Origin of the sequence: Rhodococcus sp. NPDC056516 (assembly GCF_042794655.1) — a bacterium.
In the GTDB taxonomy this organism is placed as follows: domain Bacteria; phylum Actinomycetota; class Actinomycetes; order Mycobacteriales; family Mycobacteriaceae; genus Rhodococcus_F.
The window spans coordinates 1-56618 of the sequence record NZ_JBHTTG010000010.1; the positions used below are offsets into that span (position 1 = coordinate 1).

The window sequence follows — 56618 nt, forward strand, 5'->3', positions numbered from 1 at the left end:
ACGATCACGTACACGGTGACCGGTGCCAATACGGGTAACACGACTCTTGATCCGGTGGTGTTGACCGATGATCTGTCGAAGGTTCTCGACAACGCCGCTCTGGTGGACGGTTCGCTCAAGGCAGTAGTCGATGGTGTCGACGCGACTGCTCCGACGCTCGAAGGCACCACGCTCTCGTGGACCGGTGCACTTCAGGCCGGTAAATCCGTTGTCCTGACCTACCAGGTGAAGGTCAATGCCGGTGTTGCCGGTGGCACGCTGATCAACAACAAGGTCACCGGTACTGCGAAGCCGCCGACGGGTCCGGAGATCACTCCTCCACCGGTCACGACCGAACACCCGGTTGATGGCACTCCCGCAATCGAGGTACTGAAGTCCTCTGACCCGTCCACCACGAACCGTGTGGTTGCCGGCCAGGAGATCACGTACACGCTTACGTTCAAGAATGTGGGCACCGCGGATGGTGAGGTCAGCTTCTACGACGATCTGACCGATGTTCTCGACGATGCAGTAATGACGAAGAATCCGGCTACCACTTCCACGCTGGTTGTTTCGGGTGTCGTCGACAACATCTTTACGGTCACCGGAAAGCTGGCGAAGAGTGAGAGCGCGACGGTGACGTACACCGTCAAGGTCAATCCCCAGATCGGCACGTTGTCGGGTCCCGGATTCACTCCGGGTGTCCTGAACAACTACCTGGTGGTTGGTGGCGAGAACCCGCCGGTGGACTGTGTTCCGGGCGACGCTCTCTGCACCGAGCACCCGGTGGACCCGCCGGAGACCACCACGACGGTGCCGCCGACGACCACCACCACGACGCCGCCGGTCACGACGGAGCCTTGTGTTCCTCCGACGACGACCACGCGGATGGTTCCGACCACAACGGCTGCGACGACGACGGCTAGCGCGATCACTACTGGTGATGCTGATGTGACCGGTACGGAGGAATCCGCCCTCACGGAGGAGACCACCACGGAGGAGACCACCACAGAGGAAACCACGACAGAAGAAGTTGTCGCGGAAGAGATTGTGGATCCGTGTGGCGTGACGACAACTACGCCGCCGACGACAACGACGCCGGTCACGACAGTTCCGCCGACCACGACGGTTCCGACCACGACGGTGCCGGTTACACCGACGATCATCATTCCCCCGATCGTCGTTGTGCCTCCGGTCGTCGTACCGCCGACGGTTCCGGGTCAGCCGGTTCCGAGCACGGTTCCGGGACAGCCGAAGCCCCCGACGGCAAACCCGGGTCAGCCCGGTCAGCCGAAGTCGCCGACGTCTACTCCTCAGGGCGGAACGATCAACTCGGGTGGTGGCGCTGGTGAGAGTGGCGTGAATACCACGTTGCTCGCAGCAGGTGGATTGGTTCTGCTGCTGGCGCTGGGAACGGGTGTTGTTCTCCTGACGCGTAAGCGTCGCGAGGATGGTGACAACTGATTCCCTTGAGAATCTGAGGTAAACGACGTGGGGCAGATCGCAAAGTATGCGATCTGCCCCACGTCGTTTTCGTGCGTATTACGAGCCGAGCCGAGATCCGTCCTTCTTCCAGGCTGCAACTACCGACGGGCGAGGCTGGGAGGAACCACCGTCGGGCCAATGGGATGCGGGGCTTTCGATGCTGGCGTCGTCGGTCTCGCCGGGGTGCTGGACGCAGACGATGACGCGCTTCTCGTCCACAATCGGTCCGCAGGTTTCGGCGCCGACGGGGACGGTGAGGAACTGCTTTGTCTCACCACGATTTTCGCCTTCGAGAACAACACTGAACAGTCCGTCGTTGGACTTGAGTGCGTTGCCGTCGGTGGAGATCCACAGGTTTCCGTGCGGGTCGAAGGCAAGGTTGTCCGGGCACGAGATCGGGCTGACCTTGCTCTTGTCGAATCCACCGAAGTAGGTATCGGCTGTGGCTGGATCTCCGCAGACGAGTAGGAGGTTCCAGCCGAAGGTGGTGCCGGCGTGGTCGTCGGTGATTTCGAGGACCTGGCCGTTCTTGTTGTTGTTGCGCGGGTTCGCCTCGTCGGCCGCTGCGCCGCCGTCGACTCCGCGCTTGGTGTTGTTGGTCAGCGCGACGTAAACCTTGCCGCTCTTCGGGTTTGCCTCGAAGTCCTCGGGGCGGTCCATCTTCGTTGCCCCGACCTTGTCGCCGGCCTGGCGGGTGAAGACGGCTACCTCTTCGGCGCTCATGCCGTCGACCAGCGATTCGCCCTTGCCGTCTTCGCTGGTGCGCAGGATGGCCACCCACTCACCGCTTCCGTCGAACTTGCCGTCCGCGGGGAGTTTGCCGCTGCCGTCGATCTCGCCGGCAGAGTTTCCACTGAGCTTGGCGACGTACAGCGTTCCGGCGTCGAGCAGAGTCATGTTGTGACGCATGGCTGCTTGACTCTTGCCGTCCTGCATCTTTCGGCTTGAGACGAACTTGTACATGTAGTCGAAGCGCTCGTCGTCGCCGCTGTAAGCGACGACGGTGCCGTCCGACGTGATGTAAATGGTGGCGGCTTCGTGCTTGAAACGTCCGAGCGCTGTGTGCTTGATCGGAGTGGACGACGGATCCCAGGGATCAATCTCGACGACGTATCCGAATCGGTTGACCTCGTTGGGTTCTGCGACCAGATCGAACCGCTTGTCGAAGCGTTCCCACTTGCGCTCGGAAGCGGCGCCGGCAAGACCGTAGCGCTTCAGCCGCGCAGCGACTGTGGGATCGGTGACTCCCTCGGCGTTCGCGAAGTACTGGTTGAAGTTCTCTTCGCCGGAAAGCACTGTGCCCCAAGGTGTGACGCCGCCCGCGCAGTTGTTGAGGGTGCCGAGCACTTTGGTTCCGGTGGGATCGGCGCTCGTCTTGAGGAAGTCGCTACCAGCAGCGGGGCCGGTCACGATAAATTCCGTGGTTCCGGTGATGCGGCGGTTGTTCGATCCGATCTCCGGCACCAGCTTGCCGTTGTCGGATTCTCCCTTGACCTGGACGACCGACAGTCCGTGGCTGGCCAAGCCGATCTTGAACTGCTCCTCGGTCGGGTTCTCCGCATCGTAGCCGCGGAACATCGCGGGCTCGGTGGAGTATTCGTGGTTGACCACTAGTAGGTAGGTGTTGGGCTGCCCGTCGACCGGGAGCAATCCGGCGAAGTCGTTGTTGAATCCGAACTGCAGTTCCTGCGCTGCCGCAGTCTGCTTGTCGAAGTCGAAAGCCGGGGCACCGGCGAGAACGGCGTCACCCCAGCGAATCACGACGGCCTGATCGTATCCGTCAGGGACGGTGACCTTGTCTTCTTTGTTGGGAGCGACAGCGCTGAAGTTCGTTCCCGCCGGTGTCGATCCGCTGCTGCTGCCACTCGCCGAACCGGTTCCCGGTTCGGCGCTTGCAGATTCGTCCGAACAGGCGACGAGGGCACTGCCGGCCCCCACCGCGAGGACCGCCATGCCGCTGCCCCGGAGCATGCCGCGACGAGTCAGTGCCGTGCGTGCGATGTCGCGGAAGTACTCGCCGCCCGAGGTGTTGGGGACCTCGTGAGAGCACGCGTTTCCGCACTTGTACTGGCAGGTGATCGACGCGCGTGCAGACACGCCGTCGTGTTTGACGAACAAGGCCAAAGGCTTGATAGCCACCGTGAACTCCCGAGATTCGATGTACGGACTTCGGGAACCGTAGAAGCTCTAAGCAAGGGTAAAGGAACGTAAAAATGAACGGCAAAACAACGAGGTGACCCTTACCCGCGGTTTACGACGCGTCCCCGCGGGGACGTCGCATGACATTTGTCATCGCCGATCCATGACGGTGTCACCGCAGGTGATGACGCTGTGCACTGTTTTCGGCTCCGACTTCCCGCGAAGCTTGAATGCATGAGAGAACCACATGAGGGAAGCCTCCTGACGGACCTGATGGACATCGGACCCGCACCCACGATGGGTCGCGAACTTGTTGTGATCGTCGTGAATATCGCGATCATCGGAGTGCTGTTCGCGATCATCGGCTCCAATCCCGTGTTCTGGATTCTTGTTGCCGCTCTCGCTGTCTATGCGGGTATCCGATTCGTGATCGGGCTGCGCGGCTGGAACCGAGAGGAGGCGCAGCGATGAAGGGCGATCCCGTGATCGACGTTGTCGGAATGTCGCGGCGCTACGGCTCGGGCAAGGATGCGTTCGATGCTGTCCGCAATCTTGATCTGAGTGTCCAGGAAGGCGAGTTGTTCGGCCTCCTCGGAACTAACGGTGCCGGCAAGACATCCACTCTCGAAGTGATTCAGGGTCTTTCGCGGGCCAGTGCGGGTACCGTGCGCGTTTTGGGGATGGATCCGGTGCGCAACCGCAAGCAGATTCGCCCGTCACTGGGCATCATGCTTCAGAAGGGCGGTCTTCCCCAAGATCTCACTGCCCGCGAGAGTTTGGCGATGTGGGCAGGAACCTGCTCGAATCCACTTCCCGTCGACGAGGTCCTCGAGCGCGTGGACATGCGTGACCGTGGCGATACCCGCGTGAAGTTCCTCTCGGGAGGTGAAGCGCGCCGACTGGACCTGGCGTGCGCGATCATCGGCCGTCCCCTCGTCCTATTTCTCGACGAACCGACTACCGGACTGGACCCCGAAAGTCGTCGTAACACTTGGCAATTGATCGCTGACTTGAAAGCGTCGGGCGTCACCATCATGTTGACGACACACTACCTGGACGAGGCCGAGTCCCTGTGCGACCAGTTGGCGATCATGCACCGAGGATCGGTGGTGCGCAGCGGAACCGTGGCGGACGTCGTCGCGGATCATCCCGCCCAGATCAAACTGCACCGCCCAGGTCTTCCGCTCCCAGCGCTGGCCGGCGCCGAGGTACGCGTCGAAAACGATCTGGTGGTGATCACCACTCGCACAGTGCAGGAGACTCTGACGGAACTGCTGCTGTGGGCACAGCACAACAACATCCTGCTGACCGGGCTGGATGCCCGCGCGGCATCCCTGGAGACCGTATTCCTCTCCATTGCAGACCAATTCGATCATCACGCAACTCTCGAAGGAGCGTCGGCATGAACCGCATAGCAACCCTGTCTCGTTCGGAGTTCACGCTCCTGGGACGAAATCGACTGTTGCTCTTCAACGCAATCGTCCTCCCGTTGATCTTTCCCGTGGGGATGCTGTACCTCTCACGCGATGGCGGGTTGTCCGACAAGTCGGTGTCGGCAGGCCTCGAGGTGTTTGCACTCTTCCTGCTCGTGTTCGTGGTCTTCTACAACCTGCTGTCGGTGTACGCGACGCGTCGTGACGAGTTGGTTCTCAAGCGACTGCGGACCGGGGAATGCAGCGACGCCGAGATCCTCGCGGGCCCGGCAGTGCCGTCGTGGGTGCTCACCGGACTGTTGACGGTGGTCATCGGCATCGCCGTGATGGTTCTCGGCGGCAGTGCTCCGGTTAATCCCGTGCTGGTGCTGGCCGCGGTGATAGGCGGCGCCGCGCTCTTCACCGCGCTGGCGTTGATCACTTCGGCCGTCACTCGGAACGCAGAAGCGGCGCAGATCACCTGCATGCCGATTCTGATTCTGGCGACGGCAGGAATGTCTTCAATCAGGAATGTCCTGCCGGACAACGTTGCTCGCATTCTCGATTTCACTCCGCTGGCCGCGGTAGTCGACCTTCTCAATCTCGGATGGCTGGGGCGGACCACTGGCGAACTGGCTGATCTGGGCGATGCGCCCGGTGTTGCGGCCGGATTTGTCGACACCTTCGGTTCGGCTGCGCAACCGCTGTTGGTCATGCTGGCCTGGATCGTCGGTTCGGTTCTGATCGCGAACGTCCACTTCCGCTGGGAACCGCGTTCGTAGAACTCTGAGAAGGTAGTGAGCATGATCGCGCAGAACTTCGGACGCTGGAATCCGAGACGGACGTGGCGAACCGCGTCGAACGTCGACAAGGTTCGCCTCTACACGCGGCAATCGTTCATCATGGTCGCAGTGGTTTTCGGTGGCTTCGGTGCGGTCACCGAGGTCGTTGCGGATCGGTATCTGTCGGGTGTCTTCCTCGGAATCAGTGCCGTTGCGTGCGTCATCGCCGTGTCTCGGATGCCTGATCTGGGCGGGATCGTGGTCAAGCCCGTCCAGATTCCTCTTGCCGTGATGACGTTGTCGGCGTTCTGCTCGGCGGGAATTGCCTTGGGAAACAATGGCGAGAACGGCCCGTACTTCTGGCTGGCGGCAATCCTTGTGGTTCCCCTTGCCGGGTTGACGTCGTTGCGCTGGCTGATCGTGGGCTCGGTGGTCGCCGGGGTTGTCTTGGGACTGCTTGCGGGTCCGGAAAGCGGCGTGTCCGTCGGAATCGTTGCCGGCTTCATGGGGCTGACCGTCTACATGTCGGTCTGGCTGCTGCGGATGGTTACCGAATTGGACGAGGCACGCGGAGCCGCCGCTGCTCTGTCCGTCGCCGAGGAGCGGTTGCGATTTTCGCGTGATCTGCATGACGTCGTCGGGCGGGCACTGTCTGCAATTGCGGTGAAAAGTGAACTTGCAGCCACGCTTTCACGACGCGGCGACGATCGTGCCGCCGCGCAGATGAACGAAGTACGCGAACTTGCGCAAGATTCACTCGACGAAGCGCGCGAGTTGGTTCGGGGATACCGGTCCATCGCCTTGGCGTCCGAGTTGGCCGGTGCGCAGTCTTTGCTCGAGGCCGCCGGAATCTCCACCGCGATACGTGGATCGGCGGATCAACTGCCGGTGGAACTGGCCGAAGCCGCTGCCTGGGTCGTCCGTGAAGGAGTGACCAACATTCTCCGGCACTCCAGTGCCGAGAATTGCAGCATCGAGGTATTCGCGGACGGAGTCGTGATTGCCAACGACGGCGCACGTATCGCAGAGCCGAACAACGGAACCGGCCTGAACGGATTGCGCGAGCGCGTCGGCGCCGTCGGAGGAACTGTCGAAACCGTCCAAGACGAAGATCGCTTCACGCTCAACGCCCACTTTCCGTCCCGAACGAAGGAGTCTCGGTGACCGAGCCGATCAAGGTACTGCTGGCCGACGACGAGAACCTGATCCGCTCGGCTCTGGCCATGATGTTGTCGCTCGAAGACGACATCGTTGTCGTGGCGGAAGCCGAATCCGGCGAGGACGCCGTGATCGCTGCTGCGAAGCATCAACCTGACGTAGCCGTGCTGGACCTTCAAATGGCAGGTATCGACGGCATCGAGACGGCGCAACAGATTGCGCAGACGGTCTCGGGGTGCGTCTCGATCATCGTGACGAGCCACGGGCGTCCCGGGTATCTGAAGAAGGCACTGTCAGCAGGCGTCCGAGGATTTCTGCCGAAGACGACGCCTGCGGCGACGCTCGCCGAGGTGGTCCGCAGCGTCCATGCGGGCGGGCGGTACGTCGATCCGTCGTTGGCAGCCGAGGCAATCGGCGCAGGCGACTCACCGCTTACTCCGCGTGAAGCGGACGTACTCGAGTACGCGGCGGACGGAGCATCCATCGAGCAGATCGCTTCCCGGGCACACCTCTCGGCAGGAACCACGCGGAACTATCTGTCGTCAGCTGTCACCAAACTCGGTGCTGCCAATCGGCACGAAGCTGCAGTGATCGCCCGCCGGCAGGGGTGGATTTAGGGCCCCGAAGCCCCGCGATGTCGAGAATAGCCCCGCGATGTCGAGAATCCCCGACTTGATTCGTCCCTGTAGTGACGTGCGACCAGAATGGGTGGCACCGACACAGAGGAGATTCACGATGGCCAAGTACTTGCTGCTCAAGCACTACCGCGGCGCTCCGGCTGCAGTCAACGACGTGCCGATGGACCAGTGGACACCGGAAGAGATCACGGCTCACGTGAAGTACATGCAGGATTTCGCGGATCGGCTCGAGAAGGCAGGCGAGTTCGTCGACGGTCAGGCTCTCGCTCCAGAGGGCACCTTTGTCCGGTACGACGGTGAGGGTCGCCCCCCGGTCACCGACGGTCCGTTCGCGGAGACCAAGGACCTCATTGCCGGCTGGATGGTGATCGACGTCGACAACTACGACCGTGCCGTCCAATTGGCCGGCGAACTCTCGGCCGCGCCCGGCGCAGGCGGGAAGCCGATTCACGAATGGCTCGAACTGCGCCCGTTCCTGACCGAGCCGCCGACCATCACGGACTGAAACCTGTCATGGACGACGCCCTGCTTCGGAGTCTGACTCCGAGCGTGCTCGGCATCCTCGTCCGCCGCGGAGCAGATTTCGCGTCGGCCGAGGACGCCGTGCAGGACGCTCTGCTCGAGGCGGTCAGGGTCTGGCCGGACAACCCGCCGCGGGACCCGAAGGGCTGGCTGGTCACGGTGGCCTGGCGGCGGTTCCTCGACGGGATCCGGTCGGATGCGGCTCGTCGCAAGCGGGAGTTTCTGGCGGACGAGCAGCCAGGCGAGCGGCCGGTCAGCGGGTCGGTGCCGGGCGTGGACGACACACTCCAGCTCTACTTTCTGTGCGCGCACCCGTCGTTGACGCCGTCGTCCGCCGTCGCACTCACGCTGCGCGCTGTCGGCGGGCTGACCACCCGCCAGATTGCGCAGGCCTACCTGGTGCCCGAGGCGACTATGGCTCAGCGCATCAGCCGAGCCAAGCGCACGGTCTCCGGCGTCCGGTTCGAGCAACCCGGCGATGTCGCCACCGTCCTGCGTGTCCTCTATCTGGTCTTCAACGAGGGGTACTCCGGCGACGTCGACCTGGCCGCGGAGGCGATACGGCTCACCCGGCAGTTGGCGGACGCGATCGATCACCCCGAAGTCGCAGGGTTGCTCGCACTGATGCTGCTCCATCACGCTCGTCGAGCCGCGCGAACTGCCGCGGACGGCAGTCTGGTTCCGCTAGCCGAGCAGGATCGCAGCCGGTGGGACACCGATTCGATTGCCGAAGGAGTCGCAATCCTCCAGTCAGCTCTCGCCCGCGACCGGCTCGGTGAGTTCCAGGCCCAGGCCGCCATTGCTGCGCTCCACGCCGACGCTCTCACAGCAGACGAGACGGACTGGGTGCAGATAGTGGAGTGGTACGACGAACTCGCAGCCCTGACCGACAGCCCGATCGTCCGGCTCAACCGAGCGGTGGCCGTCGGCGAGGCGGACGGACCACGCGCCGGATTGGCAGCTCTTGCAGCGCTGGACGATTCACTTCCACGCCATGCCGCAGTCGAGGCCTATCTGCGTGAACGCGACGGAGACCTGGAGACGGCGGCGAGGTTGTATGCCGATGCAGCGCACAAGGCATCCAACCTCGCCGAACGTGACCATCTGATGCTTCAGGCGTCGAGGATCAACGCCCGTCGATCTCCTGCAAGCGCCCCTGAGTCAGAGAACCTGTGAGAGAAACGCCTGCAGTCGATCTGTTTCGGGATCGTCGAAAAGCTGTTCCGGAGTACCGGTTTCGACAACGGCGCCACGATCCATGAAGAGCACCTTGTCGGAAACGGAACGCGCGAAGCCCATTTCGTGCGTCACGACGACCATGGTCATGCCGGACTTCGCGAGATCGGCCATCAATGCCAGAACACCCTTGACCAGTTCGGGGTCAAGAGCTGACGTCGCCTCGTCGAAGAACATGACCTCGGGCTTCATCGCCAGGGCGCGGGCAATGGCGACGCGCTGCTGCTGACCGCCCGAAAGGTTGCCGGGCCGCGAGTCGGCCTTCTCCTTGAGTCCCACCAGATCCAGCTGCTCGAGTGCGAGCGCCCGAGCCTGTTCCTTGGACAACCCCTTGAGCTTGTTCGGCCCCAGTGCGATGTTCTCGGCGACGGTTTTGTGCGGGAACAGGTTGAAGTGCTGGAACACCATGCCGATTCGCTGGCGAAGCTCGTCGGGGTTGTCCTTCAGGACGGACTTACCGTCGAGCAGCACGTCACCCTGCTCGGGCTCGTGCAGACGGTTCAGCACGCGCAGGAGCGTCGACTTGCCCGAACCGGAGGGCCCGATGACGGTGACGGTGTTTCCGGCGTCGACGTGCAGGTTGACGCCGCGAAGCACCTTGTTGGTACCGAAGGACAGATGCAGGTCCTTGCCGGTGAGCGATACGGACTTCAGTTCAGAGCTGGTGGTCATGTCCTCAGCCCCTTTCCACGACGATGGCCTGCTCGAGCGGATCCAACGTGCCTGAGGTGTCGGCGCGTCCAGTCCGGAGTCGGTTGTCGATGTAGTTGACGAGGTGCGTCAGCGGGATGGTCAGAGCCAGGTAGAACAAGCCTGCCGCGACGAGCGGGGACAGGCTGCCGGTCTGGGCGTTGAGATCGCGTCCGACGGCGAAGAGTTCCCGCTGGGTGACGAGCAGACCGAGGAAGTAGATCAGCGACGAGTCCTTGATCAGCGAGATGAACTGGTTCATCAACGCCGGCAGAACGCGTCGTACACCCTGCGGGATGACGACCAGCGACATGGACTTTCGGTAGCTGAAGCCGAGGGCACGGGAGGCTTCAAGCTGCCCGGACTCGACACTCTGGATACCGGATCTGAAGATCTCACCGATGTACGCCGACGCGAGCAGCGACAGCGCCGCGACACCGAGCCAGTACGGATTGCTGCCGGTGATTCCCTTGACGATCGGCCCGACGCCGAGCCCGATGATCAAGATGATGACGACGGCGGGCAGGCCACGGAAGATGTCGGTGTAGACGCGGGCGGGCCAGCGCAGCCAACGGGTTCGCGAGATACCGGCGACAGCGAGCAGCATGCCGAGTATCGTGCCGATGATGCCCGACGCGAGCGCGAGGATCAGGGTGTTGGGCAGACCGGTCTTGAGGAGATCGGGGAATGCCTTCTTGTACAGATCCCAGTCGAAGAACGTGTCCTTGAGCTGTTCGAGCGTCGACTTCGGTTGGTACGACGCGGTATCCCCACCGTCGCCGTTGGCTGCGTTTTCTGCTGCGATGGCTGCGAAGTCGGGCAGTTCCGGAGTGGCCGCGGCCTTGGATCCGGGCTTCCAGCCTTCGGGGAGTTGGCGCGGCACCCAGTCGGCGTACAGCTGGGACCAGGTTCCGTCGTCGATGACTGCGTCGAGGCCGGAGTTGAGGGCGTCGATCAGCGGCTGGTTCTCCTTGTTCACCGCCCAGCCGACGAAGTTGTTGACCGAGAAGGTGTTCTGGATGATCGAGGTCGGATCACCGGGAGCGATCGCGCCTTCGGCCTGCTGAGACGGAGCCACCCAGGCGTCGATCTGGCCGGACTTGAGGTTCGCGTACGCCGTGGCGTAGTCGGGGAACTTCACGGGATCGAGCTTGAGGGTGTTCACGACGTAGTCGTCCTGAACGGTTCCCTGGACGACGCCGATGCGCTTGGACCCGTCCAGGTCTCCGAAGCCGGTGATCGCGCTGCCGTTGGGCACCACGAGGGAGAAGTATCCGAAGTCGTAACCGTTGGTGAAGCCGACGGTGTTGCGACGGTCGTCGGTGGTGGTGATGGACGACGAGCCGACGTCGAAGCGTCGACCGGCAACTTGGGCGAGTAGACCAGCGAACTCGGTGCCGACGAACTCGACCTTCAGGCCCAGCTTGTCCGCGACAGCCTTGAGGAGTTCGTTGTCGTATCCGGTGTACTGGTTCTCGGAGTTGACGCAGATGCTCGGGGGCGCGTCACCGAGCGTGCCGACCGTGATGACCCCGGGTTTGATCAGATTCAGCTTCGAGGTGTCGATCTGATTGACCGGTGTGACGGTGGCCGTGGTGTAGCGGTCTTCGGCGCCCGCACCCGCTGCCGCATCCAGGTTGGTGGGCGCCGCGGTTGCGGCTCCCACTCCTGGAGGTGCACATAGGTCTGTGGGGGCTGCCGACGAATCCGAGCCACTCGAGCACGATGACAGAGTCAACGCCAGGAGGGCAGTGAGGAGCAGTGCCACCACCAGGCGGATCTTCGCTGCGACGGAAGAAAACATGCGAGCAGCCTAAACCTAAGGGTAGCCATTTCTCCGTGTAGAACTGTTGACAGTTTTCGGACAAGCGGCCGTTGCGCTGCGGGCATGCTTTCAAATCAGCGTGATTTTAAGTATCGCCAGGTTGGGGAAACTCATTCCGAAGTGATCAGCGTCAGCGTATCGGTGCGAGTTCGACGCTCGCCGGAGGTACCAGGCGACGCAGCGTCCCGTCGAAGCCGGTGACGTAGAGCGCCCAACCGTCGCCGTCCTGGCCGATACGCACTGAACTCGGCCCGTTCCACCCATTCGACAGACCCGAAGCGACGACGCAGGAAGTGCCGGTTTCAGGGTGTACACGATAGATCGAGCCTTCGACGTGAGCAGCGGCGTAGAGCATTCCATCCTGCGACATGGTCAGATCGTCGAGACCGGGTACCGGGCTCGGGACGGTTGCGACAACGGCCCACGCATCAGGGGTATCCACAGGGACTCGAATGATCTGACCTGTGAACAGATCATCGGTGTACACGGCTCGATGATCCGGACTGAGCGCGAGCCCCTCTGAACGTGGCACTGCGGCCCAATTGGGTGCGACGGTTCCGGAGTCGTGTTGATAGCGCGACACGCCCTTCGACGGACCGCCCTCCGTTCCGACCCACGTCGTCAGCAGATCGCCGTCGGGAAGTCGGAGCAAGCCGTTGCCCGCGAAGTCGACGGGTGCGGACAGCCGATCCGTCGTGGTGTCCAGTTGCCACAGCTTGCCGTCCTGTCTGGTGAGGAAGGACAGCCTCGAACCGTCGAGCTGCAAACCGCCAGGAGCAGCCATGCCGTCGAGGACGGTTCGTACCTGTCCTTCGGCGTCGACGTGGTAGATCTTCGACTCGCCGGAGAGGTAGAACCCGCCGTTGTCATCGGGCTCGAGGTTTTCGAGCTGCTCCAACCCTTGCGCTACGGTTTCGACCTGCCACTCGCCGCACATCGGCGCGGTTGTCCAGGTTGCCTCCGCCGGCGTCGCCGCAGCCACGGTCCCGGCTGCGATCGCCGCGACGATCAACAACGCCCGAGCTCGGTTGCGTGATACCCCCATTGCGCACAACTTACGGCAAACCGGACCAATATCAAACGGTCTGGTCGGTATAGCCGACGCCCAGCGGATCGCTCCAGGAGGTCCACACGTCTGGTCCGAGTTCGATCTCGGCTGTGGTGAGTAGGCAGGAATCGAGGTCTTTGTGCAACCGAGTCGGGTCGATGGATTGGCCGATGAAGACGAGTTCTTGTCGGCAGTCTCCGACGGGTTCTTCCCACTTGTCGAGGATTCCGTCGCGACGGTAATCGTCGGCCGGCCACTCGTCGCGGGGTAGAAACTTCCACCAACGGCCGACGTATCCGTGGCGAATGAGATGACCGGCCTGAGAAATACTCCCGATCTCGGTGAACCGGCCGGCATTCCAGTAGTAGCCCTTGGCGCGAAGTAACTTTCCGTTGGTCCACTCGCTGCTCAGGAAATCATGCAGCCGTTGGGGGTGGAAGGGTGCGCGCTCGCGGTACACCACCGAACTGATTCCGTACTCTTCGGTTTCGGGGATGTGTTCACCCTGGAGTTCTTGTAGCCATCCGGGGGCCTGCGCCGCTTTCTCGAGCGAGAACAAACCGGTATCGAGAATCGTGTCGAGTGGGATGCGTCCGAGCGTCATCGGCACTATCGAGGCAGTTGCATTCAAAGATCGTAGGACCGCGGTCAGCTCGATCAGATGCTCCCGCGAGACCAGATCGGCCTTGCTCACCAGGATCACATCGGCGAATTCGATCTGATCGACAAGCAGATCCGCGATGTCTCGTTCGTCTTCCGGGGCATCGGCTTCGACGCGGCCCCCAGCCGTGTAGTCGCGCAGAAAACTGTGGCCGTCGACGACGGTGACCATGGTGTCGAGTCGGGCGACGTCGGCGAGGGCGTGGCCGTCGGTATCGATGAATGTGAACGTCTCTGCGACGGGCAGCGGTTCGGAGATGCCCGAAGATTCGATGAGTAGGTAGTCGAATCGGCCATCGGCGGCCAAGGCACTGATCTCGGAGAGAAGATCCTCTCGCAGAGTGCAGCAGATGCAGCCGTTGGTCATCTCGACCAGTTTCTCCTCGGAGCGACTGAGCGAAATCTCACGCTCGACTTCTGCACTGTCGATGTTGATTTCGCTCATGTCGTTGACGATCACCGCAACCCGACGACCCTCCCGATTGCGCAGGATCTCGTTGAGTAGCGTCGTCTTCCCGGCGCCCAGGAAACCTGACAGCACCGTGACCGGAAGTCGTGTGTCGACCATGATTTCCAGTGTCCTTCCGAATGAGTGAATCGATGTGGGGAGACGGCGGTCATGCGAAGCGCTGTGATCGCATGACCGCCGCCCGGAATTGCTGGAAGATCAGGCCGCCGGCTCGAGGTAACCCTCGAAGAGGTCGACCACGACGCTCCCGCCATCTGTGTCGCTGCCGAACAGTTCCTCCGCAGCGAACGTCACGTGGTACGTGGGTTCTTCACCGGCGTCGTTGCGGCCGTGACCGATTGCGTCGGGAAAAGGCCACTTCTCCGTCGTCCGGTGAGCGATGGTCCCCACGCGTCCTCGGCAGTACGCAGGCATTCGAATATGCCCGGGAACGTATTCGTCTCGCACGCGTACTCGCTGACCGACCTCAAAGGTTGTTGTGTCGGTGCGAGCCGGTCGGCCTTCGGATTCGCTGGGGCGTGAGAGTGGGAAGGGGCCTCCCGCAAGGTTTTCGAGCTCGTCCTGCGTCAGGATTCCCTTTTCGACCATCAGTGCTGCGACGCCGATGACGTATCTCTCGTAGTACGGGGTCATCATGTAGTGGCGGGGTTCCATCCGCTCGACGACGTATCGAACTTCGTCGACGCTGAATGCTCCGAGTTCGGCGACACCGGCGAACATCAGGCTGTACGGCAGGTGTTCCCACTCGGCGTGGAAGGTGGGGCCGATGTCGGCGTTGACGGTATGCGGGACTTTGCCGAAGCCTTGAACTCCGGCAAGATCGTGTACTCCATCCATGGTGTGCTTCTTTCTTGTCGGGGTGATCAGACGGTGGGGACCTGCGGGACTGCGACGCCGATCAGGCAGTCCTTGGTGACGATCTCTTGAAGCTGTTCCTGGCTCCAGCCTTCGGTGCCTGCGGGACGTTGCGGAAGAACCATGTAGCGAGTTTCGGCGGTGGTGTCGTAGACGCGGATCTCGACGTCCGACGCGATCTCGGTTCCCATCTCGGAGAGAACCTTCCGTGGCTCGCGCACCACTCGCGCACGGTATTCGAAACTCTTGTACCAGGTAGGGGGCAGGCCGAGAATGGGCCACGCGGTGCATGAACACAGCGAGCACACGATCACGTTCTTGAGGGTCGGGGTGTCTTCGACTGCCACGATGTATTCGCCCTGGGGGCCCAGATATCCGTACTGGGCAACCGCGGCGGTACCGTCGGTGAGAAGCAACCGCCGGAACTCGGGGTCGGTCCACGCCCGCGCGACCAATTCCGCTCCGCGCCTTGGACTGAAGTCCTCCTCGAAGGTCTTCTTCCATCCTTCGACGTAACCGTCGGGTACCAATCCCTTACCGTCGAGTGCGCGGAACAGTGCCCACGCCCGGTCGGAGACCGGCGCCTGGGCCGGTGCGGCGTTCTCCGTTGTGTGGTCGATCGTTACTGACATCTGGTTCACCTTTTCTATGCGGGCTGATCATGTGTGAATCGGTGGAATTTGTTGTGCAAGTGCGGATACAGAACTAGGCGAGGCTGAGTTGTGGTGCAGAATCGGAGGTGCGGTCGGCAGGTGTCGGAAACACGCCGCGGAGCTTTTCGAATGCGCGCCCGACCCGGAGGACCGTCGCATCGTCGAAGGTTTTGCCGGTGATCATCATTCCGACCGGAAGTCCGTTCACCAGGCCGGCCGGAACGGACAGGGACGGATGTCCGGTCACGTCGAATGGTGCAGTGTTGGCGATCATCCCGAGGGCCTTCGTGATGAAGGTGGCGCGGTCCACGTCCTTCGCCGGCAATTCGGATGCGACGTAGGGCAGTGTGGGCATCACCAGGACGTCGAACTGTCTCAAGGCAGTGTCGTAGGCGGCGCGGGCGAGCGGTACCAGGTTGCGAGCTTTGCCGTAGCTCGCGCCGCCGAGGGTGGTGATGCCGTGGTGGCCGGTCAGCGCCACTAGTTTGACGGTTTCGGACAGAGCGTCGGCGTGCTGAATGCGTCGAGAAGCAAAGTGTGCCATCAGTTCCGGATCGTACAAACCTTCGGCGTTCATGCCGTATCCGTTGCCGTCCAACATCTGGTAGGCACCACCATCCGTGGCGATCACGTTCCAGATATGGAAAGCATGCAGGTGCCACGGGATGCTTACTTCCTCTACCGTGCAGCCGATTTCGCTCAAACTGTGTGCCGCTGCGCGGACTGCGTCGTCGACCTCGGGTTGTGAGACCGCGTGCCCGAAACCTTCTCGAACGATTCCGATTCGCAGGCCGTCCACGTCGGAGTCGAGGGTGGACAAATAGTCACCTGCTTCGACACTGTCCGGCTGACGTGGGTCGTTGCCGTCGCGGCCGGCGATGACCGAAAGCATCAGTGCGGCATCGTGGACCGTGCGTGTGATGGGGCCGAGGTGGTCGATTGTTCGCTCGATGGGAAATGCCCCGGTATACGGGACGAGCCCGAACGTCGGCTTGTGTCCGACGACGCCGCAGAATGCCGCCGGGATCCGGATCGATCCGCCCTGATCCCCACCGATGGCAAAATCGACGTCACCGTTTGCGACGAGAGCCGCACTGCCACCGGATGATCCCCCTGCTTCGCGCTGCGAGTCCCATGGGTTGTGAACCGGCCCGCTTGCCGGCGTGAAGCTCGAGCCGGAGAAACACAGGTCCTCACACACGGCTTTGCCTGCGACGGTCGCCCCGGCCGCCAGTAGCCGACTGACGACAGTTGCATCGCGAGACGGGGTGAACCCTTCTACTGTCCGAGACCCGTTCATCATCGGAACTCCGGCCACGGTCACGTTGTCCTTGATCGCCACGCTTCGGCCGGTCAGGACGCCGTCCGACGTCGGCGGGATGCTTGTGGTCACATACCAAGCGCTCAAAGGATTTTCGCTCGCAGTTGGCACCTTGTGCTCGCGTGACGTGGTCGGCGGGGTTGCCTCGTCGGCGTACAACTGGTCGACGACGTCGTAGGAGCCCAGTGCTCCGTCGATCAGTGCCGGCCACTCGAGCCGGGCTGATTGGTCGAGAGTGATGCCGTAATGCTTTGCGGCGGTGTCTATTGCATTGTCGTCAGGTCGGATTGTCGCCATGAGAAGTGTGCTCCTGATGTGATCGGCTTCACTTGTCTTTCAGACTAGGGCCGGATCCATAATTGCGTCAATAGGTATCGACATATTGACTCGTTAAGTTCGGGTTACGCGCGCTCAGAGAGAGCGGGGGTGCAGGCGCCCACGGCGTGATTCAGCGAGCAAAATCGGTCGATGCAGTGGAACACCGGTGTTCGTAGAGCTTTTCGACGTCGTGACAAGCTGCCGAAGTACTGTTTCCGGATCGCCTGCCGACGTTCCTTCGGCTGCGCGTGCGTAAGCGATGATCGCTTCGTACGTTGTCTCCGACAGGGAACTGAGCGGAGGCAGGAGTTCGTTCGAGCTCGCGCTGTATCGCTTTTCGAGGTCGTGATCGCCGGCTGCGGATTGAAAGTAGCCGAATGCCGCCCAGACTCCGTCGGCATCGGAATTGCCGATGAGCTGCTGAGTGGCCTCGTCGAGGACCAATGCAAACGTCCGCGTGGTGGCCCGCAGTCCGTGCTGGGCGCATTGTCGTTCGAAGAAGACCTCGTCATGGCCGACCAGGGTGGAAAGAATCAGTTCGGCCCCGGAGTCGGCTATCGACTCGATGATGCGTGAGAAGTCGGTTGTCCCCAACGGTACGTAGATTTCGCCGGCCACCGAACCTGTGGATTCGGCGATCACACGCCGGGCCGCCCAATGTGCTCCGAACGACCACGAATACTGCTGGCCGACCAGGAACCAAGTGCGAGAACCGGTCTCGGACATCATTGCGGGTATACCCGCTCGCGTCTGGTCGAGTGGTCGCTCACCCAATCGAAGGACTCCCGGACGCGATCGACCTCCCTCGTTGAGAACTGTGTGCACCAACAGCACACCGGTGTTCTGCAAGGCAGATGCAGCGGCATTGAAGGTCGACGATGTCACGCACGCGAAAACGGCGCGACATCCGCTTTTCACCAGTCGCAGTGCGGTCGCCGCTCCGGCCGCCGAGTCGGAAGCGTCATCGCCTATTATCAAGTCGACGAGAACGCCGCCGACGCCGCCGTCGGCATTGATTTCTTCCACGGCCAGGGCTGCGAGTTGTTCTGTTGCCTGGGCGAATACAGCTGCCGGGCCGGATTTGCTGACCAGCAGCCCGATCCGATGTCGGTCGGAACGCGGAGGTTCGGGTGGAGCGAATCCGCGCTTGTTGGCAAGCCAGGAAATGCCGTCCTGATCGAGGCTGGACTCGAGAACGATCCTGGTCCCGGTGCCGTCGGGAAAGAACCGGATCGTCAGGCGGCCGCGCCACGGTTGGTGGTGCACGATTACGACCGATCGGCCCCGCTTCACGCCGGCGACGTATCCCAACAGCGTGATCGGCATTCCGGCTAGATCTGCGCGTGCGCCGTCGCCGACGGGAAGGGAGATGGCGGCAGCGGCCCCGACCGTAAGTTGCTCACATTCGAGTTCGAGCAGTTGCCCCGTTTCGAGGCGCTCGAAGGCTGACCCTGGTGGGTCGGTCGTCACGATCTGTGCCGTTACGGAGAGACCTGGCACGTTCTACTTCCTGCCTGAAATAGGTGCTGGGGCTCAACAGGGCCTCACGCCCGGCGACGCACCGAAGCCGCGTCGGAATCCTCAGTCGCAGTGGTCGGCAACTCGGAGGCGTTCGAACCTGCTTCCAGCGCTCGCCCGAGGACGTCGCGCAGGAACTGGAGTGCATCGTTGGCGGGCCCCGACGGATCTATCGAGAACAGGCGATGACGTCCTTGACGCCGTTCGACGATCACTCCGGACAACCGCAGCGCCTTGAGATGTGTGGATACCGTGGTGCGACCGACCGTCGAAATTTGATCGCTGATGAAGCCCGCGTTGCACTCGCCGTGGGTAGCCAGCGTGTCGAGAATCTGTCGACGCACTTGGTCGGCCAGCACAGCAAACGCCAACTCTTCGTTTCGTTGAGTAGTCACTGTCTGCTGTCCGCGCTTCCTCGATGGTCTCTACTGAGATATGTCGACACTCGTCAACATATCTCGAGTTGCCTCCGAGGGAAAGAACGTGGCCGAAGATTTCCGGCGACTTCGGTCAGTGCGCGGCGGTGGTCACCGCGTCGCGCAGCATTCCGGTCCCGGGATGGCAATTGATGTACTCGTACAGCTGATCGGCGGCATCGAATACCGAGACCTCATGGTAGAGACGCAATTTCGACAGGCCCTCGGCCACCCGGAAGAACGTCGTGAAGATCCGTAGATGGGTCGGGTGGGATTCCGACCACCGTTCGAGTTGGTCGAGCGAGGCCCAGTGGCCGATGTTGTAGCTCAAGTCGAGGAAGTTTCCGTCGATGTCGATGTTGCGTACGAATCGGTTGCTGTAGCACCCGACGGCCGGGCCGTTGTCGCGGAGGAAGTCCATGCCCGATTGAAGAGTGGGCAGGATTTCGTCCAGGTAGAGGCTGCGCTCGTCCGCTTCCGCGTCGGCCCAGTCCTGCCCGGACCTGATCAGTGCGATGTTGTCGTGTCCCCGCACTACTACGCGTCCACCTACGGCGGGGTCACCGGCGACGACCCGCAGTTTGCCCGAGGCCTGCATCCAGTCGGTCTGGGAGATCGGAAACCGCTCGCGCATCGAACCCCAGTAGCCGTGCTCGTTGATCTCGCCACTGATGCCGTCCATGACGGCTCCGACCCCGGGGAGGTCGTCTTGGAACGCGTAGAGCGTTTCGAACTGTTCGGCTCTCGGTGCGACGATCTCGCGGAAGAACCCCAATCCGTCCGACAGGCGGTCTTCGGACTCCCACCAGGAGGCCACTGGAGGTGATGTGCTCCAACGATGTTGGGAAGAAACATCTTTCCAATAACCGACCACGATCAGGTTCTCGTAGCCCTGGTTGTCGATGTGATGGGTGAGATCGTGGTGTGCCGGTCCGTCCGGCAAGTCGAAGCCGGCGACGATATCCCGCATCGCCTGCAGCGCTGCCGGGCGCTGATCCTCGCCGCGGAACTGCACGCCGAGATAGCCCATCACGACCTGTTGCAATGTGTCGTCTGCGCGCCCGACCCACATGGGAAACGGTGGCGTATAGGTATCCGGAACCCGCCTGGTCAGAGTGCGCGGGCATTGAAGGTGTTCGCCGATTGCAGATTCCATGAGTGCTCCCTGTGATGTAGGTGGTCGAATCGGGTGCCTGGCACTTGGCAACGCCGTGCCGAAAATCTACGCCCGCTCAGCCGAGCAAACTTGGCCGTCAGCGCCCGATGCTTGGCCTACCGTGCCAAGAATTGTGGATACGCTTCGGCGACAGAGAATTTTGAACACCATGTTCAATGGGTAAGTGTCCGAAGATGTTACAGATCAGCGGGTAGTACTTGTGGGGGCCGCTGCTTGCGACCGGTATCGCCGCGGGCTGATCCCGAATTCCGCCTTGAAGGCTCGACTGAAGGCGGCAAGGTCGGTGAATCCCCAGCGGTGAGAAATCTGGGTCAGCGACCGCTCTACTCCGTTTCGTTGCACGATCTCACGACGGCAACCGTCGAGTCGACGGCTGCGAATCGACCGTGACACCGTCGTGCCGTGTTCGGCGAAGGCTCGGTGCAACTGGCGAATGGAGACTTTGACCGATCCCGCGATGTCCACCGGAGACAGGGCCGGGTCTGCGATGTGGGCGTCTATGACCGACAGGGCGGATTCGTAGAGGCTGGTTCGCCGCGAGGTGATCGGTCGCGCAGTTGTGTGAAGAACGGACTTGACCAGGTTGCCGATCTCGTTGACGACTTCCTCTTCGTCTCCGCTTGCGTCGGACGTCATGCGGACGGAGGCAAGATCGTGAAGAAAGCGACCAAGCAGGCCACTCAGGCCCGCATGTCCGTCGAAGGCAATGGCGGTCAGGCTCGTGACCTCCGCGTCGCTGAGCGACAGGTACGACCGTGGCCAGGTGAACACCTCGAGTCCCCAGATGCCGTCGTGTGCGTGTCCCTCGATCTGCCAATCGAAGGGGCGCGTGGTGTCGTACAGGACGTAGTCGCCACGTCGCAGGACGCATTCGCGGTCGTCTTGGCGCACTACCGCGCTACCTCGGCGGATCATCCCGATCTGCAGATAGTCCGCGCCGTCGCTTTTGATGAGGCTGTTGCTACGGACTATTCGTTGTTCCATCGATTGAACTGCGGATACCCGAACGTGTGCGAGTTGGGCCGAGTGGACGGCCCCGCTGAATCGATCGCCGTCTTCGATATCGGATACGTCGAGCGCGACAAAATGCTCGCGCAACAAATCTGCCCAGTCGCCCGTGAGAGTCGTGCGTGTGGGCAGGGAGAAGCCGGATCGCGCGAGCATTGCAGGGCGCCTCCTCGCAGAAAAGCCGAAGTTCTCGGGTGCTCGATGTTCAGAGAGTAATCCCGCACATCAGACATGTCGATAGAAGTCGACATGTCATCGCGTCGGGAAGAAATTGTTTGCCATACAAACAACGCCGAGTTATTGTTTGTCGTACAAACAAGTAGGAGTTCGCGATGGCCACCGAGGCAGTTCCCGCAGCGCGCGCGACGCGTGAGTCGGGCAAGCAGACGCGCATGGCGCTGTTCAACGCCGCAACCGAGCTGTTCCTCGAGCACGGCGACAGCGTCTCCATCGCGCAGATCTGCACGGCCGCCGGCGCCCATCCCAACCAGGTGACCTACTACTACGGCTCCAAAGAAAAGCTCTTCGTCGAGGTGGCGTGCGCGGCCGTTCTGCGCGCAGGCAAGCGTGCCGAGGTCGATGCCGCCGACGCCGACACGGTCGGCGATTACACCGAGAAGCTGGTCGGATCCCTCCTGGGCTCGGGCGCTCCCAGCGTCGAACTCTTCGTGGAAGCGATGATGATGACGGGTCGTCGTGGTGAACTTCGCGACCTGATCTCCGAAACGCTTCGCACTCTGCACTCCTCGGGCGAAACCGCCCTCCTCCGTACCTTGATCCGCACCGGCTGGCAGCTGCGCGCGGGCATCGACGTCGAGTCCAAGGCCTTCTGGTCTGCGATCTTCGGCCTCGTCATCCAGAAGACTGCCACCGGCGAAAGCTTCGGCTACTCCCTCGAGGAGGCGGTTGCCGTCATCTTCGCCACCCTCCAGATACCCGACGCCGTACTCAACAGCTCGATGGAATGAACTCTCTTCGAGCGTGATTCTCCGACAAGGACTTCGATGAATATCGTTCGCGTATTCGACAGCAACGTCACCAAGACCCCGGACAAACCCTTCCTGATCGCAGGCGGTCACGATCACACGTACTCCGAGGTTCAGGATGGAAGTCGCCGTGCCGCGGGCTATTTGCAGACGCTGGGCGTGCAGCCGGGTGACCGCGTCGCGCTGATGTGTTACAACACTCCGGGATTCGTGTACGCGATGCTCGGTGCCTGGCGCTTGGGCGCCGTCGTGGTCCCCATCAATCACAAGATGCAGACGCCCGAAGTTGCCTACGTGCTGGAGCACGCGAAGGTGTCGGTGTGCGTCTTCGACGGCGAGTTGTCGCCGGTTGTCGGTCGATTGGAGACGACAGCCAAACTGATCAGCACAGACTCTGTCGCAGACGGTTTCGACTTCTTCGACGACGCCATCACCCGCCAGGAGGGTGTTGACGGTATCGACATCGACGAGAACGATCCGGCTGAAATCCTCTACACCTCGGGGACTACCGGCTCGCCCAAGGGCTGCGTCCACAGCCACCGCAACGTCGTCGGTGTTGCCGTCACCGCGGCCCTCGCCGTGTCGACGACTCGGGACGAGCGACTGCTCATGGCCGTCCCGATCTGGCACGCTTCCCCGCTCAACAACTGGTTCATGTCCACGCTCTACATGGGCGGAACCGTCGTGCTGCTGCGCGAGTACCACCCCGTCAAATTCCTGGAAACTGTTCAGGAACAACGTATTACCCTTTGCTTCGGACCGCCGGTCATCTACACCACTGCACTCAACCTCGTGCCGAACTTTGCCGACTACAACCTCGGAAGCGTTCGTGCATGGTTGTACGGCGGCGGGCCGATCGGTGCGGATGTCGCGCGGCGGCTGGTGGAGTCGTACGGCACCACCGAATTCCGGCAGGTCTACGGCATGACCGAGACCGGGCCCGTGGGCACTGTGCTGTACCCCGAAGAGCAGTTGAGCAAGGCGGGGTCGATCGGGCGCGTCGCGCTGGCCGGCGTCGACCTGCGCCTGGTTGCCGATGACGGTACCGACGCGGAGCCCGATCAGATCGGTGAGATCTGGCTGCGCGCCGACACCGTCATGCAGGGGTACCTCGACGACCCCACTGCCACGAAGGCTGCATTTGCCGACGGAGGTTGGTATCGCACCGGCGATCTGGCGCGCAAGGATGTGGACGGCTACCTCTTCATCGTCGACCGTGCGAAGGACATGATCATCACGGGCGGTGAGAACGTCTATTCCAAGGAGGTCGAGGACGTGATCTCCGGCCACCCGGACGTCGTCGACGTCGCCGTTGTCGGAAAACCCAACGAAGAATGGGGCGAGACCGTCGTCGCGCACGTCGTCTGGCGTGAACCGGATGTCATCTGCGCCGACGACATCAAGGACTACCTCTCGGACAAGTTGGCGCGCTACAAGATTCCGCGTGAAGTGGTGTTCGCGACGATTCTTCCGCGTACACCGACCGGCAAGATCCAGAAGCACCTCATCCGCGCAGCGAGCTGAAAGGCCTGTCATGACTGATATTTCCGAGAAGACCGTCTCCGAGAACACCGTCACCCACCCGGCTCCGCATCGCACCCATGCAGTGCTCAACCAGTCGGTGCCGCGCACGGACGTCAACGAGTTCCTGCTCGATACGGTCCTGGCCGAAGGCGTCGCGCGCCACGACGCCGATTGGGCCACCAGCGAACTCACCGATATCGGTGAACTGGTCGGCAGTGCCGGGTTCCAGCACGACGCCGAGCTGGCCAACACGGTGATCCCCGAATTGAAGACCTTCGATCGCTGGGGAAACCGCATCGACGAGGTCGAATACCATCCGTCGTATCACCGGATCATCTCTGCTGCCGTTGCGCACGGTGCCCATACGTCTGCGTGGGCTGACCCGAAGCCGGGTGCCAACGTGGCACGGGCCGCGGCATTCATGCTTTTCTCCCAGGTCGAACCGGGCCACGCGTGCCCCATTTCCATGACGCACGCCGTGATCCCCTCGCTCGAGCTGCAACCGGACGTGGCCGCCATCTGGACGCCGCGAGCCCTATCGCGGAGCTACACCCCCGAATTGGACGCTCCCGGAAAGGCATCCGCGATCTTCGGAATGTCGATGACGGAGAAGCAGGGCGGCTCCGACGTGCGAGCCAACACGACCATCGCCAAGCCGGCCGGACGTGGCGGCCCGGGTGCGGACTACCTGCTCACCGGACACAAGTGGTTCTGCTCCGCGCCGATGTCCGACGCCTTCCTGGTCCTCGCTCAGGCCGAAGGTGCTGCCGGCGAGGGACTTTCCTGCTTCCTTCTCCCCCGCATTCTGCCGGACGGAACACGCAACGTCTTCCGTATCCAGCGTCTGAAGAACAAGCTGGGCAACAAGTCCAACGCGTCGTCCGAGATCGAACTCGACGGCACCGTCGGCACCATGATCGGTGAACCGGGACGCGGTGTGCGGACCATCATCGAAATGGTGTCCCAGACGCGACTCGACTGCATCCTTGGCAGCACGGCAGGTATGCGTCAGTCGGTGGCCGAAGCGGTGTGGCATGCACGGCACCGCAGCGCTTTTGGTGCCGTCCTGGCAGATCAGCCGGCCATGACGTCGGTGCTTGCCGACCTGGCTCTCGAATCCGAGGCCGCGACCATCACCGCTCTGCGATTGGCCCGTGCGCAGGACGAGGACGCGAATGAGCAGGAGAAGGCTTTCCGCCGACTCGCCACAGCCGTTGCGAAGTACTGGATCTGCAAGCGCGGTCCGCACCACTCATACGAAGCCCTCGAATGCCTGGGCGGCAACGGCTACACGGAGGACTTCCCGCTCGCCCGTCGTTACCGTGAGCAGCCCGTCATGGCCGTGTGGGAGGGGTCGGGCAACGTCATCGCACTCGACGTCCTGCGCGCCATGACCCGTGAACGCGATTCCGTTGCCGCCTTCGACCACGAGGTCAACCTCGCTCGCGGCAACAACCCGGTCCTCGATCAGCACCTCGATCGGGTACGACGCCAACTCGGTGAGCTCGCCACGATGGCACCCGCCGACGCTCAACTCCGCGCTCGGGCCGTCGTCGAGGCTATGGCGTTGGCACTGCAGGCTTCGCTCATGGTGCGCCACTCCCCGGCCGCCTCGTCCGATGCGTTCATTGCCGCTCGCCTCGGCGCCGACCGTGGTCACGAGTACGGAACTCTGCCTGTGGGAACAGATTTCGCCGGAATTCTCGCGAGAGCCTAAGGCTGCTCCCTCAGTACCCTCGTGACGGTGTGTACTGCCGGCGTCGGATTGTTCGGTCGCCATGCCATCGCGATTTTCAGCGTGGGCGTGGCCCCGGCGATCGGCAGGTACACGACCCCGTCCATGGACAGATGCGCCGTCGACTCCACGACGACGGCGATCCCGACCCCCGCTCCGACCATGGCTAACAGGCTGTACGGATCGGGGGCTTCGTGCGCGACGGTGGGCGTGAAACCTGCTGTGGCGCAAACGGACAACGTCGCATCACGCACCACCGAGCCGTGCTCGGCGGGATACATCACGAATCGCTCGGTTGCGAGGTCTTCCGGTGACACCGAGTCATGCGTACCGAGGTGATGCCGGGCCGGAACCGCGACCATCAAGGTTTCCTCCCGCACCGTGTGTGTCTCGAATCCGCGCGGAATAGGCAGGCCGACGATGCCCATGTCGAGGGTTCCGCGTCGGAGAGCGTCGAGTACTTCACCCGAATACATCTGCGGCCGTAGTTCCAGTTCGATTCCCGGATGGGAGTCGGCCAGCGATCGTGTGAGGGCCGACAGCACCGTGTAGCCGCCCGTTCCGCCGAAACCCACTGTGACACGGCCTGTCTCGCCGGTCGACGCGGCCGATGCGATATCTCGTACGACGGCGATCTGCGCTTCGATGATCCGAGCGGGCGTGACCAAGGCTTCGCCGGCTGCGGTCAATTGCACTGATCTGGTGGTCCGGACAAACAGGTCGGTACCGAGTTCGCGCTCGAGCGCGCGAATGGTCTGGCTGAGCGGGGACTGCCCGATGTGGAGTCGCTCGGCAGCGCGGCCGAAATGAAGTTCGTCGGCGACTGCGAGAAACGCGCGCAGTTGACGAAGTTCCACGTCTCTACTCCCGTCATTTCATTATGTGGTTTGCCCACATAAATGAGTCGAACTAAGTCTTGGACTCTACATGGATTTCGGACGATAGTGATTCACGCCTCACATTGCATCCCTTGGTGATGCCCGACGCGAGAATCAGGGAGAACCGTGGATCAACACCCAGGTCAAGACACTAATCCGCCTGAGTACAACACCAAACAGGCGCGCAAGGCCGGAATCACAGCGTTTGTCGGAACGACCATCGAATGGTTCGACTTCTACATCTACGGAACCGCATCCGCCTTGGTACTCGGCCCGCTGTTCTTCCCGGATGCGTCGCCGGCGGTGGGGACACTCGCAGCCTTCGCAACTTTTGCCGTGGGATTCGTTGCTCGCCCGGTCGGCGGAGTGATCTTCGGTCATTTCGGAGACAAGTTCGGCCGCAAGAACGCCGTGATCATCACCCTCGCGCTGATGGGGTTGGGAACTGTCGGGGTCGGCCTCCTCCCTACGTACGCCCAGATCGGGATCTGGGCACCGATATTGCTTGTTGCACTTCGCGTTCTCCAGGGCATTGCCATGGGCGGCGAATGGGGTGGTGCCGTACTGATCGCCACCGAGTTCGCTCCCCCGAAGAAGAAGGTGCTCTACGGTGCGTTTGCGCAGCAGGGTTCACCGGTCGGCAACCTGCTCGCGACGCTGGCCTTCCTCGGCCTGACGTTGATGTCGATTCCGTGTTCGAGTCGTGGGGTTGGCGTCTGCCGTTCCTCGGATCTGCAGCTTTGGTCATCGTCGCCCTCTACATCAGACTGCATATCTCGGAGACGCCCGAGATGAAGAAGGCCGTTGCGGCACAAGAACGTACACGGATGCCGCTGGTAGAGGTCCTTCGTTCGCATCCCGTCGAACTTGCTCTCGGTGTCGGCGCTGTGGTTGCCGGTGTTGCCATCACGTACGTCAAGACAACCTTTGCGCTCTCATGGGCGACAACGGATCTCGGATTCGAGCGCAGCGACTTCCTCCTCGTGATCACCGTGGCACTGATAGCCCAGACGCTCGTACAGCCTTTCGGCGCCGTGCTGGCCACGCGGATCGATCCGTCGAAAGCGGTCCGTTGGATGCTGCTCCCGGAACTCGTGCTCCTGCCACTGATGTTCGTGCTTGTTCAGACGGGCTCCGTGCCCTTGGCGATTCTGGGTATGGTCCTCGCGACGGCGCCTCACGCAATGTATTACGCCGCGCTGGCCGGCATTCTGGCGCAGGTATTCCCCACCAACGTTCGGTATACGGGCATCTCCCTGTCGTACCAACTGTCGACGGCCGTATTCGCCGGAACGGCCCCGATGGTCAGCCAGTATCTGCTGACGCGAACCAACTCGATCTGGCCGGTCGTAGCTCTAGGGCTCGTGTATGTCGTTCTCTCCCTTGTCTGTATGACTGCTTTGTTGCGCAGGAGTGCGCTGCACGGGCAAGGGCTGGAGTCGACGAGCTCCTCGAACATGACTGATGCTTCCACCCTGAAAGGCGTTGACCACTGATGAACTTTGCACACACCGACCCCGCTCTGACAGCGGTAGTGGACAGATGGACCGCCGGGGCGGACCGAGAGACGTTGAACGGCTTGCTCGACCGACTGGGCCGAGATGCCGCCGGCCGTTTGTCCGAGCTTGCCGACATCGCAGACAAGAACCCGCCGGTGCTTCAGCAGTTCGACAAGGCCGGTGATCGCGTCGACCGGATTTCTTATCACCCGGCCTACCTGGAACTGTGCCGGGCGGCATACAACGAGTACGGCCTTTCCGCGATGTCGCATCGAAAAGGCGTGCACGGATGGGACTCCGTGCCCGCTCCACTCGCGAAGTACCTGGCGTCGTACATCTTCGTGCAGGCAGAGTTCGGGCTTGCTTGCCCGGTGTCGATGACCGATGCGGCTGCGCGGACCCTGCGTATGTTCGGTGATCCGGCCGTGTTCTCGCCCTGGATCGACGCGTTGACGTCGACGGACCCCGGGCAGGCGAAGACGGGTGCGATGTTCATGACCGAGATACAGGCCGGCACCGATATCGCCTGCACCGAAACGCGTGCCGAGCGCGACGGTGACGGATGGGTCCTCACCGGTAAGAAGTGGTTCGCCTCCAACCCTGACGCCGACGTGATCGTCACCCTCGCACGATTCCCAGGCGGACAGGATGGTTCGACGCGTGGAGTCGGAATGTTCATGGTTCCCAAGACTTTGGAATCCGGCGAACGCAACAACCTCACGATCGATCGACTCAAGGACAAGCTTGGCACGCGCTCCATGCCCAGCGGCGAGGTGTCACTCAACCGCGCGCACGCACTCCAGGTCGGCGAACTCGATCGAGGGTTCCGCCAGATGGCGGAGATGGTCAACACGTCTCGCCTGTCCAATGCGATGAGGTCGAGTGCTCTCATGCGCCGAGCAGTCCGCGAAGCCGTCGAACATTCGAAGAGCCGAGTCGTGTTCGGTAAGAAGCTCTTCGATCAGCCGTTGATGCGGGCGACTCTTCTTCCTCTTGCGCTCGATGCCGAAGCCTCGCTGGCTCTGGTCGCGTACAGCGCACAGTGTCTCCAGGCTGCAGACGGAGGGGACGAACAGGCGCGCGCGCTGATCAGGGTACTGACGCCGATCGCCAAACACTTTGTCTGCAAACGCGCGCGGGTGGTCACCGGCGAGGCAATGGAGGTCCGCGGAGGAAACGGGTACATCGAGGAATGGGTGAACGCGCGACTCGTGAGAGACGCCCACCTCGGCTCGATCTGGGAAGGGTCGAGCAATGTCATTGCGCTGGACGTACTTCGGTGCCTGCGCAAGTTCGGCTCGCACCGTACGGTCGCGGCAGTGATGACGGACATCCTGTCCACTGTCGGACCTGACTGTGACGCCGGGGCCGGAGTTCTGTTGCGGCGTTGGGAGGAGCTGGTCGAGGAGGGAGATCGTCTGATTGCCGGATCTGACGATGCCGCCCAGGCCGCCAGCGCAAAATATGCCGACGAGTTGGCTCGTACCGTCATGGTGACCCTGCTCTTCGATCTTGCGGACCACGGCATCCGAGAAGGTGGCGGGTACCGGTCGCTGTTGGTGGCGAACTCCTACCTGGCCGGTCTTGCCGGGAAGGTGCCGTCGGCTGCGCTCGGCAATCTCGACGTGATTACCGATGGCGGCGACGTCAAGTTGGATGACGCACGCGAGGTTGTCGCCGAGTTCCTCTCTGTGGCAGGAGTTCACCGGTGAATTCTCCCCAAGGACCCGCACCTCTCGCCGGTGTCCGCGTTCTCGATCTGTCGAAGATCCTTGCCGGACCGTATGCAACTATGTCGCTTGCCGATCTCGGAGCGGACGTCACCAAAATCGAGCACCCCGAGGGCGGCGACCCCACACGTTCGTGGGGACCTCCCTTCGTCGGGGTCGATGCCGCCTACTATCTCGCGATCAACCGCGGCAAGAAGTCGGTGACGATCGACCTCAAGTCTGCCGAAGGACAGGCGATCATCCACTGCATGCTCGAAGAGACCGACGTGGTCGTGGAGAACTTCAAGCCGGGCAGCGGATTACAGAAGATCTTCGACTACCAGGCACTGTCCGAGCAATACCCACATCTGATCACCCTGCACATCTCTGCCTTCGGTGAAGAGGGGCCGTTGCGCGACGAACCGGGGTACGACATGATCGCGCAAGCCGCGGGTGGGCTCATGTCACTCACCGGTGAACCAGGTGGCGCTCCGATGAAGTCCGGATTTGCGTTGGGGGACTTGGGTGCAGCGCTGTTCGGACTGGTCGGTGTGTTGGCTGCATTGGTCGAGCGGGGTCGGACCGGGCGCGGACAGTACGTGACCACGTCGCTGTACGAGTGCCAACTCGCGATGCACGTGAACTGGGCGACCAGTTACTTCGCCACCGGTGAGCGCCCGACGGCGTTGGGCTCCGGCCACCCGAATCTTGCTCCCTACCAAGCATTTCCTGCCAGCGACGGGTACTTCGTCATCGCCGTCGGCAACGACTCGATGTGGGCGTCGCTGTGCGAGGCGATCGGTCGAGGCGAACTGGCGACCGATCCTCGTTTCGTCCACAACCGCGAGCGGGTGGAGAACCGCGAGAGTCTGGAACGAGAACTCACCAGCGCTTTCGCGTCCGGAACCGTCGAATACTGGTGCGCTCTGCTCGCCGAGCGCGCCGTACCGGTCTCACCGATCCGGCATCTCGACGAGATCTACTCCGATCCCCACACCGCCGCACTCGGCATGGTCGGAACCGTCGACCATCCGACGCTCGGACCGTTGAAGCAAGTGGCCTTTCCGGTCAACTTCTCCGGCCAGAGACCACGTCTGACGTCGGCGCCGCCCGTTCTCGGCGCCGACAACGACGAAGTCCTTGGTACCGCTCAGGCCAGCCCGCTCAATGCAGGTGCCGTGTTGTCGTCGCGCCAGCCGATGGCCTCGACAAGCGTCGTCAGGTCGTAGTCAGGCCCGCTGACGCCGACGGTGAAGAGCGAGACACCGTCGGCGACCAGGTCGGCTGCATTTTCGAGCCCAGGCCACGGAACCGAGTGCTCTACTTCCAGCGGGTTCCGGCCCACGTCGGCGCAATGGTCGGAGAGGATGTCCGACTTGCGCAGGTGTGTCTCACGGTCGCCGAAGCTGTGCCAGACGTCGGCGTACTCGGCGACCAGGCGCAAGGTCTTCTTCTCACCGCCACCGCCGATGAGGACCGGGATGTTGCGCGTCGGCGGCGGGTTGCCCTTCGCCAGGCGGCCCGTGATGCGTGGGAGGTATTCGCCCAGCAGTCTCAGCCGTGAACCAGGAGTGCCGAAGTCGTAGCCGAACTGGTCGTAGTCCTTCTCGAACCAGCCGGCGCCGATGCCGAGGATCAGCCGTCCACCGCTGATGTGGTCGACGGTTCGCGCCATGTCGGCCAGCAGATCCGGATTGCGGTAGCCACCGCCGGTGACCAGGGCGCCGATTTCGACGCGTTCGGTCTGCTCGGCCCAGGCGCCGAGCATGGTCCAGCATTCGAAGTGGGCTCCGTCGGGATCGCCGGTCAACGGGTAGAAGTGGTCCCAGTTGAAGACGATGTCCACTCCAGCGTCCTCGGACCGCAAGACGGCGTCGCGTATCAACCCGTAGTCGGGTGCGTGCTGGGGTTGGAGTTGAACACCGATGCGTACCGGACGAGTCATGCCACGCTCCTGACGAGAGGAATGGTTGTCTTCTCCCATCATGGCCGGGTGTGCGCGGTACCGCTACCGCCGCAGTTGGTGACCGGTATGCCCGCTTTCTTCCCACCCCGTTTCGAGCGAACGGTACTTTCGGCGCCTTAGATCGACTGAACATGCCGTTCGCTCGGAAACGGGGTGGGACCCAAGGCAGCGGGCACATGCAGGGGGGCACAAGCAGGGGGGTGTAGACAGGGGTGGTCTGCCCACAGCAGACAGGCGGGGCCGCGGCACCGCCGCGCCGGTAGGAATGGATTCATGACTACTGAAGCGCCCACCGACACCGGCTACCGTGACCTGTTGACAGACAGGCTCTTCCGACAGCGAACCATTCTGCTCACCGGCGAGGTCAACGACGCCATGGCCGAACGTGTGTGTTCGGAACTGGTGCTCCTCGCCACCACCGACCCCAAGCGCGACGTCGTGCTCTACATCAATTCACCTGGCGGATCGGTGTTTGCCGGTCTGGCCATCTACGACACGATGAAGCTCATCCCCAACGACGTCGTGACGGTCGCGATGGGCTTCGCGGCCAGCATGGGCCAGGTGCTCCTCTGCTCCGGCACCCACGGCAAGCGAATCAGCCTGGCGCACAGCCGCATCATGATGCATCAACCTTCCGCAGGTATTGGTGGGACTGCGGTGGACATCGCGATTCAGGCCGAGAGCCTCGAGCTGATGAAGCGTCAATCGCAGGAAATCCTTGCCGCCGAAACGGGCCGGACCGTCGAAGAGATCGAGACCGACAGCGATCGAGACCGCTGGTTCACGGCCGAGCAGGCGCGCGAGTACGGAATCGTGGACCGCGTCGTGACGTCCTTCGCCGAGATCGCCCCGCAAGCCACCTTCCCCAAGATCGGATTGTGACGTCATGTCCCAGTACACGATTCCCAGTGTCATCGAGCGAACACCAACGGGTGAGCGGTCTTTCGACATCTTCAGCAGGCTGCTCAACGAGCGCATCGTCTTTCTGGGTACGGAGATCGACGACGGCGTCGCCAATGTCGTGATGGCTCAGATGCTGCATCTGCAGGCCGACAACCCCGATCGCGAAATCGGTTTGTACATCAACTCTCCCGGCGGTTCCACCACGGCGATGCTCGCGATCTACGACACCATGCAGTTCTTGAAACCGACGATTTCCACGTACTGCATGGGGCAAGCGGCGTCGGCTGCTGCAGTGCTTCTCGCCGCCGGTACTCCCGGCCATCGGCATGTTCTCGCCCATTCGCGGGTGCTGCTGCACCAGCCGTCGACGCAAGGTAGTGGCACCATCTCGGACCTCGCGCTTCAAGCAGCCGAGATCCTGAGAATCCGGGAGCAGACCGAGGCGATTTTGAGTAAGCACACCGGTCAGAGCGTCGAGCGACTGCGTAAGGACACCGATCGCGACAGGATCTTCACCGCCGACGACGCAATCTCCTACGGACTGGCCGACACCCTCATCGAAGGGAACTGACTGGGTCGCCCTACTGATCAGGCCGCCATCAGGACGGGACCCGAGATCGGTGCGGGAGAGTGCCCGAAGGTGAGGGAGTTGAGTGCAACGATCCTGTTGCCCGCTCGGAACAGCAGGTGCTCGAGCGGCATCCCGAGCGCTTCGCAGATTGCGCGCAGAATTTCCGACGACGGTTCCTTCTTGCCCCGTTCGATCTCGGAGAGGTATTGCTTCGACATCCCGACCTTTGCGGCTACGTCGTCGAGAGTTCGGTCCTGATCGCGTCGAACCTCCCGCAGCACTCGTCCGTAGGCTTCACGAATCAGTGGGGGTTTGCGCACGGCAACAGCTGGATCGGGATGTTCGGACCCATCCTTGACCAGGACTAATCTGCGCGGCGCATCCATAGGCCGAGTATTCCAGCCGACCGGTTCGGACACCACCGGGTTCGCCGAGGGCTAACATCTAGTCCGTTCGAACACCACCGGCAAGAAACATCGCTCGAAGAACGAAGGCCGCCTCGGGCCCGATGATCTCGCCGACAAGGCTCGTGTAGCGGTCGACGAACTCGGGCCCGTGGGAAGCCTCGTCGGAGGCGGGGTCGCCGAGGTGGTGCGCGAGTTCGTGCAGGACAACGAATTCGCGCAGTGCCCACCGGCCGTCACGGTCGTCCGGAACGGCGATGACGTCGTTCGAGTAGTGGGCGGCAGCGTTGCCGGCTCGGGATCGCACGGACACCGAAACGGTTGCGCGAGGCCAGGTCTCCCGTACCCAGTTCAATCCGAGTAGCTGATCGCAGTACGTCTGTACCGACTCCACGGAGCCGAATTTGCGCTCGACCGGCAGCGTGATGGTGGAGCCCATCACCTCGACGCTCCGGAGTCCGCGCTCGTCGGCGCGATCGAACATGGTGCGTACCAACGTCTCTGCCTCGTAGACCGCACTGCGCTGGGTATCCCTCATGAGTCGAGTTGTCCGCGCACCCCGCCGATCTCCGGAAGGTTACCCAGACGTGCGGAGCGTGCCGCCCGATCACCCGCTCGTCGAGCATGCGAGGAATGACCGGCACTCGCGCGGCCACCGCCCCGCCACGTCCCACGCGCTTTGGAGTTGGACGAGTAGTAATCCTTGAGCTCGATTTCCTTGTTACGCAGCACGAGTGCGGTTTCCGAAGAGGACGCGACAGATTCGGCGATCGCGGCCTTCTCCGTCTCCTGCTTCGTCTCGGCCAACCGAGCGCCGATGCGAGACGCATACGCCATCTGGAAGTTCAGGCGCGCCGTCACTCCGGCGACCGGCTTGCGGACCTGCGTGCTGACGCGGCGTCGTCCACGAGTTTCGACGACGGTCCGCACGGACGTTTCGCCGCGGTACGCCCCGGAGCGCACGTACGCGTCGGAGTCACGCACCATCTGGAAGAGCAGGCTCGAGTACAGGGCCTCGCACACGTCGATGTCCCCGGCGAAGCCGTAGGCGTAGATGACGGCCGACGTCTGAGCGATATCGCACTGCACGTCGTTGGCAGCGGCGATCGCGATGAACAACTGGGCGTACGTTCGCAGTCCGCGCTTGCCCGGTTCGCCGATGGTGATGAGCCGTTGCGTGGGCGTCGCACGTTTTTCCGAAGACGCGGTGTGCGCACGCGCGACCGCCAGGTCGATCGCGGAACTGGTGGCCAACCGCTGCGCGGCGGCCATGAAGGCTTCGCCTTCGTGTGGATTGTCGGTGGACTCCGCTTGGCGAAGCAGCGCACCGATGCGGGTCAGCATCTTCTCCGAACTCACCGTGAAAGACTACGCTCGCGCACCGACACGGACGTTTATGCTGCTAGCGCACACGCTCACCCTCAACTTGGATCGTCCGGCACGTTCCTGCCGGTAGAAGGGATCAACCCCGTCATGGCTTCAGTGACTTTCGAGAGCACCACCTGCCTGTTCCCCGGATCGAACACTCCGGCAGTGGACAAGCTCGACCTCGAGATCGAGGACGGCGAGTTCCTCGTCCTCGTCGGACCCTCCGGCTGCGGAAAGTCGACAACCCTGCGCATGCTCGCCGGGCTCGAAGACGTCCACAGCGGACGCATCCTCATCGGCGACCGAGACGTCACCGGTCAGGAGCCGAAAGAGCGCGACATCGCGATGGTCTTCCAGAACTACGCGCTGTACCCGCACATGTCGGTGGCCGAGAACATGGGTTTTGCGCTCAAGCTCGCCGGAACCAACAAGACGGAGATCCGCGCCCGCGTCGAAGAGGTCGCGAAGATGCTCGATCTCGAGCCGTACCTCGATCGCAAGCCCAAAGCGCTGTCCGGTGGCCAGCGTCAGCGAGTGGCGATGGGCCGCGCCATCGTCCGCCAGCCGCAGGTCTTCCTCATGGACGAGCCGCTCTCGAACCTCGACGCGAAACTCCGCGTGCAGACGCGTACGCAGATCGCTCAGCTGCAACGACGCCTCGCGACGACGATGGTTTACGTGACCCACGACCAGGTCGAGGCCATGACGATGGGTGACCGCGTCGCCGTCCTCGAAAAGGGAATCCTGCAGCAGTGCGCCTCGCCGCGCGAGCTGTACAACAAGCCGAAGAACGTCTTCGTCGCCGGCTTCATGGGTTCGCCCGCGATGAACCTCTTCACCCTTCCGGTTGTCGACGGCGGCGTCGCATTCGGTGACGGGATCGTTCCGGTTCCGCGCGAGACGATGAACGGCGTCGTCGAAACCGAGGTTGTCCTGGGTATTCGCCCCGAGCACCTCGAGATCGCCCCCGAAGGCCTGCCGATGGAGGTCGACGTCGTCGAGGAACTCGGCTCGGACGCTTACGTCTACGGCCGGACCACGATCGGCGGACGGTTGCAGCAGATCGTTTCGCGTGGTGACTGGCGCAACCCGCCGCAGAAGGGCGAGCGAGTCAACCTGCGCGTCGACCCCGAGAAGGTGCACATTTTCGCCACCACCGACGGGCGGCGCCTGGGTTAGGTCGACCTGTCAAACGACACATGACCGATTCAGGTTCGGCGTAATACCCACAAGTACGGGTGTCTCGTGCCACAGTAGGGGCCGATGCCGGGAGCCGGCACTCATGGCGCATGCCGTGAGCAGGCTCTCGGTGACCGTCTATTTGTCATACACATACGGGGAGCGAATCCATGGTTCTGAACTCGAAGGCGATGCGCCGCGCTGCAATTGCAGCCACGGCAGCGTCCATGCTGGTACTGGCGGGCTGCTCGTCCGATTCGGACAAGGACAGCGGAACCAGCACGACGGCCGCATCCGGGGGATCGTCCTCGAGCGAAGGCCGCGGACCCATCACGATCGTCGAGGGGCAGGATGCCCTGAACGAGGCGCTCGAAAACATCATCACCGACTGGAATGCCGAGCATCCGGACGAGAAGGTGACGCTCAAGCCGCTGGCCAAGGAAGCCAACGCGCAGGTCGACGACATCACCCAGCGCATGCAGGCCAAGAGCGACGAGTACGACCTCATCGGTGTCGACGTCGTCAACACCGCCCAGTTCGCCGCAAACGGTTGGCTGCTGCCGCTCGAGGGTGACCTCGCGATCGACGAGTCCGGCCTCCTGCCGTCGACCGTCGCTTCGGGCACCTACAACGGCAAGCTCTACGCAGCGCCGAAGAACACCAACGCCGCGTTCCTGTACTACCGCAAGGACCTCGTCGAGAAGGCTCCCACCACGTGGGCCGAGCTCAAGGAAAACTGCCCGAAGGCTGTCGAAGCCGGCATCTCCTGCTACATCGGTCAGTTCAAGAACTACGAGGGCCTGACGGTGAACACCACCGAGATCACCAACGCCTTCGACGGCCCGTGGGTCGGCCCGGACGGACTCACCCCGGCCATCGACGACAAGACGAAGGCTGGCGTTCAGTCGATCGTCGACAACTTCGCCGACAACACCATCCCGCAGGAAGCGCTGACCTACTCCGAGGGCGAGTCGCAGACCGCATTCGGCGACGGCAAGGCACTCTTCATGCGCACGTGGTCCGGCTTCTCGGTCGACGGTGAGAAGACCTCGGTTGCCGGCAAGTACGGCTACACCGTTCTTCCGGGTGTCGACGGACCGGGTGCTTCGACGGTCGGTGGCTACAACGTCGGCATCAGCGCGTACTCGGACGCACCGGCAACGGCTCGTGACTTCCTCGAGTTCATGCAGACCAAGAAGTCGCAGACGTACTTCACCGAGGTCGGCGGCGCGCCCGTCCTCTCGGCTGTCTACGACGACCCGGCAGTGCTCGCTCAGTTCCCGTACTTCGCGACCCTGAAGGAAGCACTCGCTACCGCTCAGCCGCGTCCCGTCACGCCGTACTACACGCAGGTGTCGAAGTCGATCTCCGACAACACCTACGCTGCTATTCGCGGCGAGAAGACCGTCGAGCAGGCTTTGGCGGACACCAAGGCCGGCATCGAAACCGCCGGTAACTGATCTACCAGGAGCAATAAGCAATGGCAGAACCGCAGGATCCTTCCGCGGCTGTGCCTACCAACCCCGCGGTCGGGGCCGGTTCAACCGGTCCCGACCGTTCGGGCGTTGGTGGGAGACACCGTGCACCGGAACCGCTAGAAGAGCCGTCGGCATCCGAGGCAGCAGGGACATCCCTGACCAAGGTTCTGCCTGACCTTGCAGCTACTCCACCCCCACCGACCTCGCCCCCGCCTGCGTCGGCCGACAAGCCGAAGAAGCGTCGACGAGTTCCCGTGTGGGCGTTCGTCGCACCGTCGCTGATCGTTCTCGCCGTCATCATTCTGTATCCGCTCGGACGAGCGATCTGGATGTCGATGCACAGCGACGGCAAGAAGCTCGACCCCGAGACCGGCATGTTCGTCACCGGTCAGTTCACGTGGTTCGACAACTACAAGAACTGGATCACCCAGTCCTGCAACACCGCCAACGGCTCGATTCCCTGCCCGCCCGGCACACTCGGATCGCAGTTCTGGCAGTCGATCGGAAATACGTTCGGCTTCACCGTCGTCACGGTCCTGCTCGAGACGGTGATCGGTCTGTCGATGGCGCTGATCATGGCCAAGACGTTCCGCGGGCGCGGTTTACTCCGCGCCTCCGTGCTGATTCCCTGGGCCATCCCTACCGCCGTCACCGCGAAGCTCTGGTTCTTCATCTTCGCCAACGACGGCATCGCCAACAAGATTCTCGGCACCAACATCCTGTGGACGGCCGATCCCTGGCCGGCACGATTCGCGATCGTCGTCGCCGACGTCTGGAAGACGGCGCCCTTCATGGCGTTGCTGATCCTCGCGGGTCTGCAGATGATTCCCGCCGACGTCTACGAGGCCGCCAAGGTCGACGGTGCGACGGCGTGGCAGCGTTTCCGCATGATCACGCTTCCGCTGGTCAAGCCCGCACTCATGGTGGCGGTGCTCTTCCGCACGATGGACGCTCTGCGCATGTACGACCTGCCAGCGATCATGATGGGATCCAATCCCGCCACCTCCACCATCTCGGTTCTGGTGGTCGATCAGATGCGCGTCGGCGCTAATTCGGCGTCGGCCCTGTCCACCATCACATTCCTCATCATCTTCGCTGTGGCCTTCATCCTGGTCCGATTCCTCGGAGCCAATGCGGTCAGCACGCAGGAAAAGCAGCGGAAGGGGGAGCCGGTATGAACAAGGCACTACGCGGCAAGATCGGCACCTACATCGGCGTCGTACTGATCATCGTGTGGGGACTCGCTCCCTGCTACTGGATGATCGTGACGGCGTTGCGCGATCCGGCTGACACGTTCTCGACGTCGCTGTGGCCCACCAATCTCACGCTCTCAAACTTCACCGCGGCGCTCGATCCCGACGCCAAGGTGAACTTCACCCGTGCACTGATGAACAGCCTCGTCATCGCGGGTGCGACCACGCTGATCGCCTTGGTCATCGGCGTGTTCACGGCGTACGCGCTCTCGCGTTTCGATTTCCGTGGCAAATACTTCGTCACCGGAATCATCCTCGGCGCGTCCATGTTTCCGGTCGTCGCCCTCGTGACCCCGCTGTTCCAGTTGTTCACCGACATCGGCTGGATCGGCAGCTACAAAGCGCTGATCATCCCGAACATCTCGTTCGTGCTGCCGCTGACGGTCTACACGCTGACGTCGTTCTTCTCCGAACTCCCGTGGGAGCTCGAAGAGGCGGCGCGTATCGACGGCGCAACCCGTGGCCAGGCCTTCCGCCTGATCATGCTGCCGCTCGCAGCGCCGGCTCTGTTCACCACCGCGATCCTCGCCTTCATCGCAACGGTCAACGAGTACCTGCTCTCGCTCCAACTCTCGAGTGACAAGACCGCACCCGTCACCGTGGCGATGGCCAAGTTCTCCGGAACGGACCCATTCGTCACGCCGTACACCTCGATCATGGCCGGCGGCACCCTCGTGATGGTCCCGCTGGTCATCATGGTTCTCATATTCCAGCGACGCATCATCGCCGGTCTGACCGCAGGCGGCGTCAAGTCGTGATGCGCGCCTGCGCGCGGTTCACATGAGGCGGGCTTCGCGCGCCCAGCGCATGGAGCTGATCGCCGGCTTCATCTCGGTCTTCGCCCTCATGGCGTTGATCGGCGCTGTGGTCGCGATCGCCAAGGGCGACCCCGGCGTGATGCCGTCTTTGGTGCTGCTCGGTTGCGTCGTCGCTCTCGGGCTGGCGTTCCGTGGATATCGGAACGCGGTCCGAGCAGAACGTCGCGAGTAGCCGGCCCGGTAGGGTGACATTTCGGTATCGCAGTTGCCGGGAGTTATCTGATCGAGATATCACCCTGGTGGAATGGTGCCGGTAAGTCCGGATCCACGACCGGGAGTGTTGAGTGAGTCCATCGAACAGATCGAGTGCGACGGGTGGCGATCAGTCGTCGGCTCGGTCGGGCAAGTCGGCTAATTCGCCCCGGTCGAACAAGTCGGCCCAGCCCGCGAAGAAGCAGCGCTCGAAGTGGCGGTACGTCCGTCGGACCATCTACGTTCTCGTGCTCTTGATGATCATCGTGCCTGCGTCGGTTTTTGCTGTCGCGTACAGCCGGACCGACGTCCCGCGCCCCTCTGACATGCAGACCAATCAGGTGTCCACCATTTACATGGCCGACGGCACGACGGTGCTGGGCAAAGTGGTGCCGGCGGAAGGAAACCGGACCGAGGTCGCGTTGTCGGCTATCCCGATTCACGTCCGCGATTCGGTGCTCTCGGCGGAGGATCGCAATTTCTACACCAACCCCGGGTTCTCGATCTCCGGATTTGCTCGCGCTGCCCGCGACAACGTGATGGGCAAGGAAAGCGCCGGCGGTGGCTCGACGATCACACAGCAATACGTGAAGAACGTGTTGGTGGGCGACAAGCGAAGTATCGACCGGAAGCTGCGTGAGCTCGTCATCTCCGCGAAGATGGCGCGCGAGTGGTCCAAGGACGACATCCTTGCCGCGTATCTCAACACCATCTACTTCGGCCGCGGTGCGTACGGCATCGCCGCCGCGTCCAACGCGTACTTCGACAAGCCGGTCAGTGAGCTGAGCGTCGAGGAAGGCGCTGTTCTTGCCTCCGTCATCCAGAGCCCGTCGTTCCTGGACCCCGAGACCAATCTGTCCGCGCTGCAAGCACGCTGGGACTACGTTCTCAACGGCATGGTCGAACTGGGCAGCCTGACCAAGACGGATCGCGACGCGATGCAGTTCCCGGCCGTCGCCCCCGCCAATCGGCCGACCGATCTGAACCAGGCGCCAGGACCCGAAGGCCACATCAAGACCCAGGTACTCAAGGAACTGGCCGAGGCCGGTATCAGCGATCAGACGTTGAACACTGCTGGTCTGCAGATCACGACGACCATCGACCCGGTTGCGCAGGAAGCTGCGCTGAACGCCGTCAGGCGGAATCTCGAGGGCGAGCCGGAAGACCTGCGGACCGCAGTAGTGTCCATCGACCCCAAGACCGGTGGCGTCGACGCCTATTACGGCGGTGACGACGGAGCTGGCTTCGACTACGCCCAGGCGCCGCTGCAGACCGGTTCCGCGTTCAAGGTCTTCGGTCTGGTCGCAGCATTGATGGAAGACATTCCGCTGTCCGCGCGGTTCGACAGTTCACCGCTCACGATCAACGGTGTGACGATCGGAAACGTCGGCGGCGAATCCTGTGGCCGCTGCACCATTGCCGAGGCACTCAAGCGCTCGCTGAACACCAGCTTCTACCGGTTGATGCTCTCGATGGAGAACGGTCCCCAGAAGATCGCCGACGCCGCTCACCTGGCCGGACTACCCGAACACATTCCCGGACTCGACTACCCGACGCTCACGCAAGAGGGTGGTCCGCCGGAGAACGGAATCGTGCTCGGCCAGTATCAGTCTCGCGTCATCGACATGGCGTCCGCGTATGCGACGCTCGCCAACTCAGGCGTGTACCAGCAGCCGCACTTCATCCAGAAGGTCGTGACGGCTGAAGGTGAAGTCCTGCTCGATCGCCCGGTGTCTCCCGGTGAGCGTCGTCTCGAGGCGGCCGTCGCGGACAACGTCACGCAGGCGATGATGCCGATTGCGTCGTACTCGAACGGTCACGCGCTTGCCGGTGGACGCCCGTCTGCCGCCAAGACCGGTACCGCGCAGCTCGGTGACACGGGCCAGAACAAGGATGCGTGGATGGTCGGGTACACGCCGTCGCTGTCCACTGCGGTGTGGATCGGAACTTCCGACGCGCAAGCCATCACCAACTCCTACGGTGGTTTGATCTACGGCTCCGGAGTGCCTGCCGATATTTGGAAGAGCACGATGGACGGCGCGCTGAAGGGTTCCGACTGGGAGAGCTTCCCGTGGCCGGACCCCATCGGTGGTCAGGCTGGTGTTCCCGCGAACTCCGGCGTGACCTCAGGTGACGGGACGGGCACGCCCACGACGGGCGCGGCCGCTCCCCCAGCGCCCATCGAGGTGCCCGGCCTACCGCCGATCGAGGTGCCGCAGCTTCCCCAGTTGCCGCGTCAGATCGAGATCCTGCCGGGCATCGTCATCCCGCTACCGGGCTGACAAGCAGCGCCCGATTTCCGGTTCTCAGGCCTGATCGTCGAAGAGACCGAGTTGGGTGGGCGCTGCATCCTTGGCGGGCAGTACGACGACGCGCAGTCCGCGCCTGAGGTTGCGGATCGCGTGCGTCCACGCGCGCTTCTCGCCCGCACACAGGTCGGTGTCGTCGTCCTTGCGGCGGATGGACTCGGTCAACGCCTCGTGCCAGGCAGTCTCCTGCTCCTGGCTGATCCGCAGGTAGTCGAGAATGGTGTCGCGGTCGTGCTCACAGATCACGGCAACCTCTTCGGCGCTGAGCTCGCCCGTTCCGTCTGCGTCGAGTTCGAGGAGCGCCATGAGGGCCGGCGGAAATTCGTGGCACTCGTGTGACTCGTATTCGGCACCGGGATCTTCGTGCTCGGAGGCCATGCCGTCGTTGAAGGCGGTGTCTCCGGTTGCGCGGATGGGTTGCCCGCCCAGTTCTTCGGCGAGTTCGTCGGATGCTTCGGCCAGTTCGGCGAACGAGCGCAGAGCCCGGAGGAGGTGCTCGGCGACGAAGGGTGCACCGTCCACGCGGACCACGCCGAGCACACTCTGCTCGACGAGAATGAGCTTGATGGTCGGCCACTGCCGATTGAGCTGTGCAAGAACAACAGCAGCGTTGTCGAGGTTCTCGACCGAATGCACGACCCGCGAGAACACCTCCACGTACTCGTCGTCTTCGAGGACGCGCACATAGGTGACCTGCTCACCCCGGACCAATGGGATGTCGCCGTCGTCGTCACGCTTGGGCGGATGACCGAGAAGGCGTTCGACGGCCCCGTCGACGAGGATCCGCAGCATGTCGCCCGAACCCGAGGGCGCGTGCGACGGCGTCGTGGCGAAGGCAGGCGTCGACTCGCGTCCACTGGTGCTGGCACGTAGGAACGACGGGTGCGCGATGCTCCACATCTCGCGGAAGACGCGCAGCACCTTCGTCACCAATTCCTCGGGATGAGCGCGGTCGACGTCGATGTAGAAGGACATGGACCCATTGCCCTCGGGCTCGTGCTCGCACAGGTCGGGAGCGTTGAACCCCATGTCGAGCAACGCGGAGTGGTCTTCCGGTTCGAGCATCCGCAGTGGATGCAGAAACCTGTTGGAAGGAACTTCGCAGCGCACGGAGGTCTGGTTCCACGCGAAGAACTGGATGCACGCGGGTGCGTCGGCCAGTTCGTCCATGCTGTCGTAATGCGATTCCACCACGAGGGTGTCGTCGTCCTCCATCACGGAGATGTAGCGAGCGAGATGAGTCTCGAAAGTAGTCCAGGCACTCAGGATTTCCAGATCGAAAGTATTGTCCGACATCGTCGCTCCTCTGGTCCGGGGGGCGCATGGGGCCCTACCGACGACTCGCCGAAACCCCTGCTTTTCAAACCCCGCCTACGACGTTAGTCGTGGGGTCCGACAGTGACAGTGTTCGTAGGATCCGAGTGGCCGTGTTTTCAGTCAGGGGATTATCTTCCGAGCTTGCAGATTGGCGAAGATGTCCAGGAACATCGCTTCGGTGTCGACGTGGCGATGGAATCCGAACCGCCGAGCTTTGGATCCGTCGGCGAAAAAGTCGTAGTCCCATCCGAATACGAAGTCACCGAACCCCCAGGACGAGACATCGGAATACGGGGTCCGAGCAAGCTGATGCTCCTCGACGAGTTCGTCCCAGACCGATTCCTTGTCTGCCATTGCGACATCGAGGGACATCGGGAGCGGAGGCGCGACGTCCATGTCGAAGAATGCGGCGATTTTCGGCCACATCTCCTGCCAGCGAAACAGGTCGCCGTTGTTGATGTTGAATGCCTGATTTGCGCACTCGGGGTTGGTAGCGGCCCAGACCGTCGCTTCGGCGAGGAGTCCGGCGTCGGTCATTTCGATCAAGCTGGTGTACGCGCCGGGTTTGCCGGGGAATCGGAGAGGGACGCCCAATCTCTTCGAGATGGTTGCGTAGACGGCGACGACCATCGCGAGGTTCATCGGGTTACCCAGTGCGAATCCGGAGACGACGGAGGGTCTGATCGCCGACCACGTCCATGCCTTGCCGAGCTGCCTGCGTTCGAGGAACTGCTGTTGGTCGACGTTGAACTCGGGTGGCATGTGCGGTGGATCGCTCTCGCGGGCCGGAGTTTTGAACGGTCCGAGGTGTGCCCCGTAAACCTTGTAACCCTGCATCAGGCTGACGTGCTCGAGTCCGCCCGCAACGGGCTCGATGGCGTCGAGAGTGTTGACCAGCATCGCCAAGTTGGGCGGAACCAGCTCGGCCCACGTCGGGCGGTCTTGATAAGCGGCGTAGAAGACGTGGGTGACGCCGTCCAGCCCGCTCAATGCTGCCGCGGTCTGTGAAGGATCGAGCAGGTCGACTGCGATGTGTTCGACCCGGTCGAATGCGATGTGTTCGACCCGGTCGGTATCCGTACCGCCTCGCCGCGATAGTCCGACGATCTTCCATTCGCCGGTCGACTCGAGGTGATCGATCAAGTTCCCACCGATCACGCCTCGGGCTCCGACCACGAGTGCCACTTTGTCGTGCTGCACCATTTCAGCCTCCCATTGGTATATCGCGATGTTGCGATATAGGGAGTGAACCACACATATCGGCATTTCGCGATCTAGCGGTATGCTGACGAGCATGGAAGACACAGCAACCGAGTGGGAAACGGCCTTCAAGGCGCTGGCCAACCCGATGCGTGTGCAAATCCTGCAGTGGTTGAAAGACCCGGGAAGCTTTCCACCTCAGCTCGAGCCTGCCGAGGAGGTCGGAGTGTGCCTCAAGCACATTCAGGCGAGGGCGAAGGTGTCGCAATCGACGGCGTCGCAGTACATGGCCGCACTCCAGGCTGCGGATCTGGTGACCACCACACGAATCGGCCAGTGGAGGCACTACAAACGAAACGAGCAGCAGATCGAGAAGCTTGCTGCATTCATCAGGCAGGGTTTGTAGATACCGGCACCTGACCGATCACTCGGGGCTGCAGACGTTGTGGCAAAACCTCACATCGCCGGAGCCGTCGGTATGTGCATTGTGGTCGTTTCTCGGCTTGCTCGTTGTCCTTACGCTCGGCAGAGGGTACTGGCAAGGAGAGGCGTGCGATGAGTCGTGAGAGCTGGGTGGGCCGTGATGCCCGATCCATCGCCGAGGCCGTGCGGTCGGGTCAGGTGTCGGCGCGGACCGTCGTCGAAGAACATCTCGCACGGGTCGACGAATGCAACGGCGAACTCAACGCACTGGTCACCGTGTGCGCCGAGGAGGCTCGCACGGCCGCGGATGCCCTGGACGAACGACGCCTTCTCGGTGAGACACTCGGCCCCCTTGCCGGGGTTCCGTTCTCGGTCAAGGACCTGATCGCCACTGCCGGCGTGCGCACCACCGCGGGTTCTCGCACTCTGGCGGACAACGTCCCGACCGTCGACGCCCCGGCCGTCGCGGCATTCAAGGCTGCCGGTGCAATTCTGATCGGCAAGACCAACACCCCGGAATTCGGCGCGTGCGGCCTGACTCGAAACGAACTGTTCGGAACCACGACCAGTCCGGTGCGACCGGACGGCGTCGTTCGCTCGCCCGGAGGATCGAGTGGCGGCGAGTCCGCGTCGGTTGCTGCCGGAATGAGCGTGCTCGGACTCGGTACGGATTTTGGTGGTTCGGTGCGTTGGCCCGCCCACTGCACCGGACTCACTTCGGTTCGCCCGACGCTCGGACGTGTCGATCCGGAAGGTCAGTATCCAGGCGTGCTTTCGGATGGACGGGTACTCGCCAACCCTGCGACGATGCACGGCACGATCCAGACCATCGGCCCACTGGCCCGCAACCTCGGTGATGCGGGGCTTGCGTTGCGCGTCCTGTCGATGCCGCATCTCGCGTGGACCGAGCCTGATTCGGTCGACGTCGACGACCTCGACATCCGCTGGGCCCCCGGCGAGGGAACGATGCCCGTCGACGAAGACATCCTGGCGGCGGTTCGGTCGGTTGCGATCAGCCTGGACGCGAGCGAGTACGACGGCCTGGCTCTGCCCCGGGCCAACGCGCTTTTCGGTGCGTTGCGATCGGTCGAGACTCACGCGGACATCCACGCTCTCACCGAAGGTTCAGCGCACACTTTCGACGCGGACATCACCGCCATGCTTGCGGCAGGCCATGATCGCAGTTCCGCCGAGGTGGAAGCGCTGTGGGCGGATCGCGCGGTGTTGATCAGCGAATTCCTCGGCGAAATGGGCGACGTTCTGCTTCTGCCGGTTGCGTCGGAGCTCGCTCCGCCGCTCGGTGTGGAGAGCTTCGAGGTGGGTGGTCGCGAACTCACCTGGATGGACGCGCTCGCCAGTTGCCGGGCGATCAGTGTGCTCGGCCTCCCGTCGGTCGTGGTTCCGGTAGGGCTCTCCCCCAACGGTTTACCGATCGGGGTGCAGGTGGTGGCGAGACCGTTCCGCGAGCACGTTGCACTGTCCGTGGCAGCGCGAATAACGTCGAACGTGCAGGCTCTAGTCTGACTTCCATCTTTCCATTTCGGCCGCGAAACGTGTTGCGTACGAGTCGGCCAGATCGTGAAGCGTGGTGACGCAGTCGCCGTAGTACGTCGGTGCGTGCATGGTGGCCAGAATCCGCGGTTCGAGGTCGGCCAGGGCACGGATCGTGGGTTCGAGATCCGGGGTGAGGCAGGTGGCGTGGCCCAAGTCCTCGGCTTCCAAAGCGGGGCCGACGATTTCGTGCTCGGTGGTCGCGGGGTGGTGCCCGAACGCGGTGAAGAGATCTCCGCAGAACAGCGTCGACGTCGTCTCCTCGAACATCAGGCCCGCGTCCCAACCGTGTGGGACGTGTGGGGTGTCGATGTGCCGGACTCGGCGGCTGCCGGTTTCGAGTACGTCGCCGTCCTGCAAGGGAAGTGGTGCCCGATCGGCCAGATCGTTGACCTGAACGAAGCACCCCATCGCACCGTGTGCAACTTGCGCTTCGGGGGCCGCCGCAAGCCAGGAGTTCATGGACCCGCATTCGTCGGCCTCGACGTGACCGAACGTGATCCATTTCAGTCGGTCGATGTCGATCAGCGTGGAGAGTGCGTCGGAAGCCGAGGTGAACAACGCTCGCTGCCCGGTGTGGAAGAGCAGGGGTTCCTCGCCGTCGACGAGAAACTGGTTCATCGTGAGGTTCGCTTCGTCCACAAACGTCGACAGTCGGTAGATGTCCGGCGCGATTTCGGTGATCGTGGTGGTCATCGCTGTGCTCCGATCAGGGCTGTTGTGCACGTCAATCTGTCTTCTCCAGCCTTCTCGCCGCCCCGCGCCTGCACAAGGTTCTGGACGTGCTTACGGCTCTGGAATAGTGGAGGACGTGTTCGTACTACTGCTGACAGGCCCGCCGGGCGCGGGGAAGAGTTCCGTGCTGACCGCGCTTCACGATCGACTCGGCGAGGCCGGGGTGAGCAACGCGATGATCGAGGTGGACGAACTCGAGCGCTGCTACCCGCCGCTGGGCACCGAACGGGCAATCGCACACGTCGGGATGCTGTGTGCGTCGTACCGGGAAGCGGGGTACGAACTCCTGTTCCTCACGGCTACCGTCGAAGACGACGACTACGGGCGCGCCCTGCTGGCCGCGACCGGCGCCGAGGGGCACCTGCTGGCGCGCCTCGAGGCCGATCCGGATACATTGCGTACCAGAATCATCGAGCGTGAACCGACCGGCTGGGCCGGGTTGGACGAGTTGGTGGAGGCGTCACAACTGCTGGCCGGTTCGATGCCGACGCTGAGTGGAGTCGACGTGGTTCTGAGCACCGAAGGCCGCGATCCCGAGAGTGTTGCCAACGATCTGGAAGCGGCTCTGCGAAACCACAGTCCGTCGCTTCTAGCCGTCGGTGTTCAGAGCGGTGACCACTGAAGCGAACATCGTCGACTTGATTGCCCCCAGTGTGCCCGCATTCTTCGGGCCGATCGGTGCAACCATTTCAATGGCCTTGGCGGTCCAGAGAATCAAGTAGTCGATCCATGTAATGGTTGAGCGAACTGTCAATCGAGCAAGCATTCACAGGACATACCGAGCAGGCCACGAATCTTGGCCTTCGAGACGATCCATGACGAGACCACGGGAAGTCGCTTAAGTTGACTTCAAGTGCGAGGGTCGGCGTCGCGGGGTACGAACTTCCACCCATTCTCCTTGGCTTGGTCGGCTAGCTGCTTCGCTACGTTCCGCACTTGTCCCTTGCTGTTGGCGACTAGGGAATAATCGACGTGCGCATGATCGTCGGGGCGATCAGCCATATGAGCGTCGTCCCAAGCTGTCAGAACTGGTGGGGTATCTTCGATGCCAAGTTCTGCGCCGACCCTTTCAATTTCCTCGACAGTAAAGCCTACGGTGCCGTACGGAGGCACGAAGTCCTTACCTTCGGCCTCTTTGCGTCTACGGATTGTGTCCGATCTGTTTGTGTAGGCGGTCAAGGGATCGGTTATCTTCCCCTGCACAAAAGACGATCGGTTTGAGTCTTCCTTGTCCTCGTTGGTAAGCATGAATGCGCGATACGTGACATGACCATTTTCTTCATACTGATCAATTATTACCCGATACAGCTCCGCGCCCAGAGTGTCGATACGAAACCTGTCAGGCTCTTCGATACTTTCGTGACCAGTCATTGATTTCTCTCGATCCACCCTGCAGTTCCGATGATTGCACGTTGCCATTCAGATTCGCTTGAGTTTTCGATGTCGATTTCTATATCGAATTCGGCGTATCCGGGTGGCGGGGCAATTATTCTATGAGCATATGCAGAGATTATGGTTTGGTCGATTTCTATCTCCACGCTGGCCTTACCGTTGGACTGTGGCCATTCGAACTGAAGGCCACCATTTTCGGTTGGGAATATGAATTGTGTGTTCAATTCCCGGCCTAAAAGATTCGTATGAAGTAATTCCGCGAACTTGATCACTGCATGTTCGATCGGAGCGCCCGATTTTCCGTCGATCCAACCGTCGTCAAGGCGGGTTAACTCATGTAACTTTCGCTTACCCAAGAAATATGCGAGAATTGGCTTACGATCTCGGGTCTCTGCAGTTACAAGGTTAGAAATATCAACCTCATCCTCGATTTTAATAAGCTTTCCGGACGAATTGAATTCGCCGCGTCCGGAAACAGTGCAGAATATACCTTGGTCAGCCCGCTCGTCAACATTGAAATTGAGGCCGGTGTTCTGCCAACTTATTTGAACTAACCCTTTGTCAAAGGTTTGGAGAGTTGCTTTCTTTTGAAGCAAATCCAGCGCCTTCAACTGACCGTCAAGTTCTACTGTCTTCTTGAAATTGGCATTGAGCCTACTTAGTGCTTTGTTTCGTGAATCAGCAGTAAATCTGGGAGCCTTTGTCCAATTTTGTGACTGTGGTCGGTCTATTTGAAGGTATTGCTCAGAAGTGAGCGATCTACCTAGTCCCTTCATCTTTGCGCCGCCGACCTGGCGAATTACCTCCGGAATTTCCCCGCCAGTTGCCGCCGCTTTTACATACTCGATCAAGGCATCCACGGCCTTTTCGATAGCTGGCCCAAGCGGGTCGGCGTCGAATAGTGCCAGATCAGATTCCTGTGTAATTCGTGAAAGTGTTGGAGTCTTGCTGCCTGGTGCGATATCCGTGAGCCGGAGATCTGCATTTGAGTCGAAATTTCGGAGTGCGCGCGTTCGATTTGGATTCTCATTTTTCCAAATCAACCGCGCAATTCTACGAATCAAGTCGTCGAGCGCAACGACTTCCGCAAGCGCGGCAGCCGGCGTGCCTGTGCCATGAAACCGCTCGCCGACGAGATGGAGGGAAACGAGTTCCTGCACCTTCTCTTGGTTCACGTTGTCAGCCATGCTCGGTAGCGTAACCGACGTCACGTCTACCGTGCTGATCCGGATCGATGTGAAATGAAATAAGTGCGCCACGTGTCGATGCCTGAAGGTGAACTCAGTGGGTTCGCCAGCAGGATGTCGCACAATCGTTGAAGGAAGTGATGCAGAAAGCGTTCAGGCGATCCAGCGCGTTCTATGAGGTGGTAGCAGAAGTGGGGACGCGCCGTTCATGGTCAGATCACCGAATTCGTGCGCAAATCTTCGATCTCCTGCGAACACAGGCCGAAGTCGGTAGGTACCTCGTCGGCGTCACGTCGCCGCCGAGAGTCATGGGTGGTGCATACCTGGCGAGACGAGTCTTGTGTGAAGCCAGGATGGTTCGCGGACAGCGGGAATGGGTGCCTTATCGGCGCTGTGTGTCTGCTGGACCATCTGCGATGCATTGACCAGCCCTTCGGTGTCGACACCCGCCGATTGTTCAGGGTGGTCTTTCTGCCCTGGAGGGTCATGATCGACCTCGCGGATTCGAGCGGGGAGGTCTGAACGCGGCGCAAAACCGTCGCGACCGCGACGGGCCAGCTCCGGCGTGGTTCCCAGCGCCGCGCAGATTCCTGAGACGACTTGGAAGCCGCTCTGCGAGAACGCTTCCCGGCCCTATTGCCCCTCAGTGCGCAGGGCAGTGACCACTGAAGCGAACATCGTCGACTTGATTGCCCCCAGCGTGCCCGCATTCTTCGGGCCGATCGGTGCAACCATTTCGATGGCCTTGGCGGTCAAAGCGTCGACGGATGCGGTGAAGTCCACCAAACCGGCTGCGAATGCGTCACTTCCGCCGTATCGCCGCCCCGTGGTCATGGCGACGATTGCCGACGCCGGGCTGAGTTTGGCCTGGATGAGAGCTGCCATTCCTTCGGTGAAGGGGATGTTGATGTCCACCTCCGGGAAGCAGTAGTAGCCGCGATCATCGCGCATGACGCGGTAATCGTGCGCGATGCCGAGCATGGCGCCGGCTCCGAAGGCGTGGCCGTTGATCGCAGCGACGGTGGGCATGGGGAACGTCAGCATCCGGGCGAACAGCGACTGCACCTGCTGCACATACCACTTCGCCTTGTCGCCGTTCGCGCCCAGCCAGTCGAGGTCGAGTCCGTTGGAGTAGAACTTGCCCGTCGCCGTGGTGACCAGGGCGTGTGCGCCTTCACTCAGAGCCTGGTCGAGTAGCTTGTCGACGGAATCGAGCCAATCCGGCGAGAAACGATTCTCGTCCTCGCCGAGATCGAGAACGGCGATCTTTTCTTCGAAGCGCAGAGTTGCGGTCATGATTGGCCTTTCCTGTTGCGTGGCTTGGGCAGTGGTGGGTCGAGATGCAGAACCGCTCGAACGGCGGCATCCAACCGCGCGCGTGCTGCGGCGTCGGGGACTCGCCAACCGTCGGCGCGTTTGGCGGGATGGATGAGCAGTCCGGTAGGCAGGCCGACAACACAGGCCTCGATTGCCTCGACGGCTCGGCCGTCCTTGCGGCCCCAGAGCGCGGTCGACAACCGGATGAACAACTCGACCAGAGACCGGTCGAGTTGTGTGAGTTGCTCGGCGATGTCGGCAGGGACGTCGGTGCCGAGCAGTTCGTCGCGCTGGATCGTCAACAGCAGCAACGCGGATTGTGGGTAGTCGAGCGCGAAGACTGCCGGAACTTCGGCGGCCGCGACGACGGCGGAAACCGCCGAAGTCGGCGACGGGTCCGCGAGAGCGTCGTCCACTCTCGATTGTTGAAGCGCGAGAAATCGTCGCGCAGCACGCAGCCACGCGCTACCGACCAGTCCACTGCGAGAGCCGAATGCGTGATAGATCGCCCCGTTGGATACACCGGTGGCGTCGGAGACTGCCCGGACCGTGACAGCACTCGGCCCGGCAGTGGCGGCAAGTTTTTCGGCAGCGTCGAGCAGCGTGTCGAGGTCGTGAACGCGTGGCCGAGGCATGAACGCACAGTAACAGAGCGTCTGCTCTGTTACTAGTGTGCGGTCAGATCACAGAATTGGCGCGAAGATCCTCGATCTCCTCCGGGCGCAGGCCGAAGTCGGTGAGTACGTCGTCGGCGTCACCGCCGAGAGTCATGGGTGGCGCATTCCTGACGGGAAGGGTCTTGCCGTCCACCCAGAACGGTCCGCGGACAACGGGAATCGACGTTCCGTCGGCGCTCTGGGTCTGCTCGACCATCTGCAATGCCTCGACCTGCGGGTCGGAGAACACCTGATCGATCGAATGGATCGGGCCGCAGGGGATTCCGGCACCGCGGATCTCGGAGATCCACTGCGCCGCCACCTTGGTGGTCAGTAGGTCCTCGAGTTCTTTGGTCAGTTGGTCTCGGTGCGCCAAACGTTTTTTACCCGTGGCATATTCGGCACGGAAGGCGAGGTCGGGGTCACCGAGTACCGAGCACAGCGCGATCCAGTGCTTGTCCGAGCCGGTGGCGATGTTGATCGGGAAGTCTGCGGTGTCGAAAGCGCCGTACGGCGTGATCGTCGGGTGCGTATTGCCGTTCGGCGTCGCAACGCGTCCGGTGCTCAGGTAGTCCTGCGCCTGGAAGGTCATGATCGAGATCGCGGATTCCAGCAGCGAGGTCTGCACGCGGTGCCCTCGACCATCGCGACCGCGAGAGGCCAGCGCCGCCGTGATCCCCAACGCTGCATAGATGCCCGAGACAGTGTCGATGATGGGGATACCGACTCTCATCGGAGTCTGATCCCCGGCGCCGGTGACCGACATCAGCCCGGACATCCCCTGGGCCACCTGATCGAGTCCGGGCGCGAACTGGTCCGGGCCCACCGGGCCGAAACCACTGATGCTCATCACGACGAGCCCCGGATTCTCCTGCTCGAGCGAATCGGGATCGAGCCCCATGTCGGCCAGCACTCCCGGACGGAAGTTCTCGACCAGCACGTCTGCGTCGAGTGCCAGGCTGCGAAGCAGTTTCCGTCCGCGGTCACTGCGCATGTCGATGGCGATCGACCGCTTGCCGCGGTTCACGGAAGCGAAGTAGAGGCTTCGATCGCCGTCGAACGGCGGCCACTGACGCGAACTGTCGCCGGAGCCACGGGTTTCGACCTTGACCACGTCGGCGCCGAAGTCGGAGAGCAGTGACGTGCACAGAGGCCCCGCGAGAGCACGGGTGAGGTCGAGAACTTTGATACCGCTGAGCAATTGGTCCATCGGAGAAACCTCGGTTCTGTGGTGTGCAACGTCGCCCACTCGATCCGTCGGCACCATCTGCGTGAGTTACGGCTGCAGTGATCGTCGGAGAGGGGAAGAATGAAGGTCAGGCCTGCTTTCGGCTGGGCTCGGTGACAACACTGGTCGAGAGCGCAATGTGATGCGACGGCGACATTGCACAACTGCAGGGCTCGGATTTAGGCGCATTGTGTGACAGGAAGGATTGCGGTGGGCCGATACCGTGAACTCTCTACAGACGGCAATCTCTACTGACGGCAATGCAAGCGGGAGGCGAGACGATGCGCGACATTTCCACTCAGCTGGCGCAGTGGCACGCCGGCGGCGAGGACTTTGCGCTGGCGACGGTTGTCCGTACCTGGCGATCCTCACCGCGCATGCCCGGAGCATCGATGGCTGTCTCACGCTCCGGTGAGGTGGTCGGCAGTGTCTCGGGCGGGTGCATCGAGAGCGCCCTGTACGAGATCGCCCAGGAGGTTCTCGCCGACGGCACCAGCCGCGTCGAGGTCTTCAGCGTCTCCGACGACGACGCCATCGGAGTGGGTCTGACCTGCGGCGGAACCATCGAAGTGTTCGTCCAGGCGGTCGGAGCAGGTTTCGCCGACTTCGGTCACGTCTGTGAACGGATCGAGGCGGATGCGCCCGTCGTCGTGGTCACCGAAGTGCGTCCGGGTGCACCCGCGCGGCACCTCGTCGTCGAGCAGGGCCGACGCAGCGGGGATCTGGATGCCACGGAGGAAGAAGTCTCCGTCCTGCTGCGCACGATGGACACCGGTGAGTCCGTCGCTTTTGTCTCGCCGGCGGGAACCCTCATCGATTCGCAGCACGACCTGCTGGTCGAGATCTTCGCGCCACTACCGCGGATGTACGTGTTCGGGGCCATCGACTTCGCGGCATCGATGTGTACGTTGGGCGCCTTTGCGGGTTACCGCGTGACCGTCGTGGACGCACGGCCCGTCTTCGCGACACGTGCACGCTTTCCCGACGCCCACGATCTGGTCGTCATGTGGCCACACAAGTTCCTCGAAACCGCCCCGATCGACAAGCGAACGGTGCTGGCCGTGCTCACGCACGACGAGAAGTTCGACATCCCCCTGCTCGAGATCGCGCTGCGTTCGCCGGCTGCGTACGTCGGCGCGATGGGAAGTCGTGCGACGCATGAGCGTCGGGTGGCGCTGTTGAAGGAGCGAGGCGTCACCGACGTCGAGTTGGGGCGTCTGCACTCACCGATCGGGTTGGATCTCGGCGCGAGGACACCGGAGGAGACTGCAGTGTCGATCCTGGCCGAGATGACCAAGACCCTGCGCAATGCCTCCGGTTTGGAACTGCGGGATCTGCAGGGGCCGATCCACCCGCCACCTCAGGAGAATCCGACCGCCCTGCATCGAACGGCCTGAGTCGACTGCGCTGAATTCGGACATCTTGTGTTCGGTGGGGATAGGATCGTTTCTTTCGTGAACCATCTTCCGTGATCCGAATGAAATCGAGGTGCCTGCCAAGTGGCAAACCCGGCCGTACCGGCATCCGAGGTGAATGCTGTTCTCTCCGAACTTCTTCGAACCCCGCTCCTTCCTGGTGCTCGAAAGGTTTCCGGCGGTTCCGAAGACCCGACGGTTGCGCGGGTGGGATTCATGGCGGTTCCGGACATCGGGCCGTGGCTACGACGCGGGCAGTTGCTGATCACCACCCCGGAAACCCTCGCCCGGGTCACCGAACCCTTCAAAGCATTCGTCGGACGTTTGTCGACGCGCGGAGTTGCAGCCCTTGCCGTCCAATTCAGTGCCGACGGGGACACTCTCGCACCGGAACTGGTCGACGCAGCCGACAGTGCCGACTTTCCGCTTCTGGTTTTTCACGGCGCCTGCGATCACCCCGCGGCGCGGGACCGTGAGCAGACGGAGTCGGCGCAGATCGACGCCATGTTCGGGGCCGAGCGGTTGCGGCGGCTCCTGGTCGACGTCGTGATGGGCGGCGGCGGTCTCCCGCAGTTGACCGAAGTCATCGCGCGCGAGATGAAGGGCGCGGCTCTGGTCACCACCTCGGACGGACGCGAGATCTGCCGCGCCGGGGACGCCGCGGAGCGCAAGCGTCTGTCAGCCTGCCCGGCCGTCGATTCCACCGGTCGTCTGCGGACCGACACCGTCGAGGGCGGGTTGGGTCTGCACGAGTTCGACGGCCAATTCATCGCGGTGTCCGCGATTTCCGCCAATCACATCGACCACGGGCGTCTCGCGTTGTTCACCGGTGAGCGTGTGATGACCAGTTACGACCAGTACCTGGTCGAGCGTGCCGCGTCGGTGTGCGCCTTGGTCATCACCCGCGAACAGGCCGTGGCGTCGGTGGAGGAACGCCATCGCGCCAACTTCGTTCACGACCTTCTCCTCGGCCGGGCCGGGGACCACGATCACGTTGTCTCCCACGCCAAGACGTTCGGGTGGGACTTCGATCGCCCGCTGGTGATCGTCTCGATCGAACCGGACCCGGTCGACGAACCGACCTCCGCGGCGCCCGCTCGGCTGCCCGTCGTCGATCGTCAGGCGATGGCGTTCTCCGGCGCGATCGCTCACCGTGATCCCGGCGCGGCGGTGACCGCGCTGACGGGCGAGACGGTGATCGTCATGGGCGTCGGCACCGACACGATGGCATTGGTGCGGGACCTCGTCACGGTCGTTCGCGGCGAAGGTGGCGGCGGGAGAAGGCCGTTCAGTGTCGGGGTGTCCCGGCCGACGGCTGCGATCGAAGCCGTCCCTGCGCTCTACAGCCAGGCGCGCACCGCACTGACCGTCGGCCGGCGGATTTCCGGTCCGTGGACGGTGACTCAGTTCGACGATCTGGGCGTGTACAGACTGCTCAGTCTGGTCGAGGACGAAAACGAGCTCGAGACGTTCGCCCGCGAGACGCTGCGGGAACTGACGGAGGAAACTGCCGAAGCGCAGGACATGCGCAAGACATTGGAAGTCTTGCTCGCGACCAACATCAACATTGCCGAGACGGCGCGCAAGCTCCACTTCCATTACAACACACTGCGTTACAGGGTCGTTAAGCTGGAGAAAATGCTGGGACCCTTCACGGCGCAACCCGAACTCCGGCTGGATCTGTCTCTAGCACTGAAGATAACCGCAATGCGCGGCATCAATCACTAATATTGCCAATCCGGGTCGGTGGGTTCTGGCAGATTGTCATCACGTCGATACTCCCGCGCTGTAATAGCGTTTCACTCCAGTCACGGTGTTTTGTGAGCTGGAGCACACTCAGCGTTCGGACACCTTCCTCTGCACGAAAGGTCCCATCATGCCGATTTGGACGTTGCACGGAGATGGAAAGAACATCAAACCGGGTGAAGTGGTTGCTCCCGGCGAGCGGCTCAGCTGGGGAAGAACCATCGGGCTGGGCAGCCAGCACGTGGTGTCGATGTTCGGCGCGACGTTCGTGTTCCCGATCATCATGGGCCTCAATCCTCAACTTGCCGTGATGATGTCGGGTTTCTGTACGCTCTTCTTCCTGCTGGTGGTCAAGGGACGCATTCCCAGC

At 62.4% G+C, this 56618-nt stretch carries 52 protein-coding genes and 2 pseudogenes (1 of these 54 running past the window's edge); 28 read left to right on the plus strand and 26 right to left on the minus strand.

What is annotated here, in order from left to right:
* The coding region (locus ACFQ6Y_RS27385) for an isopeptide-forming domain-containing fimbrial protein (protein ID WP_378639618.1) at nt 1-1443 on the plus strand (1443 nt) is incomplete at its 5' end.
* Nucleotides 1444-1521: 78 nt separating this feature from the next.
* On the opposite strand, the gene ACFQ6Y_RS27390 is transcribed toward ACFQ6Y_RS27385, so the two are convergent.
* A complete protein-coding gene (locus tag ACFQ6Y_RS27390) occupies nt 1522-3603 on the minus strand; it encodes a PhoX family protein (RefSeq protein WP_378639621.1) in 2082 nt (693 codons plus the stop codon).
* Between the two features lie 234 nt (nt 3604-3837).
* Here ACFQ6Y_RS27390 and ACFQ6Y_RS27395 point away from each other — a divergent pair, with 234 nt between their 5' ends.
* From ACFQ6Y_RS27395 to ACFQ6Y_RS27425, 7 genes are all read left to right on the plus strand, one after another.
* Complete coding sequence (locus ACFQ6Y_RS27395) at nt 3838-4074, plus strand: hypothetical protein (RefSeq protein WP_283305558.1); 237 nt, start codon at nt 3838-3840, stop codon at nt 4072-4074.
* Nucleotides 4071-5009 (plus strand): ABC transporter ATP-binding protein, encoded by a 939-nt coding sequence (locus ACFQ6Y_RS27400; RefSeq protein WP_378529987.1) that lies wholly within the window; start codon nt 4071-4073, stop codon nt 5007-5009. The genes ACFQ6Y_RS27395 and ACFQ6Y_RS27400 overlap by 4 nt, the downstream gene beginning before the upstream one ends.
* Nucleotides 5006-5797, plus strand: coding sequence for an ABC transporter permease (locus ACFQ6Y_RS27405; RefSeq protein WP_378639624.1), 792 nt, complete (start codon nt 5006-5008; stop codon nt 5795-5797). The genes ACFQ6Y_RS27400 and ACFQ6Y_RS27405 overlap by 4 nt, the downstream gene beginning before the upstream one ends.
* 21 nt (nt 5798-5818) lie before the next feature.
* The gene (locus ACFQ6Y_RS27410) at nt 5819-6961 is read left to right on the plus strand and encodes a sensor histidine kinase (protein ID WP_378639627.1); all 1143 of its coding nucleotides are present in this window, start codon (nt 5819-5821) and stop codon (nt 6959-6961) included.
* Nucleotides 6958-7572 carry a response regulator transcription factor gene (locus ACFQ6Y_RS27415; protein WP_308371631.1) on the plus strand — a complete coding sequence of 205 codons (615 nt, stop codon included), beginning with the start codon at nt 6958-6960 and terminating at the stop codon, nt 7570-7572. The genes ACFQ6Y_RS27410 and ACFQ6Y_RS27415 overlap by 4 nt, the downstream gene beginning before the upstream one ends.
* 118 nt (nt 7573-7690) lie before the next feature.
* A complete protein-coding gene (locus ACFQ6Y_RS27420; RefSeq protein ID WP_283377368.1) occupies nt 7691-8098 on the plus strand; it encodes a YciI family protein in 408 nt (135 codons plus the stop codon).
* A gap of 8 nt (nt 8099-8106) precedes the next feature.
* Nucleotides 8107-9291: an RNA polymerase sigma factor gene (locus ACFQ6Y_RS27425; RefSeq protein ID WP_378639630.1), complete on the plus strand. Its 1185-nt coding sequence runs from the start codon at nt 8107-8109 to the stop codon at nt 9289-9291.
* Here ACFQ6Y_RS27425 and ACFQ6Y_RS27430 read toward each other — a convergent pair.
* The 11 genes from ACFQ6Y_RS27430 to ACFQ6Y_RS27480 all read right to left on the minus strand — a co-directional run bounded on the left by ACFQ6Y_RS27430 (nt 9277) and on the right by ACFQ6Y_RS27480 (nt 21465).
* Nucleotides 9277-10023, minus strand: coding sequence for an amino acid ABC transporter ATP-binding protein (locus ACFQ6Y_RS27430; protein ID WP_020909781.1), 747 nt, complete (start codon nt 10021-10023; stop codon nt 9277-9279). The two genes, ACFQ6Y_RS27425 and ACFQ6Y_RS27430, sit on opposite strands and share 15 nt — an antisense overlap.
* 4 nt (nt 10024-10027) lie before the next feature.
* A complete protein-coding gene (locus ACFQ6Y_RS27435; protein ID WP_378639632.1) occupies nt 10028-11845 on the minus strand; it encodes an ABC transporter substrate-binding protein/permease in 1818 nt (605 codons plus the stop codon).
* Nucleotides 11846-11996: 151 nt separating this feature from the next.
* Complete coding sequence (locus tag ACFQ6Y_RS27440) at nt 11997-12911, minus strand: SMP-30/gluconolactonase/LRE family protein (RefSeq protein ID WP_378639635.1); 915 nt, start codon at nt 12909-12911, stop codon at nt 11997-11999.
* 31 nt (nt 12912-12942) lie between these two features.
* The gene (gene zigA / locus ACFQ6Y_RS27445) at nt 12943-14142 is read right to left on the minus strand and encodes a zinc metallochaperone GTPase ZigA (RefSeq protein WP_378639638.1); all 1200 of its coding nucleotides are present in this window, start codon (nt 14140-14142) and stop codon (nt 12943-12945) included.
* Between the two features lie 99 nt (nt 14143-14241).
* The gene (gene nthB / locus ACFQ6Y_RS27450; protein ID WP_378530003.1) at nt 14242-14880 is read right to left on the minus strand and encodes a nitrile hydratase subunit beta; all 639 of its coding nucleotides are present in this window, start codon (nt 14878-14880) and stop codon (nt 14242-14244) included.
* Between the two features lie 26 nt (nt 14881-14906).
* Nucleotides 14907-15530 (minus strand): nitrile hydratase subunit alpha, encoded by a 624-nt coding sequence (gene nthA / locus ACFQ6Y_RS27455; protein WP_378639641.1) that lies wholly within the window; start codon nt 15528-15530, stop codon nt 14907-14909.
* Nucleotides 15531-15603: 73 nt separating this feature from the next.
* Nucleotides 15604-17169 carry an amidase gene (locus ACFQ6Y_RS27460; RefSeq protein ID WP_378639644.1) on the minus strand — a complete coding sequence of 522 codons (1566 nt, stop codon included), beginning with the start codon at nt 17167-17169 and terminating at the stop codon, nt 15604-15606.
* Between the two features lie 114 nt (nt 17170-17283).
* A complete protein-coding gene (locus ACFQ6Y_RS27465; protein WP_378639647.1) occupies nt 17284-18690 on the minus strand; it encodes a substrate-binding protein in 1407 nt (468 codons plus the stop codon).
* Nucleotides 18691-18734: 44 nt separating this feature from the next.
* The gene (locus ACFQ6Y_RS27470) at nt 18735-19103 is read right to left on the minus strand and encodes a helix-turn-helix transcriptional regulator (RefSeq protein WP_020909773.1); all 369 of its coding nucleotides are present in this window, start codon (nt 19101-19103) and stop codon (nt 18735-18737) included.
* Between the two features lie 115 nt (nt 19104-19218).
* Nucleotides 19219-20280: a phenylacetaldoxime dehydratase family protein gene (locus tag ACFQ6Y_RS27475; RefSeq protein WP_378639652.1), complete on the minus strand. Its 1062-nt coding sequence runs from the start codon at nt 20278-20280 to the stop codon at nt 19219-19221.
* A 204-nt stretch (nt 20281-20484) separates the two neighbouring features.
* Nucleotides 20485-21465: a helix-turn-helix domain-containing protein gene (locus ACFQ6Y_RS27480; RefSeq protein WP_378639655.1), complete on the minus strand. Its 981-nt coding sequence runs from the start codon at nt 21463-21465 to the stop codon at nt 20485-20487.
* 176 nt (nt 21466-21641) lie between these two features.
* Between ACFQ6Y_RS27480 and ACFQ6Y_RS27485 the strand changes: the two genes are divergently transcribed.
* Genes ACFQ6Y_RS27485 through ACFQ6Y_RS27495 form a run of 3 tightly spaced genes read left to right on the plus strand, consistent with a single transcriptional unit; the run spans nt 21642 to nt 25536 of the window.
* Nucleotides 21642-22277, plus strand: coding sequence for a TetR/AcrR family transcriptional regulator C-terminal domain-containing protein (locus ACFQ6Y_RS27485; protein WP_030537647.1), 636 nt, complete (start codon nt 21642-21644; stop codon nt 22275-22277).
* Between the two features lie 36 nt (nt 22278-22313).
* On the plus strand, nt 22314-23819 hold the full coding sequence (locus tag ACFQ6Y_RS27490) for a class I adenylate-forming enzyme family protein (protein ID WP_378639658.1): 1506 nt from the start codon (nt 22314-22316) through the stop codon (nt 23817-23819).
* Nucleotides 23820-23829: 10 nt separating this feature from the next.
* Nucleotides 23830-25536 (plus strand): acyl-CoA dehydrogenase family protein, encoded by a 1707-nt coding sequence (locus ACFQ6Y_RS27495; protein ID WP_378639661.1) that lies wholly within the window; start codon nt 23830-23832, stop codon nt 25534-25536.
* On the opposite strand, the gene ACFQ6Y_RS27500 is transcribed toward ACFQ6Y_RS27495, so the two are convergent.
* Nucleotides 25533-26411: a LysR family transcriptional regulator gene (locus ACFQ6Y_RS27500; protein ID WP_378639663.1), complete on the minus strand. Its 879-nt coding sequence runs from the start codon at nt 26409-26411 to the stop codon at nt 25533-25535. The genes ACFQ6Y_RS27495 and ACFQ6Y_RS27500 overlap by 4 nt on opposite strands.
* A gap of 147 nt (nt 26412-26558) precedes the next feature.
* On the opposite strand from ACFQ6Y_RS27500, the pseudogene ACFQ6Y_RS27505 reads away from it, so the two are divergent.
* From ACFQ6Y_RS27505 to ACFQ6Y_RS27515, 3 genes and pseudogenes are all read left to right on the plus strand, one after another.
* Nucleotides 26559-27928 (plus strand): annotated as a pseudogene (locus tag ACFQ6Y_RS27505) (MFS transporter).
* On the plus strand, nt 27928-29643 hold the full coding sequence (locus tag ACFQ6Y_RS27510; RefSeq protein WP_378639666.1) for an acyl-CoA dehydrogenase family protein: 1716 nt from the start codon (nt 27928-27930) through the stop codon (nt 29641-29643). Before ACFQ6Y_RS27505 ends, ACFQ6Y_RS27510 begins: the two are co-directional and overlap by 1 nt.
* A complete protein-coding gene (locus ACFQ6Y_RS27515; protein WP_378639669.1) occupies nt 29640-30869 on the plus strand; it encodes a CaiB/BaiF CoA transferase family protein in 1230 nt (409 codons plus the stop codon). The genes ACFQ6Y_RS27510 and ACFQ6Y_RS27515 overlap by 4 nt, the downstream gene beginning before the upstream one ends.
* Here ACFQ6Y_RS27515 and ACFQ6Y_RS27520 read toward each other — a convergent pair.
* Nucleotides 30791-31585, minus strand: a complete 795-nt coding sequence (locus ACFQ6Y_RS27520; protein WP_378639671.1) for an LLM class F420-dependent oxidoreductase — start codon at nt 31583-31585, stop codon at nt 30791-30793. The two genes, ACFQ6Y_RS27515 and ACFQ6Y_RS27520, sit on opposite strands and share 79 nt — an antisense overlap.
* A gap of 294 nt (nt 31586-31879) precedes the next feature.
* Between ACFQ6Y_RS27520 and ACFQ6Y_RS27525 the strand changes: the two genes are divergently transcribed.
* Nucleotides 31880-32488, plus strand: coding sequence for a ClpP family protease (locus tag ACFQ6Y_RS27525; RefSeq protein ID WP_007735229.1), 609 nt, complete (start codon nt 31880-31882; stop codon nt 32486-32488).
* 4 nt (nt 32489-32492) lie between these two features.
* A complete protein-coding gene (locus ACFQ6Y_RS27530; protein WP_003945993.1) occupies nt 32493-33080 on the plus strand; it encodes an ATP-dependent Clp protease proteolytic subunit in 588 nt (195 codons plus the stop codon).
* A 17-nt stretch (nt 33081-33097) separates the two neighbouring features.
* On the opposite strand, the gene ACFQ6Y_RS27535 is transcribed toward ACFQ6Y_RS27530, so the two are convergent.
* From ACFQ6Y_RS27535 to ACFQ6Y_RS27545, 3 genes are read right to left on the minus strand one after another with little or no spacing between them, the layout of a single operon-like run.
* Nucleotides 33098-33466 (minus strand): helix-turn-helix domain-containing protein, encoded by a 369-nt coding sequence (locus ACFQ6Y_RS27535; protein ID WP_217018135.1) that lies wholly within the window; start codon nt 33464-33466, stop codon nt 33098-33100.
* A gap of 58 nt (nt 33467-33524) precedes the next feature.
* The gene (locus tag ACFQ6Y_RS27540; protein WP_378530033.1) at nt 33525-34022 is read right to left on the minus strand and encodes a TIGR04338 family metallohydrolase; all 498 of its coding nucleotides are present in this window, start codon (nt 34020-34022) and stop codon (nt 33525-33527) included.
* Nucleotides 34019-34843, minus strand: coding sequence for a DUF2786 domain-containing protein (locus ACFQ6Y_RS27545; protein WP_378639676.1), 825 nt, complete (start codon nt 34841-34843; stop codon nt 34019-34021). Before ACFQ6Y_RS27545 ends, ACFQ6Y_RS27540 begins: the two co-directional genes overlap by 4 nt.
* Before the next feature lie 114 nt (nt 34844-34957).
* On the opposite strand from ACFQ6Y_RS27545, the gene ACFQ6Y_RS27550 reads away from it, so the two are divergent.
* The 6 genes from ACFQ6Y_RS27550 to ACFQ6Y_RS27575 all read left to right on the plus strand — a co-directional run bounded on the left by ACFQ6Y_RS27550 (nt 34958) and on the right by ACFQ6Y_RS27575 (nt 42054).
* The gene (locus ACFQ6Y_RS27550) at nt 34958-36031 is read left to right on the plus strand and encodes an ABC transporter ATP-binding protein (RefSeq protein WP_378639678.1); all 1074 of its coding nucleotides are present in this window, start codon (nt 34958-34960) and stop codon (nt 36029-36031) included.
* 170 nt (nt 36032-36201) lie between these two features.
* Entirely contained in the window at nt 36202-37491 is a 1290-nt protein-coding gene (locus tag ACFQ6Y_RS27555) for an ABC transporter substrate-binding protein (protein ID WP_003946022.1), read from the plus strand.
* Between the two features lie 20 nt (nt 37492-37511).
* Nucleotides 37512-38687, plus strand: coding sequence for a carbohydrate ABC transporter permease (locus ACFQ6Y_RS27560; protein WP_378530037.1), 1176 nt, complete (start codon nt 37512-37514; stop codon nt 38685-38687).
* The gene (locus tag ACFQ6Y_RS27565) at nt 38684-39520 is read left to right on the plus strand and encodes a carbohydrate ABC transporter permease (protein ID WP_378374740.1); all 837 of its coding nucleotides are present in this window, start codon (nt 38684-38686) and stop codon (nt 39518-39520) included. The genes ACFQ6Y_RS27560 and ACFQ6Y_RS27565 overlap by 4 nt, the downstream gene beginning before the upstream one ends.
* Nucleotides 39521-39542: 22 nt before the next feature.
* Entirely contained in the window at nt 39543-39752 is a 210-nt protein-coding gene (locus tag ACFQ6Y_RS27570) for a hypothetical protein (protein WP_378530039.1), read from the plus strand.
* A 112-nt stretch (nt 39753-39864) separates the two neighbouring features.
* A complete protein-coding gene (locus ACFQ6Y_RS27575; protein WP_378639681.1) occupies nt 39865-42054 on the plus strand; it encodes a transglycosylase domain-containing protein in 2190 nt (729 codons plus the stop codon).
* Nucleotides 42055-42078: 24 nt separating this feature from the next.
* Here the strand turns inward: ACFQ6Y_RS27575 and ACFQ6Y_RS27580 are convergent, their stop codons facing one another.
* Entirely contained in the window at nt 42079-43377 is a 1299-nt protein-coding gene (locus tag ACFQ6Y_RS27580; RefSeq protein WP_317553928.1) for a hypothetical protein, read from the minus strand.
* A gap of 141 nt (nt 43378-43518) precedes the next feature.
* Nucleotides 43519-44601, minus strand: a complete 1083-nt coding sequence (locus tag ACFQ6Y_RS27585) for an SDR family oxidoreductase (protein ID WP_378639684.1) — start codon at nt 44599-44601, stop codon at nt 43519-43521.
* A gap of 91 nt (nt 44602-44692) precedes the next feature.
* On the opposite strand from ACFQ6Y_RS27585, the gene ACFQ6Y_RS27590 reads away from it, so the two are divergent.
* Nucleotides 44693-45004: a helix-turn-helix transcriptional regulator gene (locus ACFQ6Y_RS27590; RefSeq protein WP_230817715.1), complete on the plus strand. Its 312-nt coding sequence runs from the start codon at nt 44693-44695 to the stop codon at nt 45002-45004.
* A 149-nt stretch (nt 45005-45153) separates the two neighbouring features.
* Nucleotides 45154-46545 (plus strand): amidase, encoded by a 1392-nt coding sequence (locus tag ACFQ6Y_RS27595; protein WP_378639687.1) that lies wholly within the window; start codon nt 45154-45156, stop codon nt 46543-46545.
* On the opposite strand, the gene ACFQ6Y_RS27600 is transcribed toward ACFQ6Y_RS27595, so the two are convergent.
* Complete coding sequence (locus tag ACFQ6Y_RS27600) at nt 46537-47268, minus strand: MBL fold metallo-hydrolase (RefSeq protein WP_378639689.1); 732 nt, start codon at nt 47266-47268, stop codon at nt 46537-46539. The two genes, ACFQ6Y_RS27595 and ACFQ6Y_RS27600, sit on opposite strands and share 9 nt — an antisense overlap.
* Nucleotides 47269-47383: 115 nt before the next feature.
* Here ACFQ6Y_RS27600 and ACFQ6Y_RS27605 point away from each other — a divergent pair, with 115 nt between their 5' ends.
* Nucleotides 47384-47929, plus strand: coding sequence for a hypothetical protein (locus ACFQ6Y_RS27605; RefSeq protein WP_378639691.1), 546 nt, complete (start codon nt 47384-47386; stop codon nt 47927-47929).
* On the opposite strand, the pseudogene ACFQ6Y_RS27610 reads toward ACFQ6Y_RS27605, so the two are convergent.
* From ACFQ6Y_RS27610 to ACFQ6Y_RS27635, 6 genes and pseudogenes are all read right to left on the minus strand, one after another.
* Nucleotides 47897-48004, minus strand: a pseudogene (locus ACFQ6Y_RS27610) (enoyl-CoA hydratase/isomerase family protein); the annotation flags it as partial. The gene ACFQ6Y_RS27605 and the pseudogene ACFQ6Y_RS27610 overlap by 33 nt on opposite strands.
* 152 nt (nt 48005-48156) lie before the next feature.
* Nucleotides 48157-48678 (minus strand): endo-1,4-beta-xylanase, encoded by a 522-nt coding sequence (locus ACFQ6Y_RS27615; protein WP_378639693.1) that lies wholly within the window; start codon nt 48676-48678, stop codon nt 48157-48159.
* Nucleotides 48675-49886, minus strand: a complete 1212-nt coding sequence (locus tag ACFQ6Y_RS27620) for a hypothetical protein (RefSeq protein WP_378639696.1) — start codon at nt 49884-49886, stop codon at nt 48675-48677. The genes ACFQ6Y_RS27615 and ACFQ6Y_RS27620 overlap by 4 nt, the downstream gene beginning before the upstream one ends.
* Before the next feature lie 633 nt (nt 49887-50519).
* Nucleotides 50520-51182: an enoyl-CoA hydratase-related protein gene (locus tag ACFQ6Y_RS27625; RefSeq protein ID WP_378639699.1), complete on the minus strand. Its 663-nt coding sequence runs from the start codon at nt 51180-51182 to the stop codon at nt 50520-50522.
* Nucleotides 51179-51838, minus strand: coding sequence for a TetR/AcrR family transcriptional regulator (locus ACFQ6Y_RS27630; protein ID WP_003946066.1), 660 nt, complete (start codon nt 51836-51838; stop codon nt 51179-51181). The genes ACFQ6Y_RS27625 and ACFQ6Y_RS27630 overlap by 4 nt, the downstream gene beginning before the upstream one ends.
* 43 nt (nt 51839-51881) lie before the next feature.
* Nucleotides 51882-53069, minus strand: a complete 1188-nt coding sequence (locus ACFQ6Y_RS27635) for a CaiB/BaiF CoA transferase family protein (RefSeq protein ID WP_378639702.1) — start codon at nt 53067-53069, stop codon at nt 51882-51884.
* Nucleotides 53070-53368: 299 nt separating this feature from the next.
* Here ACFQ6Y_RS27635 and ACFQ6Y_RS27640 point away from each other — a divergent pair, with 299 nt between their 5' ends.
* The 3 genes from ACFQ6Y_RS27640 to ACFQ6Y_RS27650 all read left to right on the plus strand — a co-directional run.
* The gene (locus ACFQ6Y_RS27640; RefSeq protein ID WP_378639704.1) at nt 53369-54484 is read left to right on the plus strand and encodes an XdhC family protein; all 1116 of its coding nucleotides are present in this window, start codon (nt 53369-53371) and stop codon (nt 54482-54484) included.
* Nucleotides 54485-54586: 102 nt separating this feature from the next.
* Nucleotides 54587-56230, plus strand: coding sequence for a PucR family transcriptional regulator (locus ACFQ6Y_RS27645; protein WP_378639707.1), 1644 nt, complete (start codon nt 54587-54589; stop codon nt 56228-56230).
* Nucleotides 56231-56378: 148 nt separating this feature from the next.
* On the plus strand, nt 56379-56618 hold the 5' end (the start) of the coding sequence (locus ACFQ6Y_RS27650) for a uracil-xanthine permease family protein (protein ID WP_378541358.1). The gene runs 1194 nt beyond the window's last position; 240 of the gene's 1434 nt are visible here — the first part of the coding sequence; it begins with the start codon at nt 56379-56381; its stop codon lies off the right edge, out of view.

Coding starts and splice junctions, on each gene's coding strand:
- ACFQ6Y_RS27395 (WP_283305558.1), top strand. CDS start 3,838: ATGAGAGAACCACATGAGGGAAGCCTCCTGACGGACCTGATGGACATC.
- ACFQ6Y_RS27400 (WP_378529987.1), top strand. CDS start 4,071: ATGAAGGGCGATCCCGTGATCGACGTTGTCGGAATGTCGCGGCGCTAC.
- ACFQ6Y_RS27405 (WP_378639624.1), top strand. CDS start 5,006: ATGAACCGCATAGCAACCCTGTCTCGTTCGGAGTTCACGCTCCTGGGA.
- ACFQ6Y_RS27410 (WP_378639627.1), top strand. CDS start 5,819: ATGATCGCGCAGAACTTCGGACGCTGGAATCCGAGACGGACGTGGCGA.
- ACFQ6Y_RS27420 (WP_283377368.1), top strand. CDS start 7,691: ATGGCCAAGTACTTGCTGCTCAAGCACTACCGCGGCGCTCCGGCTGCA.
- ACFQ6Y_RS27425 (WP_378639630.1), top strand. CDS start 8,107: ATGGACGACGCCCTGCTTCGGAGTCTGACTCCGAGCGTGCTCGGCATC.
- ACFQ6Y_RS27430 (WP_020909781.1), bottom strand. CDS start 10,023: ATGACCACCAGCTCTGAACTGAAGTCCGTATCGCTCACCGGCAAGGAC.
- ACFQ6Y_RS27435 (WP_378639632.1), bottom strand. CDS start 11,845: ATGTTTTCTTCCGTCGCAGCGAAGATCCGCCTGGTGGTGGCACTGCTC.
- ACFQ6Y_RS27440 (WP_378639635.1), bottom strand. CDS start 12,911: ATGGGGGTATCACGCAACCGAGCTCGGGCGTTGTTGATCGTCGCGGCG.
- zigA (WP_378639638.1), bottom strand. CDS start 14,142: ATGGTCGACACACGACTTCCGGTCACGGTGCTGTCAGGTTTCCTGGGC.
- nthB (WP_378530003.1), bottom strand. CDS start 14,880: ATGGATGGAGTACACGATCTTGCCGGAGTTCAAGGCTTCGGCAAAGTC.
- nthA (WP_378639641.1), bottom strand. CDS start 15,530: ATGTCAGTAACGATCGACCACACAACGGAGAACGCCGCACCGGCCCAG.
- ACFQ6Y_RS27460 (WP_378639644.1), bottom strand. CDS start 17,169: ATGGCGACAATCCGACCTGACGACAATGCAATAGACACCGCCGCAAAG.
- ACFQ6Y_RS27475 (WP_378639652.1), bottom strand. CDS start 20,280: ATGGAATCTGCAATCGGCGAACACCTTCAATGCCCGCGCACTCTGACC.
- ACFQ6Y_RS27480 (WP_378639655.1), bottom strand. CDS start 21,465: ATGCTCGCGCGATCCGGCTTCTCCCTGCCCACACGCACGACTCTCACG.
- ACFQ6Y_RS27485 (WP_030537647.1), top strand. CDS start 21,642: ATGGCCACCGAGGCAGTTCCCGCAGCGCGCGCGACGCGTGAGTCGGGC.
- ACFQ6Y_RS27490 (WP_378639658.1), top strand. CDS start 22,314: ATGAATATCGTTCGCGTATTCGACAGCAACGTCACCAAGACCCCGGAC.
- ACFQ6Y_RS27495 (WP_378639661.1), top strand. CDS start 23,830: ATGACTGATATTTCCGAGAAGACCGTCTCCGAGAACACCGTCACCCAC.
- ACFQ6Y_RS27510 (WP_378639666.1), top strand. CDS start 27,928: ATGAACTTTGCACACACCGACCCCGCTCTGACAGCGGTAGTGGACAGA.
- ACFQ6Y_RS27520 (WP_378639671.1), bottom strand. CDS start 31,585: ATGACTCGTCCGGTACGCATCGGTGTTCAACTCCAACCCCAGCACGCA.
- ACFQ6Y_RS27525 (WP_007735229.1), top strand. CDS start 31,880: ATGACTACTGAAGCGCCCACCGACACCGGCTACCGTGACCTGTTGACA.
- ACFQ6Y_RS27530 (WP_003945993.1), top strand. CDS start 32,493: ATGTCCCAGTACACGATTCCCAGTGTCATCGAGCGAACACCAACGGGT.
- ACFQ6Y_RS27535 (WP_217018135.1), bottom strand. CDS start 33,466: ATGGATGCGCCGCGCAGATTAGTCCTGGTCAAGGATGGGTCCGAACAT.
- ACFQ6Y_RS27540 (WP_378530033.1), bottom strand. CDS start 34,022: ATGAGGGATACCCAGCGCAGTGCGGTCTACGAGGCAGAGACGTTGGTA.
- ACFQ6Y_RS27550 (WP_378639678.1), top strand. CDS start 34,958: ATGGCTTCAGTGACTTTCGAGAGCACCACCTGCCTGTTCCCCGGATCG.
- ACFQ6Y_RS27555 (WP_003946022.1), top strand. CDS start 36,202: ATGGTTCTGAACTCGAAGGCGATGCGCCGCGCTGCAATTGCAGCCACG.
- ACFQ6Y_RS27560 (WP_378530037.1), top strand. CDS start 37,512: ATGGCAGAACCGCAGGATCCTTCCGCGGCTGTGCCTACCAACCCCGCG.
- ACFQ6Y_RS27565 (WP_378374740.1), top strand. CDS start 38,684: ATGAACAAGGCACTACGCGGCAAGATCGGCACCTACATCGGCGTCGTA.
- ACFQ6Y_RS27570 (WP_378530039.1), top strand. CDS start 39,543: ATGAGGCGGGCTTCGCGCGCCCAGCGCATGGAGCTGATCGCCGGCTTC.
- ACFQ6Y_RS27580 (WP_317553928.1), bottom strand. CDS start 43,377: ATGTCGGACAATACTTTCGATCTGGAAATCCTGAGTGCCTGGACTACT.
- ACFQ6Y_RS27585 (WP_378639684.1), bottom strand. CDS start 44,601: ATGGTGCAGCACGACAAAGTGGCACTCGTGGTCGGAGCCCGAGGCGTG.
- ACFQ6Y_RS27590 (WP_230817715.1), top strand. CDS start 44,693: ATGGAAGACACAGCAACCGAGTGGGAAACGGCCTTCAAGGCGCTGGCC.
- ACFQ6Y_RS27595 (WP_378639687.1), top strand. CDS start 45,154: ATGAGTCGTGAGAGCTGGGTGGGCCGTGATGCCCGATCCATCGCCGAG.
- ACFQ6Y_RS27600 (WP_378639689.1), bottom strand. CDS start 47,268: ATGACCACCACGATCACCGAAATCGCGCCGGACATCTACCGACTGTCG.
- ACFQ6Y_RS27615 (WP_378639693.1), bottom strand. CDS start 48,678: ATGACTGGTCACGAAAGTATCGAAGAGCCTGACAGGTTTCGTATCGAC.
- ACFQ6Y_RS27620 (WP_378639696.1), bottom strand. CDS start 49,886: ATGGCTGACAACGTGAACCAAGAGAAGGTGCAGGAACTCGTTTCCCTC.
- ACFQ6Y_RS27625 (WP_378639699.1), bottom strand. CDS start 51,182: ATGACCGCAACTCTGCGCTTCGAAGAAAAGATCGCCGTTCTCGATCTC.
- ACFQ6Y_RS27630 (WP_003946066.1), bottom strand. CDS start 51,838: ATGCCTCGGCCACGCGTTCACGACCTCGACACGCTGCTCGACGCTGCC.
- ACFQ6Y_RS27635 (WP_378639702.1), bottom strand. CDS start 53,069: ATGGACCAATTGCTCAGCGGTATCAAAGTTCTCGACCTCACCCGTGCT.
- ACFQ6Y_RS27640 (WP_378639704.1), top strand. CDS start 53,369: ATGCGCGACATTTCCACTCAGCTGGCGCAGTGGCACGCCGGCGGCGAG.